Origin of the sequence: Streptomyces sp. NPDC049813 (assembly GCF_044465085.1) — a bacterium.
In the GTDB taxonomy this organism is placed as follows: domain Bacteria; phylum Actinomycetota; class Actinomycetes; order Streptomycetales; family Streptomycetaceae; genus Streptomyces.
In genome coordinates, this window is sequence record NZ_JBITLI010000001.1 from 1 (window position 1) to 57,671 (window position 57,671).

General features: G+C 72.2%; 41 protein-coding genes and 1 tRNA gene (1 of these 42 running past the window's edge). 25 read left to right on the top strand and 17 right to left on the bottom strand.

The window, feature by feature from the left end; translation table 11 throughout:
* Positions 1–90: 90 nt before the first annotated feature.
* The 6 genes from ACIBW6_RS00005 to ACIBW6_RS00030 all read right to left on the bottom strand — a co-directional run bounded on the left by ACIBW6_RS00005 (position 91) and on the right by ACIBW6_RS00030 (position 8,678).
* Entirely contained in the window at positions 91–1,929 is a 1,839-nt protein-coding gene (locus ACIBW6_RS00005; protein WP_399054776.1) for an exo-alpha-sialidase, read from the bottom strand.
* A 243-nt stretch (positions 1,930–2,172) separates the two neighbouring features.
* The gene (gene fdhD / locus ACIBW6_RS00010; RefSeq protein ID WP_399054778.1) at positions 2,173–3,030 is read right to left on the bottom strand and encodes a formate dehydrogenase accessory sulfurtransferase FdhD; all 858 of its coding nucleotides are present in this window, start codon (positions 3,028–3,030) and stop codon (positions 2,173–2,175) included.
* A 7-nt stretch (positions 3,031–3,037) separates the two neighbouring features.
* Positions 3,038–3,898 (bottom strand): 2Fe-2S iron-sulfur cluster-binding protein, encoded by an 861-nt coding sequence (locus ACIBW6_RS00015; RefSeq protein ID WP_399054780.1) that lies wholly within the window; start codon positions 3,896–3,898, stop codon positions 3,038–3,040.
* Positions 3,895–5,739: an NADH-ubiquinone oxidoreductase-F iron-sulfur binding region domain-containing protein gene (locus ACIBW6_RS00020; RefSeq protein ID WP_399054783.1), complete on the bottom strand. Its 1,845-nt coding sequence runs from the start codon at positions 5,737–5,739 to the stop codon at positions 3,895–3,897. The genes ACIBW6_RS00015 and ACIBW6_RS00020 overlap by 4 nt, the downstream gene beginning before the upstream one ends.
* Positions 5,740–5,760: 21 nt before the next feature.
* Positions 5,761–7,701: a molybdopterin oxidoreductase family protein gene (locus tag ACIBW6_RS00025; RefSeq protein WP_399054785.1), complete on the bottom strand. Its 1,941-nt coding sequence runs from the start codon at positions 7,699–7,701 to the stop codon at positions 5,761–5,763.
* Positions 7,698–8,678 carry a 2-dehydropantoate 2-reductase gene (locus ACIBW6_RS00030; RefSeq protein WP_399054787.1) on the bottom strand — a complete coding sequence of 327 codons (981 nt, stop codon included), beginning with the start codon at positions 8,676–8,678 and terminating at the stop codon, positions 7,698–7,700. Before ACIBW6_RS00030 ends, ACIBW6_RS00025 begins: the two co-directional genes overlap by 4 nt.
* Before the next feature lie 260 nt (positions 8,679–8,938).
* Between ACIBW6_RS00030 and ACIBW6_RS00035 the strand changes: the two genes are divergently transcribed.
* The 19 genes from ACIBW6_RS00035 to ACIBW6_RS00125 all read left to right on the top strand — a co-directional run bounded on the left by ACIBW6_RS00035 (position 8,939) and on the right by ACIBW6_RS00125 (position 33,218).
* Positions 8,939–10,291 carry an OFA family MFS transporter gene (locus tag ACIBW6_RS00035; protein ID WP_399054789.1) on the top strand — a complete coding sequence of 451 codons (1,353 nt, stop codon included), beginning with the start codon at positions 8,939–8,941 and terminating at the stop codon, positions 10,289–10,291.
* The gene (locus ACIBW6_RS00040) at positions 10,254–10,394 is read left to right on the top strand and encodes a hypothetical protein (protein ID WP_399054791.1); all 141 of its coding nucleotides are present in this window, start codon (positions 10,254–10,256) and stop codon (positions 10,392–10,394) included. Before ACIBW6_RS00035 ends, ACIBW6_RS00040 begins: the two co-directional genes overlap by 38 nt.
* A gap of 129 nt (positions 10,395–10,523) precedes the next feature.
* Positions 10,524–11,471 carry a beta-ketoacyl-ACP synthase III gene (locus ACIBW6_RS00045; protein WP_399054793.1) on the top strand — a complete coding sequence of 316 codons (948 nt, stop codon included), beginning with the start codon at positions 10,524–10,526 and terminating at the stop codon, positions 11,469–11,471.
* A gap of 181 nt (positions 11,472–11,652) precedes the next feature.
* On the top strand, positions 11,653–12,330 hold the full coding sequence (locus ACIBW6_RS00050) for a GntR family transcriptional regulator (RefSeq protein WP_399054795.1): 678 nt from the start codon (positions 11,653–11,655) through the stop codon (positions 12,328–12,330).
* Positions 12,331–12,553: 223 nt separating this feature from the next.
* Positions 12,554–13,735 carry an ROK family protein gene (locus ACIBW6_RS00055; RefSeq protein WP_399054797.1) on the top strand — a complete coding sequence of 394 codons (1,182 nt, stop codon included), beginning with the start codon at positions 12,554–12,556 and terminating at the stop codon, positions 13,733–13,735.
* Positions 13,736–13,859: 124 nt separating this feature from the next.
* Positions 13,860–15,347: a sugar ABC transporter ATP-binding protein gene (locus ACIBW6_RS00060; RefSeq protein WP_399056337.1), complete on the top strand. Its 1,488-nt coding sequence runs from the start codon at positions 13,860–13,862 to the stop codon at positions 15,345–15,347.
* 145 nt (positions 15,348–15,492) lie between these two features.
* Entirely contained in the window at positions 15,493–16,503 is a 1,011-nt protein-coding gene (locus tag ACIBW6_RS00065) for an ABC transporter permease (RefSeq protein ID WP_399054799.1), read from the top strand.
* A gap of 39 nt (positions 16,504–16,542) precedes the next feature.
* Complete coding sequence (locus tag ACIBW6_RS00070; protein ID WP_399054801.1) at positions 16,543–17,592, top strand: substrate-binding domain-containing protein; 1,050 nt, start codon at positions 16,543–16,545, stop codon at positions 17,590–17,592.
* Positions 17,593–17,647: 55 nt separating this feature from the next.
* The gene (locus ACIBW6_RS00075; RefSeq protein ID WP_399054803.1) at positions 17,648–18,877 is read left to right on the top strand and encodes a Gfo/Idh/MocA family protein; all 1,230 of its coding nucleotides are present in this window, start codon (positions 17,648–17,650) and stop codon (positions 18,875–18,877) included.
* A gap of 14 nt (positions 18,878–18,891) precedes the next feature.
* Positions 18,892–19,890: a sugar phosphate isomerase/epimerase family protein gene (locus tag ACIBW6_RS00080; protein ID WP_399054805.1), complete on the top strand. Its 999-nt coding sequence runs from the start codon at positions 18,892–18,894 to the stop codon at positions 19,888–19,890.
* Positions 19,891–20,098: 208 nt separating this feature from the next.
* Entirely contained in the window at positions 20,099–23,824 is a 3,726-nt protein-coding gene (locus tag ACIBW6_RS00085; RefSeq protein ID WP_399054807.1) for a ThuA domain-containing protein, read from the top strand.
* A 106-nt stretch (positions 23,825–23,930) separates the two neighbouring features.
* Positions 23,931–25,109, top strand: a complete 1,179-nt coding sequence (locus tag ACIBW6_RS00090; protein WP_399054809.1) for an inositol-3-phosphate synthase — start codon at positions 23,931–23,933, stop codon at positions 25,107–25,109.
* Positions 25,110–25,597: 488 nt separating this feature from the next.
* Positions 25,598–27,001: a UbiA family prenyltransferase gene (locus ACIBW6_RS00095; protein ID WP_399054811.1), complete on the top strand. Its 1,404-nt coding sequence runs from the start codon at positions 25,598–25,600 to the stop codon at positions 26,999–27,001.
* On the top strand, positions 26,998–27,870 hold the full coding sequence (locus ACIBW6_RS00100) for a sugar phosphate isomerase/epimerase family protein (protein ID WP_399054813.1): 873 nt from the start codon (positions 26,998–27,000) through the stop codon (positions 27,868–27,870). The genes ACIBW6_RS00095 and ACIBW6_RS00100 overlap by 4 nt, the downstream gene beginning before the upstream one ends.
* Positions 27,867–28,496 (top strand): EboA domain-containing protein, encoded by a 630-nt coding sequence (locus tag ACIBW6_RS00105; protein WP_399054815.1) that lies wholly within the window; start codon positions 27,867–27,869, stop codon positions 28,494–28,496. The genes ACIBW6_RS00100 and ACIBW6_RS00105 overlap by 4 nt, the downstream gene beginning before the upstream one ends.
* Positions 28,496–29,347, top strand: a complete 852-nt coding sequence (locus ACIBW6_RS00110) for a TatD family hydrolase (protein WP_399054817.1) — start codon at positions 28,496–28,498, stop codon at positions 29,345–29,347. Before ACIBW6_RS00105 ends, ACIBW6_RS00110 begins: the two co-directional genes overlap by 1 nt.
* 3 nt (positions 29,348–29,350) lie before the next feature.
* On the top strand, positions 29,351–30,523 hold the full coding sequence (eboE, locus tag ACIBW6_RS00115; protein ID WP_399054819.1) for a metabolite traffic protein EboE: 1,173 nt from the start codon (positions 29,351–29,353) through the stop codon (positions 30,521–30,523).
* Complete coding sequence (locus ACIBW6_RS00120; RefSeq protein ID WP_399054821.1) at positions 30,520–31,905, top strand: nucleotide pyrophosphatase/phosphodiesterase family protein; 1,386 nt, start codon at positions 30,520–30,522, stop codon at positions 31,903–31,905. Before eboE ends, ACIBW6_RS00120 begins: the two co-directional genes overlap by 4 nt.
* Positions 31,906–32,024: 119 nt before the next feature.
* Positions 32,025–33,218 carry a sugar phosphate isomerase/epimerase family protein gene (locus ACIBW6_RS00125; RefSeq protein ID WP_399054823.1) on the top strand — a complete coding sequence of 398 codons (1,194 nt, stop codon included), beginning with the start codon at positions 32,025–32,027 and terminating at the stop codon, positions 33,216–33,218.
* A gap of 64 nt (positions 33,219–33,282) precedes the next feature.
* Here the strand turns inward: ACIBW6_RS00125 and ACIBW6_RS00130 are convergent, their stop codons facing one another.
* The 5 genes from ACIBW6_RS00130 to ACIBW6_RS00150 all read right to left on the bottom strand — a co-directional run bounded on the left by ACIBW6_RS00130 (position 33,283) and on the right by ACIBW6_RS00150 (position 41,298).
* On the bottom strand, positions 33,283–34,656 hold the full coding sequence (locus ACIBW6_RS00130; protein WP_399054825.1) for an OFA family MFS transporter: 1,374 nt from the start codon (positions 34,654–34,656) through the stop codon (positions 33,283–33,285).
* Between the two features lies 1 nt (position 34,657).
* Positions 34,658–36,043, bottom strand: coding sequence for an OFA family MFS transporter (locus ACIBW6_RS00135; RefSeq protein ID WP_399054827.1), 1,386 nt, complete (start codon positions 36,041–36,043; stop codon positions 34,658–34,660).
* A 122-nt stretch (positions 36,044–36,165) separates the two neighbouring features.
* The gene (locus ACIBW6_RS00140; protein ID WP_399054829.1) at positions 36,166–38,319 is read right to left on the bottom strand and encodes an acetate--CoA ligase family protein; all 2,154 of its coding nucleotides are present in this window, start codon (positions 38,317–38,319) and stop codon (positions 36,166–36,168) included.
* Positions 38,320–38,322: 3 nt separating this feature from the next.
* Positions 38,323–39,588 (bottom strand): formyl-CoA transferase, encoded by a 1,266-nt coding sequence (frc, locus tag ACIBW6_RS00145; protein ID WP_399054831.1) that lies wholly within the window; start codon positions 39,586–39,588, stop codon positions 38,323–38,325.
* A gap of 15 nt (positions 39,589–39,603) precedes the next feature.
* A complete protein-coding gene (locus ACIBW6_RS00150; RefSeq protein ID WP_399054833.1) occupies positions 39,604–41,298 on the bottom strand; it encodes a thiamine pyrophosphate-binding protein in 1,695 nt (564 codons plus the stop codon).
* A 189-nt stretch (positions 41,299–41,487) separates the two neighbouring features.
* Here ACIBW6_RS00150 and sucC point away from each other — a divergent pair, with 189 nt between their 5' ends.
* The 4 genes from sucC to ACIBW6_RS00170 all read left to right on the top strand — a co-directional run bounded on the left by sucC (position 41,488) and on the right by ACIBW6_RS00170 (position 45,594).
* Positions 41,488–42,627, top strand: coding sequence for an ADP-forming succinate--CoA ligase subunit beta (gene sucC / locus ACIBW6_RS00155; RefSeq protein ID WP_399054836.1), 1,140 nt, complete (start codon positions 41,488–41,490; stop codon positions 42,625–42,627).
* Between the two features lie 11 nt (positions 42,628–42,638).
* Complete coding sequence (gene sucD / locus ACIBW6_RS00160) at positions 42,639–43,523, top strand: succinate--CoA ligase subunit alpha (RefSeq protein ID WP_399054838.1); 885 nt, start codon at positions 42,639–42,641, stop codon at positions 43,521–43,523.
* Positions 43,524–43,783: 260 nt separating this feature from the next.
* Positions 43,784–45,337, top strand: coding sequence for an aldehyde dehydrogenase family protein (locus ACIBW6_RS00165; RefSeq protein WP_399054840.1), 1,554 nt, complete (start codon positions 43,784–43,786; stop codon positions 45,335–45,337).
* A gap of 169 nt (positions 45,338–45,506) precedes the next feature.
* Positions 45,507–45,594: transfer RNA gene (locus ACIBW6_RS00170), tRNA-Leu, on the top strand.
* Positions 45,595–45,656: 62 nt separating this feature from the next.
* Here ACIBW6_RS00170 and ACIBW6_RS00175 read toward each other — a convergent pair.
* Together ACIBW6_RS00175 and ACIBW6_RS00180 are read right to left on the bottom strand one after the other, a co-directional pair.
* Positions 45,657–46,643, bottom strand: a complete 987-nt coding sequence (locus ACIBW6_RS00175; protein WP_399054842.1) for a lytic polysaccharide monooxygenase — start codon at positions 46,641–46,643, stop codon at positions 45,657–45,659.
* A gap of 145 nt (positions 46,644–46,788) precedes the next feature.
* Positions 46,789–47,463, bottom strand: a complete 675-nt coding sequence (locus ACIBW6_RS00180) for a TetR/AcrR family transcriptional regulator (RefSeq protein ID WP_399054844.1) — start codon at positions 47,461–47,463, stop codon at positions 46,789–46,791.
* Positions 47,464–47,547: 84 nt separating this feature from the next.
* Here ACIBW6_RS00180 and ACIBW6_RS00185 point away from each other — a divergent pair, with 84 nt between their 5' ends.
* Positions 47,548–48,489: an aldo/keto reductase gene (locus ACIBW6_RS00185; protein ID WP_399054846.1), complete on the top strand. Its 942-nt coding sequence runs from the start codon at positions 47,548–47,550 to the stop codon at positions 48,487–48,489.
* 34 nt (positions 48,490–48,523) lie between these two features.
* Here the strand turns inward: ACIBW6_RS00185 and ACIBW6_RS00190 are convergent, their stop codons facing one another.
* Both ACIBW6_RS00190 and ACIBW6_RS00195 read right to left on the bottom strand, forming a co-directional pair.
* Complete coding sequence (locus tag ACIBW6_RS00190; protein WP_399054848.1) at positions 48,524–50,527, bottom strand: beta-galactosidase; 2,004 nt, start codon at positions 50,525–50,527, stop codon at positions 48,524–48,526.
* Positions 50,528–50,641: 114 nt separating this feature from the next.
* On the bottom strand, positions 50,642–51,697 hold the full coding sequence (locus ACIBW6_RS00195) for a biotin/lipoate A/B protein ligase family protein (protein WP_399054850.1): 1,056 nt from the start codon (positions 51,695–51,697) through the stop codon (positions 50,642–50,644).
* 365 nt (positions 51,698–52,062) lie between these two features.
* On the opposite strand from ACIBW6_RS00195, the gene ACIBW6_RS00200 reads away from it, so the two are divergent.
* A complete protein-coding gene (locus ACIBW6_RS00200; protein ID WP_399054852.1) occupies positions 52,063–55,176 on the top strand; it encodes a glycoside hydrolase family 2 TIM barrel-domain containing protein in 3,114 nt (1,037 codons plus the stop codon).
* A 160-nt stretch (positions 55,177–55,336) separates the two neighbouring features.
* On the opposite strand, the gene ACIBW6_RS00205 is transcribed toward ACIBW6_RS00200, so the two are convergent.
* Positions 55,337–56,809, bottom strand: coding sequence for an MFS transporter (locus tag ACIBW6_RS00205; protein WP_399054854.1), 1,473 nt, complete (start codon positions 56,807–56,809; stop codon positions 55,337–55,339).
* A gap of 177 nt (positions 56,810–56,986) precedes the next feature.
* A protein-coding gene (locus ACIBW6_RS00210; RefSeq protein WP_399054856.1) for a type VII secretion protein crosses the window boundary here: on the bottom strand, positions 56,987–57,671 show its 3' portion. 305 nt of this gene lie beyond the right edge of the window; the window shows 685 of its 990 coding nt (coding positions 306–990); its start codon lies off the right edge, out of view; its stop codon occupies positions 56,987–56,989.

Below are 57,671 nucleotides of genomic sequence, written 5' to 3' on the forward strand. Positions count from 1 at the left end.
TATTAGGACGCTCCGGCGCCTTGCGATCGCACGCACCGGACGCCGCGGGGCCCGCCCTTCGGGCGGACGACGGGACTTTCAAAACACGCCCTAGAGCCTGGCGTACACCCGGTCCAGCGGCAGCCAGAGCACCGACCGGCCGGCCGAGGTGACGCGTACGTCGTCGAGGTCGCCGGTGAGATACGCCCGGCTGTCCATCCGCTGCCCCACGTGCACACCGAACGGCGAGTTCCGGCTCACCGAGCCGGGCACGTCCGGCGCGCTCCTGACCACCGCCCCATCGACGCTGAGCGTCAACCGGCCGTCGGCACGGCGCAGTTCCAGCTGGTGCCACGCCCCGTCGTTGTACGCGGAGGCGCTGCTGACCGACACCGACCGCGGGGCGCCCGCGCCGTCCCGCACGGTGATGAGCCCGGTGATCCGGTTCGACGCGGGCTCGCCCCGCACCCACACCTGGGGCTGGGTGGTCCCTATGCCACCCATCCACAGGAACGGCTGCTCACCCCGCGTCGCCGTGTACCTGAACCGCAGTGAAGCGGTGAAGTCCCTTTCGCCCAGCGCGAGTTGCGGCCGGTACGGCAGCCGGACCGCGTCGTCCGTCCCGTCGAACGACAGCGCCCGCCCGACCGCGCCGTCCGTCACGGCGGGCCCGCCGAGGACGGCGGCGGGGCGCGCGCCCCAGGCCAGGTCGGTCGTCCGCGAGTCGGCGCCGCGGCGCTCCTTCAGCCAGTCGAGCGTGAACCGGGCGAAACGGATCTCGTCCCGCGCGTCGACCGCGCCGCCCTCGTACATCAGGCCCACATGGTCCCCGTCGGCCTGCACCAGGTCCGAGTAGCCCGACCAGTCCGTGGTCACGACGGTGCTGCGGTCGAAGGTGTCCCAGGTGCGGCCGCCGTCGTAGGAGGACCTGATCGTCATCGTGCGCCGCCGGTCCGGATCGCCCGGGCAGCCGAGCAGCAGCCGCCGCCCGCCCGGGCCGACGGGCAGCACCGAGCACTGCACCTGGGGCGCGTACAGGTCCGGGATCGCGGTGAAGGGCCCGGTGAACGACTCGCCGCCGTCCCGGCTCACCGCGTGCGTGCGGTGGCCGAGGTCGGTGCCGTCCTGTTCGCGCCCGCTGACGTAGAGGGTGCCGTCGGGGCGCTCCGCGAGCGTCATCTCGGACGGCTTCTGCCGGAACGTGCCGTCCATCGCGATCGGCCAGGTGTCCTTCGCGCCGATCCGCCAGTGCGCGCCGTGGTCGTCGCTGATCATCAGCGCGGCGTGGTTGGCGCTGATCCGGCTGCCGTTCCACGTCTCGGCGTTGACGGTGAAGACGAGGCGTCCGCGGTGGCGGCCCCGGGTGAGCTGGACGCCGTGCACGGGCCCGGTCGCGTACCAGGAGTTGAAGTCGGGGGGCAGCAGTTCGGCGCTCAGGTCGCGCGGCGCGGACCAGGTGCGGCCGTCGTCGTCGCTGTACTGCAGGTGCGGGGTGCGGTCACACGGTATGGCGCAGTTGCCGCCGTCCGTGCGTCCCGTGTTGTACGTCTCCGCGAGGACGATGCGGCCGGTGCGCCGGTCGACGATCGGCGCCGGGTTGCCGTGCGTGTCGCCTGCGCCCTCGTTGACGATCTGGAGCGGCGACCACGTCCGGCCGCCGTCCTCGGACCGCTTGACCACGAGGTCTATGTCACCGGCGTCCGAGCAGTCGTTCGTACGGCCTTCGGCGAAGGCCAGCAGCGTCCCCTTCACCGTCGTGACGACGGCGGGGATGCGGTAGCAGGCGTAACCGGGATCCTGGGCCGCCTTGAACAGCACCTGCTGTTCGAAGGGCGGCGCCGGTTCCGCCGCGGTGGCGGCCTGCGCGGTCACCGTGGCGGGCAGTGCCGTGGCGACGGCGAGCGCCGCCACCACCGATCTCAGACGTGCGCGGACGGTTCTTCGTCGCATGGCGCGTCCCTCTCTTCGGGTCATACGGACATCCGGACATCCCACGTCCAACGTATGCGCCACCGACGCTACTGGGGCCGTTCGCCACCCCACAAGAAGCGTGCATCAGGGGATCAGGGGCCGGGGTCTGGGCCACCTGGCGGAGGCAGGCGGGCGCCCGGCGGCGTGGGGGCCCGGCCGGCGCAGGGGGCGCTCCCCGCCGGTCCGGGTCCCCGCCGCCGTGGCGCGGGGAACGGGTCCGGATCAGCCGTGGTGCGTGGCGGCCGGCTCGGCCTCCAGGGCGACCCGGTGTTCACCCGCGTACACGTTCATGGAGGAGCCCCGCAGGAAGCCGATCAGCGTCAGCCCCGTCTCGGCGGCCAGGTCGACGGCGAGCGAGGACGGCGCGGAGACCGCGGCGAGCACCGGGATGCCCGCCATGACGGCCTTCTGCGCCAACTCGAACGAGGCCCGGCCCGACACCATGAGGACCGACCGCGACAGCGGCAGGTCGCCGCTCTGCAAGGCGCGGCCGACGAGCTTGTCGACCGCGTTGTGCCGGCCCACGTCCTCCCGTATGTCGACGAGCCGGCCCTCCTCGTCGAAGAGGGCCGCCGCGTGCAGCCCGCCGGTCCGCTCGAAGACGCGCTGGTCCTCGCGGAGCCGGCCGGGCAGCGCCGCGAGCAGCTCGGGCGAGAGCCGGACCGGCGGAGAGTCGGCGAGGGCGAAGCGGGCCGTGGTGCGCACCGCGTCGAGGCTCGCCTTGCCGCACAGCCCGCAGGACGAGGTCGTGTAGACGTTGCGCTCCAGCGTGATGTCGGGCAGCGCGACCCCGGGGGCCGTGCGCACGTCCACCACGTTGTACGTGTTCGAGCCGTCCTGCGTCGCCCCGGCGCAGTAGACGATGGACTGCAGCTCGTCGGCGGCGCCGAGCACGCCCTCGCTGACGAGGAAGCCCGCGGCGAGCGCGAAGTCGTCACCGGGCGTGCGCATGGTGATGGCCAGCGGCTTGCCGTTCAGCCGGATCTCCAGCGGCTCCTCGGCGACGAGGGTGTCCGGCCGGACCGAGACCCGCCCGTCCCTGATCCGGATCACCTTGCGCCGTTCCGTGACTCGTCCCATGTCCTGATCAGTCCCGGTTCTGTACGTGCTGGTAGCCGAAGCGGCCCTTGATGCAGAGGTTGCCGTGCGTCACCGGGTTGTCGTGCGGTGACGTGACCTTCACGATCTCATTGTCCTGCACGTGCAGCGTGAGGTTGCAGCCGACTCCGCAGTACGCGCACACCGTCACCGTCTCCGACTGCGCCGACTCGTCCCAGGTGCCCGCCGCCCGCATGTCGAACTCCGACTTGAACGACAGCGCGCCCGTCGGACACACCTCGATGCAGTTGCCGCAGTACACACAGGCCGAGTCGGTCAGCGGCGCGTCCTGCTCGACGGCGATCCTGGCGTCGAAGCCGCGCCCGGCGACCGCGATCGCGAAGGTGTTCTGCCACTGGTCGCCGCAGGCGTCGACGCACTTGTAGCAGAGGATGCACTTGCCGTAGTCGCGGACGTAGAGGTCGTTGTCGATCCGCGGTTGTTCGCCGAGCCGCTCCGCGTCCGGGCCGAACCGGCCCGGCTCCGCGCCGTACTCCTTCAGCCAGGTGGCGACCTGCGGTGTCGTCGACATGTCGACCGAGGAGGCGAGCAGTTCCAGGACGACCTTGCGGCTGTGCCGGGCACGCTCGGTGTCCGTGCGCACCGCCATGCCCGGCTCGGCCTTGCGGGAGCACGCGGGCACGAGGGTGCGCGCCCCCTCGACCTCCACGACACACACCCGGCAGGCGTTCTTGGGCGTCAGCGTGTCCCCCTGGCACAGGGTCGGCACGTCCTTCCCGGCGGCGCGGCAGGCGTCGAGGATCGTCGACCCCTCGGCCGCGCGCACGGGCTGCCCGTCGAGGGTGAACTCCAGCAGGCGCCGGGGGATGCCCAGCTCGACAGCGGTCATGACGCGTACGCCCCCAGGCGGTCGATGGCGGACTCGATGGCGTTCCACGCGGTCTGGCCCAGACCGCAGATCGAGGCGTCCTTCATGGTGCGCCCCACCTCGCGCAGCAGGGCGATGTCGTCGTCGGCCTCGATGCCCCTCTTCTCGGCGATGCGGTGCAGTGCCTCCTGCTGGCGCACGGTGCCCACCCGGCACGGCACGCACTGCCCGCAGGACTCCTCGCGGAAGAACTGGGCGATGCGCAGCAGGACGCGCGGCAGCGGCAGCGCGTCGTCGAAGGCCATCACCACGCCGGAGCCGAGCGTGGTGCCCGCGGCCCGGGTCCCCTCGAAGGTGAGCGGGATGTCCAGCTCGTCGGGGCGGACGAACCCGCCCGCGGCCCCGCCGAGCAGGACCGCCCGCAGAGGCCCCGCGGTACCGGCGAGGGCGAGCAGTTCGCCGAGCGTCGCCCCGAAGGGCAGCTCGTAGACACCGGGCCGCTCGACGGCGCCGGAGACGCAGAACAGCTTGGGCCCCGTCGACTGCCCGGTCCCCGTCGCCGCGTACGCCCGCGCTCCCATGGTGAGGATCGGCAGGACGTTGATGAGCGTCTCGACGTTGTTGGCGGCCGTCGGCTTGCCGAACAGGCCCTTCTCGACGGGGAACGGCGGCTTGGAGCGCGGCTCGCCCCGGTACCCCTCGATGGAGTTGAACAGCGCGGTCTCCTCACCGCAGATGTAGGCGCCGGCGCCGCGCCGGATCTCGATGTCGAAGGAGAAGCCGTGGCCGAGGATGTCCTCGCCCAACAGACCCCGCAGCCGGGCCTGTTCGACGGCATGACGCATCCGGGTCAGCGCGAGCGGGTACTCGCCGCGCAGATACAGGTAGCCGTGCCGCGCGCCCGTCGCGTACGCCGCGACCGTCATCGACTCGACGAGCGCGTACGGGTCGCCCTCCATCACGACGCGGTCCTTGAAGGTGCCCGGCTCGGACTCGTCGGCGTTGCAGACGAGGTAGTGCGGCCCGTCCGGCTGGGCGGCGGTCGCCTGCCACTTGCGCCCCGTCGGGAACGCGGCCCCGCCCCGCCCCACGAGCCCCGCCTCCGTCACCTCCCGGATGACGGCGGCGGGCCCGATGGCGAAGGCGCGGCGCAGCGCGGTGTACCCGCCGGCGGCCCGGTAGTCGTCGAGGGAGGCGGGGTCGACGCGGCCGACACGCTTGAGGAGGACGAGCCCGGGGTCGCCCGCTTGAGGGATTCCGGGCGGCGCCGAGGCCGTCGCGTCGGCGAGCGGACCGGGAAGATCGAGCCCCTCCGGCGATTGAGGAGCGGGGTCCGGGGCAGAGCCCCGTGACAGTGCGAGGGGCGCGGCGGAACAGGGCACACCGGCCTTCACCAGCAGCGCGGCCGGCGCCCGCTCACACAACCCGAGACACGGCGACTCCGCGACCTGCACATCGGGCCCGACGCGATCTTGCGCCGAGTCGCACAACTCCGCACCCCCCACCCGGGCGCACGCAAGATCCGTACACACGTGAAGCACGCTCGCAGGCCGCTCCCGCACCGAGAACATGGCGTAGAACGTCGCCACCCCGTACGCCTCGGCCGGAGGCACCGTCAGCCTTCGGCATAGGTAGTCCAGCGCACCGGGGCTGATCCACCCCACCCGGTCGTTGACCGCGTGCAGCCCCGGCAGCAGCAGATCCCGCCGCTCACGGGCGGCCCGCCCGCCCCGCGCCCACCGCAGATCCGCGTCGGAGCGGTCGTCGGCCCCCTCCCACGCGGACTCCGGCGGCCCGAGCAGCGCGTCGACCGCCGCCCGTTCCTCGTCCGTCGGCTTGCTGTCACCGAAGCGCAGATCCACGGTGGCCCGGCCCTTCTCCGCTCACGCGGTCAGCTTCTCGATCCGGATCGCCGACGCCTTGAACTCCGCCGTCCCCGCGATCGGGCAGTTCGCCTCGATCGTCAGCGCGTTGGTGTCCACCTCGTCGGGGAAGTGCATGGTCATGAAGGCGAGCCCGGGACGGAGCCCCGGATCGACCCAGACCGGCGCCGTCACCACGCCGCGCCGGGACGAGACCCGTACCTCCTCGCCGACGGCGACCCCGTACCGCTCGGCGTCCTCCGGGCACAGCTCGACGTACTCGCCGCGGCGCAGTGGCGAGGCGAACCCGCCGCTCTGCACCCCGGTGTTGTACGAGTCGAGCCGGCGCCCGGTCGTCAGCCGGATCGGGTACGCCTCGTCGGTCAGGTCGACCGGCGGGTCGTGCTCGACGAGCCCGAAGGCGGCGAGCGGCCCGCGCCGCGCCGGGTCGGTCTCCCACAGCCGGCCGTGCAGGTACGAGGCGGGCAGTTCGTCCACGTCGGGGCAGGGCCACTGGAGCCCCTGGTGGTGCGCGAGCCGGTCGTAGGTCATGCCGAAGTGGTCCGGGGACAGGGCCCGCAGCTCGTTCCAGACGGCCTCGGCGTCCGCGTACTTCCAGTCGTGGCCCAGGCGCGCGGCCAGGTCGCAGAGGATGTCGATGTCCTCCCGGGCCTCGCCGGGCGGGGTGAGCGCGGCGCGCACGCGCTGCACGCGCCGCTCGCTGTTGGTCGTCGTGCCGTCGGTCTCCGCCCAGGCGGCCGTCGCGGGCAGCACCACGTCGGCCAGCTCGGCGGTCCTGGTCAGGAAGATGTCCTGGACCACGAGGTGGTCGAGGGCGGCGAGCCGGCGCGTGGCCTGCTCGCTGTCGGCCTCGGACTGCGCGGGGTTCTCGCCGATGCAGTAGACGGCGTGCAGCCGGCCGTGCTCCATCGCCTCGAACATGTCGGTGAGCGTCAGTCCGTGCCGCGGCTGGATCACCGTGTCCCACGCCCGCTCGAACTTGCGCCGGTGGCCGTCGTCGAGGAGGTCCTGGAATCCGGGCAGCTTGTTGGGGATGGCGCCCATGTCGCCGCCGCCCTGCACGTTGTTCTGCCCGCGCAGCGGCTGCACCCCGGCGCCGTACCGGCCGACGTGCCCGGTCAGCAGCGACAGGTTGATGAGCGCGCGGACGTTGTCGGTGCCGTTGTGGTGCTCGGTGATCCCCAGCGTCCAGCACAGTTGGGCGCGTTCGGCCCGCGCGTAGGCGTGCGCGAGGTCGCGGATCGCGGCAGCGGGCACGCCGGTCACCTTCTCCGCGAGCGACAGCGTCCACGGCTCGACGAGCGCCTTGAACTCCTCGAAGCCGGTCGTCGCGCGCGCCACGAACGCCTTGTTGTGCAGGCCGGCCGCGATGATCTCCCGGGCGACGGCGTGCGCGAGCGGGATGTCGGTGCCGACGTTCAGGCCGAGCCAGCTCTCCGCCCACTCGGCGGTGGAGGTGCGGCGCGGGTCGACGGCGTACATCCGGGCTCCGTTGCGGATGCCCTTCAGGACGTGCTGGAAGAAGATCGGGTGCGCGAAGCGGGCGTTGGAGCCCCACATGACGATGAGGTCGGTCTGCTCGACCTCCGCGTACGAGGAGGTGCCGCCGCCCGAGCCGAACACCGCGGACAGGCCGGCGACGCTCGGCGCGTGGCACGTGCGGTTGCAGGAGTCGACGTTGTTCGTGCCCATGACGACCCGGGTGAACTTCTGTGCCACGAAGTTCATCTCGTTGGTGGCGCGGGCGCAGGACAGCATGGCGAAGGCGTCCGGGCCGTGCTCCGCGCGGGTGCGGCGGAAGCCGTCGGCCGCCGCGGTGAGGGCCTCGTCCCAGGTGGCCCGCCGCAGCGGCGAGGTGCGGTCGCCCGGTGTCTCGCGCACCAGCGGGTGGGTCAGCCGGGTGTAGGTCCTCGGGGTGCGGTCGCGCCGCTTCTGCTTCATGCGGCGTCCCTCCTCATGCCGTGGGCGAGCAGGTCCGAGAGGGCGTGCACGGTGCGCAGCGTGGGCACCTCGACGCCGGTGATCTCCGCCAGCTCCACGACGGCGGCCAGCAGCACGTCCAGTTCCAGGGGCTTTCCGCGCTCCAGGTCCTGGAGGGTGGAGGTGCGGTGGTCGCCGACGCGCTCGGCCCCGGCCAGGCGGCGCTGGACGGAGACGCCGGGCGTGCAGCCGAGGGCCGCGGCGACGGCGAGGGTCTCGGTCATCATGATCTCGATGACCCGCCGCACGCCGCCGTGCAGGCACATCTGCCGCATCGTGGCGCGGGCCAGGGCGCTGATCGGGTTGAAGGAGATGTTGCCGAGCAGTTTGATCCAGATGTCGGCGCGCAGGTCGGGCTCGACGGGGCACTTCAGGCCGCCCGCCCGCATGGCGTCGCTGAACGCGGTGCAGCGTGCCGACACCGAGCGGTCCGGCTCCCCGACGGAGAACCGCGTCCCTTCCAGGTGGCGGACGACTCCCGGCGCCGCCAGCTCCGTGGCGGCGTAGACGACGCAGCCGACCGCCCGCTCGGGGGCGAGCACCGCGCTCACCGCCCCGCCCGGGTCGACGCTGTCGAGCCGGTGCCCGTCGTGCGGGCCGCCGTGCCCGTGGAAGTACCACCAGGGGATGCCGTTCTGGGCCGCGACCACCGCGGTGCGCTCGTGCAGCAGAGGTGCGAGCAACGGCCCGCAGGCGGCATAGGAGTTGGCCTTCAGGCCGAGGAACACGTAGTCGACGGGCCCGATCTCGGCCGGGTCGTCGGTGGCGTGTGCCCGCGCGGTGAAGTCGCCGCGGGGGCTGAGGACCTGGACACCGCTGCGCCTCATGGCCGCCAAGTGCGGTCCACGGGCGACGAGATGGACGTCGGCGCCCGCGCGGTGCAGCGCGGCTCCGACATAGGCGCCGATCGCTCCGGCGCCGAGGACTGCGACCTTCACTGGCTGGCTCCGTCCGGTCGGGGGTCCGGCTCCGCCCCGCTCGCACGGGCAGTGGCGGTCCGGAAAGAAGCGGAGACTGTCGATGGAATATTGTCTACAGTATGGAAGTTGGGCCGACAAGACTCCGCGCACCGGCTCGCGTCCTCGCCCACCGAGTCCTCGCGGGGGCGTCGCCGTCATTGCATACCGTCGACGGATTCTGTAGGTCGTGCCGTCCTGCCCCTTCCCAACACCCCTGCCGCTGCCTACCGTTCCTGATCATGAGGCCCCCCGTCGCACCGACCGGCTGGAGCCGCTGGCTCGTACCGCCCGCCGCCCTCTCGGTCCATCTCTCCATCGGCCAGGCCTACGCCTGGAGCGTCTTCAAACCACCCCTCGAATCGGCCCTGGACCTGAGCGGCACCCAGAGCGCGCTGCCGTTCCAGCTCGGCATCGTGATGCTCGGCCTGTCCGCGGCGTTCGGCGGCACGCTCGTCGAGCGCAACGGCCCGCGCTGGGCGATGACCGTCGCGCTCGTCTGCTTCTCCTCGGGCTTCCTGCTCTCCGCCCTCGGCGCCGCCACCGAGCAGTACTGGCTGATCGTCCTCGGCTACGGCTTCGTCGGCGGCATCGGCCTCGGCATCGGCTACATCTCGCCGGTCTCCACCCTGATCAAGTGGTTCCCCGACCGGCCCGGCATGGCCACCGGCATCGCGATCATGGGCTTCGGGGGCGGCGCGCTCATCGCGTCACCGTGGAGCGCGCAGATGCTGGAGTCCTTCGGCGCGGACAGCGGCGGCATCGCCCTGGCGTTCCTGGTGCACGGCCTGGTCTACGCCGTCTTCATGACGCTGGGCGTGCTCCTGGTACGAGTGCCGGGGGACCGGAGTGCCCCGTCAGGGGCGCGGGGAACCGCGCGGACAGCAACCCCCACCGGCCCGCAGGTATCAGCGAAACAGGCCATCCGCACCCCCCAGTTCTGGTGCCTGTGGCTGGTCCTGTGCATGAACGTGACCGCGGGCATCGGCATCCTCGAAAAAGCCGCACCGATGATCACGGACTTCTTCCAGGACTCCAGCACCCCGGTCACGGCAAGCGCGGCGGCGGGGTTCGTCGCCCTGCTCTCCGCCGCGAACATGGCCGGCCGCATCGGCTGGTCCTCCGCCTCCGACCTCATGGGCCGCAAGAACGTCTACCGCCTCTACCTCGGCGCGGGCGCCCTGATGTACCTCCTCATCGCCCTCTACGGCGACGCCTCCAAGCCGCTGTTCGTGCTCTGCGCCCTGGTGATCCTCTCCTTCTACGGAGGCGGCTTCGCGACGGCACCCGCGTACCTGAAGGACCTCTTCGGCACCTACCAGGTGGGCGCCATCCACGGCCGGCTGCTCACCGCCTGGTCCCTGGCCGGCGTCCTCGGCCCGCTCATCGTCAACTGGGTCTCCGACAGCCAGGAGGACGCCGGCAAACACGGCTCCTCCCTCTACGGCCTGTCGTTCACGATCATGATCGGCCTGCTGGTCGTCGGCTTCGTCGCCAACGAGCTCGTCCGGCCCGTCCACGCCCGCCACCACGTCCCCGCCCCCAGGGAGTCCGCCGATGACACCGCCGACCGCGACCACCAGCAGCCCGCCTAGGCGCCGGGGCCTGATCGCCCTCGCCTGGCTGTGGGTGGGGGCGCCGCTCGCCTACGGACTGTACGAACTGGTGCAAAAGGCCACACAGCTGTTCACGGGCTGATCGGTCGGAAGTCTCCAACCGAGACACCACAATCCTGTTGCATACGTCACCTCCTACCCGCCGGTCGCTGAGCAGACTGGTACGTCCGCGGCTCGCACGGGGGCGGGCCAGCACTACGAGGGGACCACCATGAACGGTTCGCGCATCGTCGGCATCGGTCACTACCAGCCCGCCCGGATCCTCACCAACGAGGACCTGGCGGGCCTGGTCGACACCGACGACGAGTGGATCCGCTCGCGGGTCGGCATCCGCACCCGGCACATCGCGGGCCCCGACGAACCGGTCGACGAGCTCGCCGCGCACGCCGCCGCCAAGGCGCTGGCGGCGGCGGGCCTGACCGCCGACGCCATCGACCTGGTCGTCGTCGCCACCTCCACCGCCGTCGACCGCTCGCCGAACACGGCGGCCCGCGTCGCCCACCGGCTCGGCGTCCCGTCCCCGGCCGCGCTCGACCTGAACGTCGTCTGCGCCGGCTTCACCCACGCCCTCGCCACCGCCGACCACACCCTGCGGGCCGGCGCGGCCACCCGCGCGCTCGTCATCGGCGCCGACAAGATGTCGGCCGTCACCGACTGGACCGACCGCACCACCTGCGTCCTGGTCGGCGACGGGGCGGGCGCGGTCGTCGTCGAGTCCTGCGCCGACGGCGAGGAGCCCGGCATCGGCCCCGTCCTGTGGGGCTCGGTCCCCGAGATGGGCAACGCCGTACGGATCGAGGGCGAGCCCGCGCGCTTCGCCCAGGAGGGCCAGTCCGTCTACCGCTGGGCGACGCGGCAGCTGCCGCCGCTCGCCCGCCAGGCCTGCGAGCGGGCCGGGCTCACCCCCGCCGACCTCGCCGCCGTCGTCCTGCACCAGGCCAACCTGCGGATCATCGAGCCCCTCGCCGAGAAGATCGGCGCGGTCCACGCGGTGGTCGCCAAGGACGTCGTCGACTCCGGCAACACCTCCGCCGCGAGCATCCCCATGGCCCTGTCCAAGCTGATCGAACGGGGCGAACTGCCCAGCGGCGCGCCCGCCCTCCTCTTCGGCTTCGGCGGGAACCTCTCGTACGCCGGCCAGGTCGTGCGCTGTCCGTAATGCGGGGGGCGCGGGATGTGACGAGGCCAACTGCCCCTGGTGGTGGCGATTGTGCTCGGTAAACTGTATTCCAAAGACAATCGAGTGTTCCGCACCGGGCCGACGTCGGTGGGCCGTGGACACTGGATCCGGATCCGGAATCGGCTTGCCTGCTGCTCCGAAGCCCAGGAGGGGGACCGCGATGTTGTCCACAGGACTGCCGCAGGGGGCGGTGCCCAAGCTGGAGCGCCCGGGCCCGCTGCGCGAGCGGGTCTACGAGGCGCTGCTCGCCCTCATCACGACCCGGGCCCTCCAGCCCGGCCAGCACCTGGTCGAGAGCGAGCTGGCCGGTCACCTCGGGGTCTCGCGCCAGCCGGTCCGCGAGGCGCTGCAGCGGCTGAACACCGAGGGGTGGGTGGACCTGCGCCCGGCCCAGGGCGCCTTCGTGCACGAGCCGACGGAGGAGGAGGCCGACCAACTCCTCACCGTCCGTACGCTGCTGGAGGCCGAGGCCGCCCGGCTCGCCGCGGCCAACGCGGGCAAGACCGGCATCGCCGCCCTGGAAGCCCTCTGTGCCCGGGGCGAGCAGGCCGTCGCCGACGGGGACGTGGACGTGGTCGTCGCGACGAACGCCGAGTTCCACGCCACGGTCATGGAGCTCGCGGGCAACGTGGTCCTGGCCGAACTCGCCGGCCAGGTCGACGCCCGCGTCCGCTGGTACTACCAGCCCGTCGCCCGCCAGCGCGGCAAGCAGTCCTGGATCGAGCACCGCGAACTCATCGCGGCGATCTCGGCCCGCGACGAGGCGCGCGCGACCGCCGTGATGCGCGCGCACACCGAGCACACCCGCGAGACCTACCACCACCGCAACCAGGACTGAGACCCCCGCGGGGCCGGGCCGGCCCGAGCTTTGTCCTGTGGCTGGAGAAAGTCATAGGCAATTCCTGCGTAACTTCTTCCCACGCCCGGCAGGCACTGCTACGTTCCCCATCGAAAGAAGGAGTGGCCGAAAGCACCACCGGCCACGAACCGGCCGACTGGACCGACAGGGGAGCCGTCGGTCCACCGGAGCCCGATGAGGCGGGGAGGGGCACGTGAGACGCATGACCGCTCGACCCGCCAACGCGCACCAGGCGCGCCTGCTGCGCCTGCTGCGCGACGGAGGCCCCAACTCCCGGGCCCAGCTGGGCGACCAGATCGACCTGTCGCGCTCGAAGCTGGCCGTCGAGGTGGACCGCCTCCTGGAGACCGGACTCGTGGTCGCCGACGGACTCGCCGCCTCGCGCGGCGGCCGCCGCTCCCACAACATCCGGCTCGCCCCCGAACTCCGCTTCCTCGGCGTCGACATCGGGGCGACCTCGGTCGACGTCGCCGTCACCAACGCCGAGCTGGAGGTGCTCGGGCACATCACCCAGCCGATGGACGTACGCGAGGGGCCGGTCGCGGTCTTCGAGCAAGTACTCGCCATGGCAGCGAAGTTGCGGGCCTCCGGACTCGCCGAGGGGTTCGACGGAGCGGGCATCGGCGTGCCCGGTCCCGTCCGCTTCCCCGAGGGCGTCCCGGTCGCCCCGCCGATCATGCCCGGCTGGGACGGCTTCCCGGTCCGCGAGGCACTCAGCCAGGAGCTGGGCTGCCCGGTCATGGTCGACAACGACGTGAACCTGATGGCCGTGGGGGAGCAGCACGCGGGCGTCGCCCGCTCCGCGCGCGACTTCCTCTGCGTCAAGATCGGCACCGGTATCGGCTGCGGCATCGTCGTCGGCGGCGAGGTCTACCGCGGCACGACCGGCTCGGCCGGCGACATCGGGCACATCCAGGTCGAGCCCGACGGCAGGCAGTGCGCCTGCGGCAACAAGGGCTGCCTGGAGGCCTACTTCAGCGGCGCGGCGCTCGCCCGCGACGCCGAGGAGGCCGCCCGCGACGGACGCTCGCCCGAGCTCGCCGGACGCCTGGAGGCGGCCGGGAAGCTCAGCGCCGCCGACGTCGCGGTGGCCGCGGCCGCCGGTGACGGGACCTCCCTCGACCTCATCCGCGACGGCGGCAACCGCACCGGCCAGGTCATCGCCTCACTCGTCAGCTTCTTCAACCCGGGCCTGGTCGTCATCGGCGGCGGGGTCACCGGCCTCGGCCACACCCTGCTCGCCGCCCTGCGCACCCAGGTCTACCGCCAGTCGCTGCCCCTGGCGACCGGCAACCTGCCCATCGTCCTGGGCGAACTGGGCCCCGCCGCCGGAGTCATCGGCGGCGCCCGCCTGATCAGCGACCACCTGTTCTCACCCGCGTAGAACACCCGGCTCCACCACGTCACTCAGTACGGCGCACTGCTCTGCCCTGCCCTGAAACCGGCCCGCACCCGCTGCTAGGGGAACCGCCATGGCACTTTCGGCACCAGAACCACCGCTGCTCACCATGCACGGCATCACCAAATCGTTCCCCGGCGTCCGCGCCCTCGACGGGGTGGACCTCCAGGTCCAGGCCGGCGAGGTGCACTGCCTGCTCGGTCAGAACGGCGCGGGAAAGTCCACGCTCATCAAGGTCCTCGCCGGTGCCCACCAGCCCGACGAGGGCACCATCACCTGGCGCGGCGAGAGCGTCTCCCTGCGCTCGCCGATCGCCGCGATGCGCCTCGGCATCGCCACCATCTACCAGGAACTCGACCTGGTCGAGGGCCTGTCGGTGGCGGAGAACGTCTTCCTCGGCCACGAGCCGACCTCCGCCGGGTTCGTCGTCAGGGGACGGGACGCGAGAGCGGCCACGGCCGCCCTGCTGAAGCGGCTCGGCCACGGCGAGATCGCCCCCGGCACCCTGGTGGGGGACCTCTCCGCGGCCGGACAGCAGATCGTCTCGATGGCCCGCGCCCTCTCGCACGACGTCAGGCTCATCGTCATGGACGAACCCTCCGCGGCGCTCGACCCGGACGAGGTCGACAACCTCTTCCGGATCGTCGCCGGCCTCACCGCGGAGGGCGTCGCCGTCGTCTACATCTCGCACCGCCTGGAGGAGATCCGCCGGATCGGCGACCGGGTCACCGTCCTCAAGGACGGCCGCGCCGTCGCCGGCGGGCTGCCCGCCAAGGACACCCCGACCCGCGACGTGGTGGCCCTGATGACGGGCCGCAACGTCGAGTACGTCTTCCCCGACCGCCCGGCCGGCATCGCCACCGCCGAACCGGTGCTGCGGGTGCGCGGCCTCTCCCGCGACGGCGAGTTCGCGCCACTCGACCTCGACGTGCGGCCCGGCGAGATCGTCGGCCTCGCCGGACTGGTCGGCTCGGGCCGCTCCGAGATCCTGGAGACGATCTACGGCGCCCGCAAGGCGACGACCGGGCAGGTCAGCGTCGAGGGCCGGACCCTGCGGCCGGGCAGCGTCCGCGCCGCGGTCCGCGCGGGACTCGGCCTCGCGCCCGAGGAGCGCAAGGCGCAGGGCCTGCTGATGCTGGAGTCCGTCACCCGCAACGTCTCCGTCTCCTCCATGTCCCGCTTCTCGTACGGGGGTTGGGTCGACCGGGGACGGGAGAACAAGGCCGCGCACCAGGCCACCCGCGAGCTGTCGCTGCGTCCCGACAACCCCGCCGTCCCGGTCCGCACCCTCTCCGGCGGCAACCAGCAGAAGGCCGTGCTGGCCCGCTGGCTGCTGCGCGGCTGCAAGGTCCTGCTCCTGGACGAGCCGACCCGCGGCGTCGACGTCGGCGCCCGCGCCGAGCTCTACGCGGTCATCCGCCGCCTCGCCGACGAGGGCCTCGCCGTCCTCCTCGTCTCCAGCGAGGTCCCCGAGGTCCTGGGCCTCGCCGACCGCGTCCTGGTGCTGCGGGAGGGCAGCGTCGTGCACGAGGCCCCGGCGACGGACCTGACGGAACACCGGGTCCTGGACCTGGTCATGGAAGGGGCCCCGGCATGAAGAGCCCCGAAAGGGGCGCGGGGTACGGCGCGCTCAGCCACGTACGACGCGCACTCGACGCAATGCATCCGTCGCACGGCGAGCGGCACGCCCATACACGAGCCCGGCCGCACAGACACCCCCGACCAGAAGGGACCCCGGCGTCATGACGCAGCCCGCCACCCCAACCCGCCCGGCGGAGCCCCAGCGCGCTGCCGCCCCCAGGACCGTCAAGGCCGTCCGCTGGGACGTCCGCACGCTCTCCCTGCTCGGCGTGCTCGCCGTCCTCGTCGTGGTCGGCGGCATCACCCAGCCGGACTCCTTCCTGGACACCGACAACGTCCAGCTGATCCTGACCCAGGCCTCCGTCATCGGCGTGGTCACCGTCGGCATGACCTTCGTGATCATCTCCGGCGGCATCGACCTCTCCGTCGGCGCGATCGTCGCCCTGGCCAGCTGCTGGGCCACGACCGTCGCCACCCAGGAGTACGGCTTCCTCGGCATCCTGTTCACCGCCGTCGTCGTCGGCGTCGGCTGCGGCCTCGTCAACGGCGTCCTCATCGCGTACGGCGGCATGGTCCCCTTCATCGCCACCCTCGCGATGCTCGCGTCGGGCCGCGGCCTCGCGCTGCAGATCACCGACGGCAAGACCCAAGTGGTCGACGTGGACAGCGTGTTGAAGCTCGGCGAGCGGGACTCCTACCTCCTCGGCATCCCGCCGCTCGTCCTCGTCTTCGCCGCCGTCACGGTCATCGGCTGGCTGGTGCTCAACCGCACCACCTTCGGCCGCCGCTCGGTGGCGGTCGGCGGCAACGCGGAGGCCGCCCGGCTCGCCGGCATCGACGTCCGCCGCCAGCGGCTCTACCTGTACCTGCTCTCCGGCCTGTGCTGCGGCATCGCGGCCTTCCTGCTGATCGTGCTGGCCGGCTCGGGCCAGAACACCAACGGCAACCTGTACGAACTGGACGCCATCGCCGCCGCCATCATCGGCGGCACCCTCCTCACCGGCGGCCGCGGCACCATCGTCGGCTCCGTCCTCGGTGTCCTGATCTTCACCACGATCACCAACATCTTCGCGCTGAACAACCTCCAGAGCGACGTCCAGGAGATCGCCAAGGGCGCGATCATCGTCGCCGCGGTCCTGGTCCAGCGACGCACAGCGAACACGCATTCCTGATCTCCTCAGCCCCGTTCAGCCCCGGAAAGGGACGACGTCATGCCAGAGACCACGAGCCGCAGAGGACTCCTGTTCGGCGCGGCAGCAGCCGTCACCGCAGGCGGCCTGCTCACGGCCTGCACCAGCAACGAGCCCAGCGACAAGGGCGACAGCAGCAAGGCCGCCGACCAGCCGGTCGCCGACGACAAACCCGGCAAGCAGGTCACCATCGGCTTCGCCGGCCCGCAGGCCGACCACGGCTGGCTCAACGCCATCAACGACAACGCCAAGGAGCGGGCGAAGAAGTACTCGGACGTCACCCTCGAAGCCACCGAGGGCTCGAACGACACCGCCGCGCAGATCGGCCAGGTCGAGACGCTCATCAACAAGAAGGTCGACGTCCTCGTCGTGCTGCCCGCCGACGGCAAGGCGCTGACCCAGGTCGGCCTCAAGGCGATGCGCGCCGGCATCCCCGTCGTCAACCTCGACCGCATCTTCAACACCCCGCAGGCCTACCGCTGCTGGGTCGGCGGCGACAACTACGGCATGGGCCTGAGCGCCGGCAACTACATCGGCGAGAAGCTCAAGGACAAGAAGAACGCCAAGGTCATCGAGCTGGCCGGCATCGACAACCTCGAACTCACCAAGCAGCGCACCCAGGGCTTCGACGACGCCCTGAAGAACTACCCGAACATCGAGAAGGTCGCCCGGCAGGCCGCCGACTTCACCGTCGAGTCCGGCCAGGCCAAGATGGCCCAGCTGCTCCAGGCGCAGAAGAGCTTCGACGCCATGTGGAACCACGACGACGACCAGGGCGTCGGCGCGCTGCGCGCCATCAAGCAGGCGGGCCGCGACGGCTTCCTGATGGTCGGCGGCGCGGGCGCCCTCTCCGCCATGCAGGCCATCGAGGCCGACGACAGCGTCCTGAAGGCCACCGTCCTGTACCCGCCCACCATGGCCGCCTCCGCCATCGACCTGGCCCGCGCGCTCGGCCAGGGCAAGGGCATCAGCGGCATGGCCGAGTTCGAGATCCCCGCCCACGTGACCCTGTTCTCCGCGGTCGTCGACAAGGACAACGTCGACAAGTACCTGCCGACCGGCTTCAAGTGACCGGCGCCGGTACCAGGCATCGGGCGATCACCGCGTGGACGAGGAGGACCTCCGCATGGCAGGCAGCAGCACGGGTACGACGACTCCGGTTACGGGCGACGACGAGAGCGAGGTGAAGCCGGTCCTGGGCGTCGGCATGGTCGGCTACGCCTTCATGGGCGCCGCCCACTCGCAGGGGTGGCGCACCGCGGGCCGGGTCTTCGACCTGCCGCTCACCCCCCGGCTCGCCGCGGTCTGCGGCCGGGACGGCGCGGCGGTGCGCGCCGCGGCCGACCGGCTCGGCTGGGCCGCCGCCGAGACCGACTGGCGGGCGCTCATCGAGCGGGACGACGTCGACCTCGTCGACATCTGCACGCCCGGCGACAGCCACGCCGAGATCGCCGTCGCGGCGCTCGAAGCGGGCAAGCACGTGCTGTGCGAGAAACCCCTCGCCAACTCCGTCGAGGAGGCGGAGGCGATGACCGAGGTGGCCGAACTGGCCGCCGCCCGCGGCCAGGTGGCGATGACGGGCTTCAACTACCGGCGGGTGCCCGCCATCGCCCTCGCCCGCCGCATGGTCGCCGACGGCCGCGTCGGCACCCTGCGGCACGTGCGGGTCAGCTACCTCCAGGACTGGCTCGTCGACCCCGCCTTCCCGCTGACCTGGCGGCTGCAGAAGGCGTACGCGGGCTCCGGCGCCCTCGGCGACCTGGGCGCGCACGCCGTCGACCTCGCCCAGTACCTGGCGGGCGAGCCGGTGGCCGGCGTCTCCGCGCTCACCGAGACCTTCGTGCGCGAACGCCCCCTGCTCGCCGGTGCCTCGACCGGTCTCTCGGGCACCGGGGGAGGCGAGTCGGGGCCCGTCACCGTCGACGACGCGGCCGTCTTCACCGGCCGCTTCTCCTCCGGCGCCCTCGCCTCCTTCGAGGCGACGCGCTTCGCGACCGGCCGCAAGAACGCCCTGAAGGTCGAACTGAACGGGGAGCGCGGCTCGCTCGCCTTCGACCTGGAGCGGCTGAACGAACTCTTCTTCCACGACCAGACCGAACCCGGTGTCAGCGCCGGCTTCCGCCGCATCCTCGTCACCGAACCGCAGCACCCCTACCTGGAGGCCTGGTGGCCGCCGGGCCACGGCCTCGGCTACGAGCACACCTTCGTCCACCAGGCCCGCGACCTCGTCCACGCCATCGCCGGGCACACCGCGCCCTCGCCCTCGTTCGCCGACGGCCTGCAGGTCCAGCGCGTCCTCGCGGCGGTCGAGGAGAGCGCGGCGAAGAACTCCGTGTACACCCCTGTCCCGGCCTGAGGAGGCCCCCGACCATGCCTCGCCAGTTCACCCTGTTCACCGGTCAATGGGCGGATCTCCCGCTCGAAGAGGTCTGCCGCCTGGCCCGCGACTTCGGCTATGACGGCCTCGAACTCGCCTGCTGGGGAGACCACTTCGAGGTCGACAAGGCGCTCGCCGACCCCGACTACGTCAAGGGCCGCCACGCGCTGCTCGACCGCTACGGCCTCAAATGCTGGGCGATCTCCAACCACCTCGTCGGCCAGGCCGTCTGCGACGCCATCATCGACGAACGCCACGAGGCGATCCTGCCCGCCCGGATCTGGGGCGACGGCGACGGCGAGGGCGTACGGCAGCGCGCCGCCGCCGAGATCGCGGACACGGCGCGCGCGGCCGCGGCCTTCGGCGTCGACACCGTCATCGGCTTCACCGGCTCGTCGATCTGGCACCTGGTCGCCATGTTCCCACCCGCGCCCGAGGCGATGATCGAGCGCGGCTACGAGGACTTCGCCGCGCGCTGGAACCCGATCCTCGACGTCTTCGACGCGGAAGGCGTGCGCTTCGCCCACGAGGTGCACCCCAGCGAGATCGCGTACGACTACTGGACGACGCACAAGGCGCTGGAGGCGGTCGGCCACCGGCCGGCCTTCGGCCTCAACTTCGACCCCTCGCACTTCGTGTGGCAGGACCTCGACCCGGTCGGCTTCCTGTGGGACTTCCGTGACCGGATCTACCACGTCGACTGCAAGGAGGCCCGGCGCCGCCTCGACGGGCGCAACGGGCGCCTCGGCTCCCACCTGCCGTGGGGTGACCCGCGCCGCGGCTGGGACTTCGTCTCCGCGGGCCACGGCGACGTGCCGTGGGAGGACGTCTTCCGGATGCTCCGCTCGATCGACTACCAGGGGCCGGTCTCGGTGGAGTGGGAGGACGCCGGCATGGACCGGCTCCAGGGCGCCCCCGAGGCGCTGAGCCACCTGCGCAAGCTCGACTTCGAGCCCCCGTCGGCGTCCTTCGACGCCGCGTTCAACAGCTGATTCCGGCTCCTCCGTCCGACCGGCCGAACGCCTTTGTCCTGCACTGGGAAAAAGCTGAACCAGTTGTGACGCAAGGGCTGTTCGGCCCGGACAAACGGAGTTAACGTCCCTGTCACACACGCCTCCGGGGTGACGGCGCACCCCGGCGCCCGCACCGCACGTCTTCGCATCCATTCCGTACGGCCCACCCCGTTCCCGGAGGGACTTCGTGCACACAAGCAGTAACAGAAGCAGCTCCACCCGGCGCTCCAGACTCCGCACCACCCTCGCCCTGCTCACCGGCTCCGTACTGGTCGGCTCCTCGCTCGCGCTGCTGCCCGGCACCGCCAGCGCGCACCCCGACCCCGAGCCGGCCGCCGACTCCGACTTCCAGCAGGTCACCCTCGCCAAGGGCGCCGACGAGACCGGCGAGCCGATGTCGCTGGCCGTCCTGCCGGACCGCAGCGTCCTGCACACCTCCCGCGACGGCACGCTGCGGCTGACCGACGCGGGCGGCTCCACCTCCGTCGCCGGCAAACTCGACGTGTACGACCACGACGAGGAAGGCCTCCAGGGCGTCGGCATCGACCCGGGCTTCAAGGACAACCGCTTCATCTACCTCTACTACGCGCCGCCGCTGAACACCCCGGCGGGCGACGCCCCGGAGAACGGCAGCGCCGCCGACTTCGCCCCGTTCGACGGCGTCAACCGGCTGGCCCGCTTCGTCCTCAAGGAGGACGGCACCCTCGACAAGGCCAGCGAGAAGAACGTCCTGGAGGTCAAGACCTCCCGCGGCACCTGCTGCCACGTCGGCGGCGACATCGACTTCGACGCCGACGGCAACCTGTACCTGTCGACCGGCGACGACACCAACCCCTTCGCCTCCGACGGCTACAGCCCCCTCGACGAGCGCGCCGACCGCAACCCCGCCTTCGACGCGCAGCGCAGCGCCGGCAACACCAACGACCTGCGCGGCAAGGTCCTGCGCATCAAGGTCAAGGCGGACGGCAGCTACGACATCCCCGAGGGCAACCTCTTCGCCCCGGGCACCGAGAAGACCCGCCCCGAGATCTACGCGATGGGTTTCCGCAACCCGTTCCGCATCAGCGTCGACAAGCCGACCGGCACCGTCTACGTCGGTGACTACGGACCGGACGCCGGCGCCGCCGACCCCAAGCGGGGACCGGCGGGCCAGGTCGAGTTCGCCAAGATCACCAAGGCCGCCAACTTCGGCTGGCCCTACTGCACCGGCGACAACGACCCGTACGTCGACTACGACTTCGCCACCAAGGCCTCCGGCGCCACCTACGACTGCGCCGCGCCGAAGAACACCTCGCCGAACAACACCGGCCTCACCGACCTGCCGCCGGCCCAGGCCGCCTGGATTCCCTACGACAACGCCTCCGTGCCCGAGTTCGGCTCCGGCTCCGAGTCGCCGATGGCAGGGCCGGTCTACCGCTACGACGCCGACCTCGACTCCCCGGTGAAGTTCCCCGAGGAGTACGACGGCGACTTCTTCGCCACCGAGTTCGGCCGCCAGTGGATCAAGCGGATCGAGCAGGACGGCTCCGGGAACGTCTCGAAGATCAACGACTTCCCGTGGTCCGGCACCCAGGTCATGGACAGCGCCTTCGGCCCCGACGGCGCCCTGTACGTCCTCGACTACGGCCTCTCCTGGTTCGGCGGCGACGAGCACTCCGCGCTGTACCGCATCGAGAACGCCACCGGCGGCCACTCGCCGATCATCGAGGCCAAGGCGTCCAAGACCTCCGGCCAGTCGCCGCTGCGCACCAAGTTCACCGCGACCGGCACCGACGCCGACGACGACCCGATCACCTACACCTGGGACTTCGGCGACGGCACCAAGGGCACCGGCGCCGACCCCAGCCACACGTACCGCAAGGACGGCACGTACGTGGTGACGGTCACCGGTGACGACGGCACGGGCCGCACCGGCTCCGCCAACGTCCGCATCACCGTCGGCAACACCGCACCGACCGTGACGTTCCAGAACCCGCCGAACGGCTCGCTGTTCAAGTTCGGCGACACCATCCCGTTCAAGGTCGCGGTCAGTGACCCCGAAGACAGCGCCGCCGGCGCCATCGACTGCTCCAAGGTCACCGTGCGCTACCTCCTCGGCCACGACAACCACGCCCACGCGATCACCTCGGCCAACGGCTGCGAAGGCACCATCACCGCGCCGGCCGACGCCGAGCACGACCCGAACGCCAACATCTACGGCGTGCTCGACGCCGAGTACACCGACGGCGGCGGAGGCGGCCAGGCCGCCCTCACCACCCACGACCAGGTGCAGCTCCAGCCGCGCCACCGCCAGGCCGAGCACTACACCACCCAGCAGGGCACCACACCGCAGAACAAGACCGAGGCCAACGGCGGCCGCACCGTCGGCGACATCAACGACGGCGACTGGATCTCCTTCACCCCCTACAACCTCACCGGGGCCAAGAAGCTCACCGCCCGGATCTCCTCCGGCGGCGCGGGCGGCTTCCTGGAGGTGCGCACCGGATCGGCGACCGGCACCCTGCTGGGCTCCGCCCCGGTCCCCGTCACCGGCAGCTGGGAGACCTTCCAGAACGTCGACGTCCCCCTGAAGAACGTCCCGAAGAAGACGACCGACCTCTACCTCGTCTTCAAGGGCGGCGACGGCGCGCTCTACGACGTCGACGACTTCGAGATCTCCAGCGACGCCCCGGTCAAGGGCGCCAAGCGGGTCCTCGTCTTCTCCAAGACGGCCGGCTTCCGCCACGACGCGATCCCCGAGGGCATCGCGGCCCTGAAGGAACTCGGCGCGAGCAGCAACATCACGGTCGACGCCACCGAGTCCGCCGCCCAGTTCACCACCAACAACCTCGCCCGCTACGACGCGGTCGTCTTCATGTCGACCACGGGTGACGTGCTCGACGACGCCCAGCAGAAGGCGTTCGAGGAGTACATCGCCAAGGGCGGCGGCTACATGGGCGTCCACGCCGCCGCCGACACCGAGTACGACTGGGCGTACTACGGCGGCCTCGTCGGCGCCTACTTCGACTCGCACCCGGCCATCCAGAAGGCCACCGTGCGCGTCGAGGACACCACCAACCCGGCCACCGCCCACCTCGGCCAGGCCTGGGAGCGCACCGACGAGCTCTACAACTACCGCACCAACCCGCGCGACAAGGTCCACGTCCTCGCCACCCTCGACGAGACGACGTACCAGGGCGGGAACATGAAGGGCGACCACCCGATCGCCTGGTGCCAGAGCTACGGCGGCGGCCGCTCCTTCTACACCGGCCTCGGCCACACCAAGGAGTCCTACGCCGACGACGCCTACCGCGCCCACCTGCTCGGCGGCCTGAAGTACGCCAGCGGCCAGGTCACGGCCGACTGCAAGCCGGACAAGGACTACCGGCCGATCTTCAACGGCCAGTCCCTCGCCGGCTGGAAGCAGGCAGGACCCGGAAAGTTCAACGTCAAGGACGGCGCCCTGGAGTCCGAGGGCGGCATGGGCCTGCTGTGGTACCAGGCCAAGGAGCTGAAGTCGTACTCGCTCAAGCTCGACTGGAAGATGCAGGGCGACGACAACTCCGGCGTCTTCGTCGGCTTCCCCGCCTCCGACGACCCCTGGTCCGCGGTGAACAAGGGCTACGAGGTCCAGATCGACGCCACCGACGCGACGGACCGCACCACGGGTTCGATCTACACGTTCAAGGCGGCGAACATCAAGGCCCGTGACCAGGTCCTGCGCCCGCCGGGCCAGTGGAACTCCTACGAGATCAAGGTCCAGGGCGAACGCCTCCAGCTGTTCCTCAACGGAGTCAAGATCAACGACTTCACCAACAAGGACCCGGAGCGCAGCCTGACCGACGGCTACATCGGCATCCAGAACCACGGCGCCGACGACCAGGTCTCCTTCCGCAACATCCAGCTCAAGGAACTGCCCACCACGGGCAACTAGAACGGCGGCGGGCGGAGGACGCCGGACCTCCGCCCGCCGTCCCACCCGGCCCCCTCTCCGGCCCCACCGCGCACCCCCCGGTTCGTGTTCGACAAGGAGGCTGCCCATGTCCGCCGAACCGTCCCTCCCTTCCCCCCTCCCCACCCCGCCCTCCGAGCCCTCCTCCGCCCCGCGCTACGGCGTCTGGCTCATCGGAGCCCGCGGCTCCGTCGCCACCACCGCCATCGCGGGCTGCGCCGCCGTCAGCGCCGGACTGCACCCGGCGACCGGCATGGTCACCGAGACGGCCCCCTTCGCCGACGCGGGTCTGCCAACGTTGTCGTCGCTCGTCTTCGGCGGCCACGACACCCTCGACTGCCCGCTGCCCAAACGCGCCGAGCACCTCGCCGCCGGCGGCGTCCTGCCGCACGGACTGCCCTCCGCCGTCGCCGCCGAACTGACCGCCGCCGACCGGGAGATCCGGCCCGGCGGCCCCCAGCCCGGGCGGGACGACGACCGCACCCAGGACGACCTGATCACCGCCTTCGCCACCGACATCCGCGACTTCGTACGCGGCCACGGACTGGCGGGCGCCGTCGTCCTGAACGTCGCCTCGACCGAACCCGCCCCCGCGCCCGGCGGCCCCCTCCCGCCCAGCTCCCTCTACGCCGCCGCCGCCCTGCGCGCCGGCTGCCCCTACGTCAACTTCACCCCCTCCACCGGCCTGCACCACCCGGCCCTCGCCGCCGAGGCCGCCGCCGCGTCCGTCCCCTACGCGGGCCGCGACGGCAAGACCGGACAGACCCTGCTGCGCTCCGTACTCGGCCCGATGTTCCTGCAACGCGCCCTCGCCGTACGGGCCTGGTCCGGCACCAACCTGCTCGGGGGCGGCGACGGCGCCGCCCTCGCCGACCCCGCGGCGGCCGCCGCCAAGAACGCCGGCAAGGAACGCGTCCTCGCCGACACCCTCGGCGCCGCCCCCCAGGGCGAGGTCCACATCGACGACGTGCCCGCCCTCGGCGACTGGAAGACCGCCTGGGACCACATCGCCTTCGACGGCTTCCTCGGCGCCCGCATGGTCCTCCAGACCACCTGGCAGGGGTGCGACTCCGCGCTCGCCGCGCCCCTCGTCCTCGACCTCGCCCGCCTGCTGCTGCGCGCCGCCGACCGCGGCCTGACCGGCCCCCGCCCGGAACTCGGCTTCTACTTCAAGGACCCGGACGGCGACGCCCCGGCGGCCCTCGGCGACCAGTTCGCCGCCCTGGTCGACTTCGCGGCGGTGCTGGGCGCCGGGGCGGCCCGATGACCCCCGAATCCCAGCGGGCCACCGCCATCGACACCCCGGCGGTCGCGGGACGCCCGCCGACGCCCGCCACAGGTGCCCCGGCGTCGGAGGAGCGCCCGCCCGCGGCCGCTGCCGGTGACCCGGCGTCGGAGGAGCGCCCGCCCGCGGCCGCTGCCGGTGACCCGGCGTCGGAGGAGCGCCCGCCTGCGGCTGCTGCGGGTGACCCGGCGTCGGAGGAGCGCCCGCCTGCGGCTGCTGCGGGTGACCCGGCGTCGGAGGAGCGCCCGCCCGCGGCTGCTGCGGGTGACCCGGCGTCGGAGGAGCGCCCGCCCGCCGCTGCTGCCGGTGACCCGGCGTCCGAGGAGCCGGCACCCGCCGTTGGGTATCTGGCGTCCGACGGGCGGCCATCCGCCGTTGCTGCCACAGATCCGGCGTCCGATGGGCATGCATCCGCCGCTGCTGCCGGTCGCCCTGCGACCGAGGAGCCACTGCCGTCCGTCGGCCATCCGGTGTCCGAGGAACGCCCGCCCGCTGCTGCTGCCACCCAGCCGGCCTCCGAGGGGCGGCAGCCGGCGACCACCCGTCCGGCTCTGCGCGCCTGGGCCGAACTCCTGCGGCTGCCCGCCCTGTTCACCGTCCCCGGTGACGCCCTCGCGGGCGCCGCGGCCGCCGGAGCGCGGCCCGGCCGCGGCACGGCCCTCGCCCTCTCCTCCTCCCTGTGCCTGTACGAGGCGGGCATGGCCCTCAACGACTGGGCGGACCGCGACGAGGACGCCGTCGACCGCCCGCACCGCCCGATCCCGTCCGGCCGGATCCGGCCCGGCGCGGCCCTCGCGGCAGCCGGCGCGTTCACCGCTGCGGGCCTCGGTCTCGCCTTCGCCGCGGGCCGCACGGCGGGAACGCTCGGCACCGCGCTCGCCGCGACGGTCTGGGCGTACGACCTAGGCCTGAAACGCACCCCCGCGGGCCCCCTCGCGATGGGCGCGGCCCGGGGCCTGGACCTCCTCATGGGAGCGGCGGCCTCCCATGATGCTGCCGTCCGCTCGGGCGGCCGGGATTCCGGTGCCCCGGGCCGGGGCACCGGGCCCCTGCGCGGTGTGAGCGGGTGGCTCGGTGCCCGGGCCGGTCGGGACGCGGGTAGCTTGCGCCGCGCGGGCGGGTTGCCCGGAGCCGCAGGCCGAGTCGTGCGCCCTCTGCTCCGCGCGAGTGGGCCGCTTGGAGTCGCGGACCGAGTGGTGGCCCCCCTGCGTCGCGCGGGCGGGCCGCTTGGAGTCGCGGACCGAGTCGTGCGTCCTCTGCGTCGCGCGGGCGGGCCGCTTGGAGTCGCGGACCGCGTCGTGCGTCCTCTGCGTCGCGCGGGCGGGCCGCTTGGAGTCGCGGACCGAGTCGTGCGCCCTCTGCGTCGCGCGGGCGGGCCGCTCGGAGTCGCGGACCGAGTCGTGCGTCCCCTGCGCCGCGCGAGCGGGCCCCTCGGAGCCCCCGCCCGGGACAACGGCCCCCTGCGATCCGCCCTGCCCTCCGCGCTGGTCCTCGCCACCCACACCACCGCCGTCACCACCGTCTCCCGCAACGAGACGACCGGCGGCGCGCCCGCCGCCCCCGCCGCGGCGCTGGCCACCACCGCCGTGCTGACCGGGCACCTCCTCAGACTCCCGGCGGGCCGAGGCGCCGCAGCCCCCCTCGGCCTGCCGGGTCCCACCGCCTACGCCGGCACCACGCTCGTCCCCCTCTTCCACGCCGTCCTCAACCCCTCCCCACCCCTGACGCAGAGGGCCGTCGGCGCCGGGATCCGCGCCATGATCCCGCTCCAGGCAGCCCTCACCGCCCGGGCGGGAGCCCCCCGGACCGCTCTGGCCACCGCGGCCCTCGCCCCCCTCGCCCGCCGCTTCGCGAAGAAGGTGAGCGTCACATGAGCCCGCACCAGCCGCCCACCGCCCCCCGCTGGGGCTACGGCACCAACGGCCTCACCGATCTCCGCCTCGACGACGCCCTCGCCCTCCTCGCCGACCTCGGCTACGACGGCGTCGGTCTCACCCTCGACCACATGCATCTCGACCCCCTCGCCCCGGACCTCGCGGAACGCACCCGGCACGTCGCCCACCTCCTGGACCGGTACCACCTCACGGCCACCGTGGAGACCGGCGCCCGCTACGTCCTCGACCCGCGCCGCAAACACGGCCCCTCCCTCCTCGACCCCGACCCGGACGCCCGCGCGGCCCGCGCCCGCCTCCTCGTCCGGGCCGTCCAGGTCGCCGCCGACCTGGGTGCCCACGCGGTGCACTGTTTCAGCGGCGTCCTGCCGCCCGGCGTCGACGCGGACACCGGGTGGAAGCGGCTCGCCGACGAACTCGGCCCGGTCGTCGACGCCGCCACCGACGCCGGAGTGCCCCTCGCGATCGAACCCGAGCCCGGTCACCTCCTGGGCGACCTCGCCGACTTCCACCAGCTCCGCCAGGCCCTCGGCAGCCCCGAAGCCCTTGGACTCACCCTCGACATCGGGCACTGCCAGTGCCTGGAGCCGCAGTCGCCGGCCGACTGTGTGCGGGCGGCGGCGCCCTGGCTGCGGCACGTGCAGATCGAGGACATGCGCCGGGGCGTGCACGAGCACCTTCCGTTCGGGGAGGGGGAGATCGACTTCCCGCCGGTGCTCGACGCCCTGGCCGCCACCGGTTACCGGGGGCTGACCGTGGTGGAACTGCCCCGGCACTCCCACGCCGGGCCCGAACTGGCCGCCCACTCCCTGGAGTTCCTGCGGACAGCAGCACGAGGAGGCCGCGCATGACCAGGCCCACCACCATCGCCGAACTCCGCGCCCACCTCGACGCCACCCTCACCCCGGCCGCCCGCGCCTGGCTCGACCAGGCCCTGGCCGAGGCGGTGGCCCACCCCGGAGGCCGCGACGAAAACCCCCCGCCCACCTGGGAGGTGCGGTTCGCGGAGGCGGGCCGCAGGGCGGGCCTGGAGCACGCCGACACCGCCCGGGTCGTGCTGCTGCACGCGGCCCGCGCCGAGCCGGCGACCCTGTCCCGCCTGTACGCGCAGGGCACGGCCGCTGAGCGCCGGGCCGTTCTGACCGCGCTGCCGCACCTGGTCACCGGTGCGGAGTGCCTGCCGCTGGTCGAGGACGCGCTGCGTACGAACGACACCACGCTGGTGGCGGCGGCCGTCGGCCCGTACGCGGCCGCGCATCTGCCCGACCATGACTGGCGGCACGCGGTCCTGAAGTGCCTGTTCATCGGCGTTCCTGTCGACGCCGTCGCCGAACTGCCGCGGCGCGCCGACGGAGACACCGAACTCGCCCGGATGCTAGGCGACTTCGCCCAGGAACGTACCGCCGCGGGCCGCCCCGTCCCCGAGGACCTGCACCGTGTGCTGACCCGCACGGCACCCGCGAAGAAGGAGGCCTGATGCGCATCTTCGACCCGCACATCCATATGACGTCGCGTACCACCGACGACTACGAGGCGATGTACGCGGCCGGGGTGCGTGCCCTGGTCGAGCCCGCATTCTGGCTGGGCCAGCCCCGTACCTCGCCCGCGTCCTTCTTCGACTATTTCGATGCGCTGCTGGGCTGGGAGCCGTTCCGTGCCGCGCAGTACGGCATCGCGCATCACTGCACGATCGCGCTGAACCCGAAGGAGGCCAACGACCCGCGCTGCACCCCGGTCCTGGAGGCCCTGCCCCGCTACCTGGCCAAGGACAACGTGGTCGCGGTGGGGGAGATCGGCTACGACTCCATGACCCCGGCCGAGGACAGCGCGCTGGCCACACAACTGCAACTCGCCGCCGAGCACGGCCTGCCCGCGCTGGTACACACCCCGCACCGCGACAAGCTCGCCGGGCTGCGCCGCACCCTGGACGTCGTCCGTGAGTCGGCGCTGCCCGTCGAGCACGTCCTCATCGACCACCTGAACGAGACCACGGTGAAGGACGCCAAGGACGCCGGGGCGTGGCTGGGGTTCTCCGTCTATCCCGACACCAAGATGGACGAGGACCGGATGGTGGAGATCCTTCGCCTCTACGGTCCGGAGAAGGTGCTGGTCAACTCGGCCGCGGACTGGGGCAAGAGCGATCCGCTGAAGACGCGTAAGGTCGCCGACGCGATGCTGGCGGCCGGTTTCTCGGAGGATGACGTGGAGGGGGTGCTGTGGCGTAATCCGGTGGCGTTCTACGGGCTGAGCGGGCGTCTGCAGCTGGACGCGCTCATGCCGCCAAAGGCGACGCACGAGGGCAACTCCATCCTGCGTGGGGGAGCGTGAGGCGTGCGGTTCCGGCATCCGGACGGGTCCACCGTCCACCTCGCGTACTGCACGAACGTGCATCCCGCCGAGACCCTCGACGGGGTCCTCGCCCAACTCCGCGACCACTGCGAACCCGTCCGCAAACGCCTCGGCCGCGACCGCCTCGGCATCGGCCTGTGGCTCGCCAAGAACGCGGCCCGCTCCCTGGCCACCGACCCGGCGGCGCTGCGCGGACTGCGCGCGGAACTGGACCGGCGCGGCCTGGAAGTCGTCACCCTCAACGGCTTCCCCTATGAGGGGTTCGGCGCCACCGAGGTCAAGTACCGCGTCTATCAGCCGGACTGGGCCGACCCCGAGCGACTGACCCACACCATCGAGCTGGCCCGGCTGCTCGCCGCCCTGCTCCCCGCCGACGTCACCGAGGGCACGATCTCGACCCTGCCGCTCGCCTGGCGCACCGCCTACGACGAGCAGCGCGCCGACACCGCCCGCGCCGCCCTCGTCACCCTCGCCGAACGTCTCGACGCCCTGGAGGAGCTGACCGGCCGGTCCGTCCGTGTCGGTCTCGAACCCGAACCCGGCTGCACGATCGAGACCACCGCCGACGCCCTCGCCCCGCTCACCGCCGTGGGCCGCACCGACCGCATCGGCCTCTGCCTCGACACCTGCCACCTCGCCACCTCCTTCGAGGACCCCGACACCGCGCTCGACGGTCTCGCCGCCGCCGGCGTCCCCGTCGTCAAATCGCAACTCTCCGCCGCCCTGCACGCCGAACACCCCCATCTCCCCGACGTCCGCGAGGCGCTCGCCGCCTTCGACGAACCCCGCTTCCTCCATCAGACCCGCGCCCGCACCGCCGATGGCCTGCACGGCACCGATGACCTCGGCCCCGCCCTGCGGGGCGCCGCCCTGCCGGACAGCGCACCCTGGCGCGCTCACTTCCACGTCCCCCTGCACGCGGCGCCCGCCGCACCGCTCACCTCCACGCTGCCCGTCCTGCGCTCCACGCTGGCCCGCCTCATGGGCGGGGCGCACCCGCTCACCGCCCATCTGGAGGTCGAGACCTACACCTGGCAGGCGCTCCCGCCCGAACTGCGGCCCCGGGCCCGGACCCAGCTCGCCGACGGCATCGCCGCCGAACTCGCCCTCGCCCGCGACCTGCTGACCGACCTCGGCCTCAAGGAGCTGCCATGACGCAGACCCGCCCCACCCCGCTCCTCGTCCTGGACGTCGTCGGCCTCACCCCCCGTCTCCTCGACCACATGCCGCACCTCAAATCCCTCGGTCAGTCAGGCTCCCGCGCCCCGCTCGGCACGGTCCTGCCCGCCGTCACCTGCGCCGCCCAGTCCACCTTCCTGACCGGCACCATGCCCGCCGAGCACGGCATCGTCGGGAACGGCTGGTACTTCCGCGAACTCGGCGACGTGCTGCTGTGGCGCCAGCACAACGGGCTCGTCTCCGGCGACAAACTCTGGGACGCCGCCCGTCGCGCCCACCCCGGCTACACCGTCGCCAACATCTGCTGGTGGTACGCCATGGGCGCCGACACCGACATCACCATCACCCCCCGTCCCGTCTACTACGCTGACGGCCGCAAGGAACCCGACTGCTATACCCGGCCCCCGGCCCTGCACGACGAACTCACCGAGAAACTCGGCACGTTCCCCCTCTTCCACTTCTGGGGCCCGGGCGCCGACATCGTCTCCAGCCAGTGGATCATCGACGCCACCCGGCACGTCATGGCGACCCGCCACCCCGACCTCACCCTGTGCTACCTCCCGCACCTCGACTACGACCTCCAGCGCTTCGGCCCCGACGACCCCCGCGCCCACCGGGCCGCCGCCGAGCTCGACACGGCCCTCGCTCCGCTCCTCGACGACGCCCGGGCCGAAGGACGCACCGTCGTCGCCCTCTCGGAGTACGGCATCACCCGCGCCGACCGGCCCGTCGACATCAACAGGGCGCTGCGCCGCGCCGGCCTCCTGGAGGTGCACACCCAGGACGGCATGGAGTACCTCGACCCGATGACCTCCCGGGCGTTCGCCGTCGCCGACCACCAGATCGCCCACGTCTACGTGCGCCGCCCCGAGGACCTCGACGCCACCCGCGCCGCCCTCGCCGACCTTCCCGGCATCGAGCAACTCCTGGACGACCAGGGCAAGAAGGACCAACACCTCGACCACCCGCGCGCCGGCGAACTCGTCGCGATCGCGGAACCCGACGCCTGGTTCACGTACTACTACTGGCTCGACGACGCCCACGCGCCCGACTTCGCGCAGCTGGTCGAGATCCACCGCAAACCCGGCTACGACCCGGTCGAACTGTTCATGGACCCCCTCGACCCGTACGTCAAGGTCAAGGCCGCGGGCGCGCTCGCCCGCAAGAAACTCGGCATGCGCTACCGCATGGCGGTCGTGCCGCTGGATCCCTCACCTATTCGCGGCAGCCACGGCCGCCTTCCCGCGAGCGACGACGAAGGTCCGCTCATCATCAGCTCCACCCCCCACGCACTTCCCGGCCGGGTCCCGGCCACCCAAGTGAAATCCCTGCTCCTCGATCTGGCGGGGCTGAGCTGACGCAGACCTCGGTCCACCCCGCCCCCGACCAGGACCGGTTACAGAGAGTGAAGCACACGACACTGGCGGCGCGCCAGTGGTTCCCGCACCGTTCACCCGCACGTCGAAGAGAGGCACCCGTGACCGACTTCCAGGACAACTCCGCCGGCGACGCCCTCAGACAGCGTCTCGGCATCGACCGCCGCCGCTTCCTCAGCACCTGCACCGCCGTCGCCGCGGGGGCGATCGCCGCACCCGTGTTCGGGGCCGCGCCGTCCTTCGCCCAGCCCTCCTCGGGCGGCGGCCACGGCCACGGTCACGACCATGACCACGGCCACGGCGGTCACGGCCGGGGCAGCGAGCTCGTGCCCGCGGACAAGCGCGGCATCATCCTCTACACCGTCCGTGACGCGACCGGCCGAGACCCGCTGACCACCGACCTCCCCTCCGGCTTCCGGGAGGTCTTCAAGGAGCTGGCCCGCTACGGGTACAAGCAGGTCGAGTTCGCGGGCTACGGCCAGCACGCGAACGCGCCCGGCGGCGCCAACCTCGAATCCGTCGCCGGTGCCAAGCTGCTGCGCTCCTGGCTGGACGAGTACGGCCTGCGCGCGCAGGGCAACCACGGCTTCATCCCGTCGTCGTGGCCGCTCAGCCAGGCCGACCTGGACACGTTCAAGAAGCACCTGGAGATCGCCAACATCCTCGGCATGGACCACATGGGCACCGGTGGCGACCCCACCAACAGCTCGTACAAGGCGGACTGGGACGTCGCCGCCGACAAGTGGAACGCGCTCGGCGCCATCGCCCGCAAGGCCGGCATCAAGCTCTACACCCACAACCACGACGCGGCCTACGGCTTCCTGCTCGACGGCGGTCCGCTCGACGACCAGGGCCGTCCCACCCGCAGCTCCGGCATCCGCAAGCTGGAGTACTTCCTCAAGGGCACCGACCCGCGGACGGTCTGGCTGGAGATGGACATCTTCTGGGCCCACGTCGCCCAGTACAAGTTCCACACGTACACCGCGCACGACGGCTCCCAGCGGGAGAAGGTCTTCGACCCGGCCGGACTCGTCGTCCGCCACAACAAGCGCTACCCGCTGTTCCACGCCAAGGACGGCACGCGCAACGAGACCAGCGGCGAGGGGTACGACATGGGCGTCTTCGGTGAGGGAGTCATCGACTACCGCACCTTCTTCAGCCGGGTCGGCGACAAGCACTACCACAACCCGATGGTCGAGCAGGACAACGCACCCAGCTCCACGGACCTCGGCCAGTCGCTGAGGTACGCGCGGACCGGGTACGACAACCTGGCGGCCCTGCGCAAGAAGCGCTGACCGCAAGCGGACTGAGAGGGGCCCGGCCATCAGGCCGGGCCCCTCTCAGTCCGCACCCGTCCCCCTAGGTGGCCGCGTCCCGCTCCCTTCCCGGCTGGCGCAGCAGCAGCGCGACCACGGCCGCCAGCATCGAGATCCCGCCCGCGAGCGCGTACGCCCCGTTGTAGCCCCACGCGGCGACCACCATCGAGCCGAGCCCGCCGCCGAAGAGGCCGCTGATGAGCTTGCCGCTGTAGACCAGCCCGTAATTGGTCGCGTTGTAGTTCTCGCCGAAATAGTCCGGGGTCAGCGCCGCGAACATCGGATAGAAGGCACCGCCGCCGAATCCCGACAAGAAAGCGAAGAACAGGAACAGCCATTCGCTGCGGACGTCGCCGGCCCAGATGACACCGAACTGGGCGAGCCCGAGGACGACGATCACGAAGACGAGACTCGACTTGCGGCCCAGAATGTCCGACAGCCACCCGACGACCGCGCGGCCGACGCCGTTGATGACGGCCATCACGCCCATCGAGGACGCCGCGACCAGGGGACCGAAGCCGACTTCCTTCGCGAAGTCCACCTGGAAGGAGATGCCGAAGATCGACACTCCCGCGGTCAGCACCAGACTGACCCACATCAGCGGCAGCATGCCCGTCCGGATGGCCTCCTTGGGGGTGTACTGGCGCACCGCGGGCGGATTCTTGGCGAGGCTCTTCTCGCTCTTGCCCGACCCCGACCTGTGCAGCGGATCGATCCCGGCCGGCCACCAGTTCTTCGGCGGGTCCTTGAAGAACGAGGCGGAGACGAGGACGACGATCAGGACGTAGACCCCGATCATGTCGAGCACCCGGTGGTAGTTCGACGTGTCGAAGCCGTAGTTGAAGATGAAGATGAACGGCAGGGACCCGTAGGCGAAGCCACCGTTCACGAATCCGGTCTTTCCGCCCTTCCGTTCCGGGAACCATTTTCCGACCATGTTGATGCAGGTCGCGTAGACCAGGCCGGAGCCCAGCCCACCGATGACGCCGAAGCCGAGGATCGCCAGCCACACATTGCTGAAGTGCGACAGGGCGAGGAATCCCAGCAGGCACATGAAGGCGCCGGTCATCGTGGCGCGCTTGGCCGTCAGGATCCCCTTCTCCCGCAGCCATCCGGCCGGGAAGGCGATACCCGCCTGGAAGAAGACCCAGATGCTGAGGATCCAGAAGGTGTTCGACTGCGTCCAGCCGTGCGCGCTGGACAGGGTGTCCTCAGCCGAGCCGTACGCGTACTCGGAGACGCTGATGGCCATCATCGCGACCCATGGCAGATACACCATGAACTTGCGCGAATGGCCGAGGATGTCGCGGTCCGTCTCTCCCACACGGTAGACGCGGCCGTTGTCGTCGGTGATCTCCCGGTATCTCGTGCCACGGGTCTGTCCGGTCTCACCTGCGGCGATGGGCTCCGCCGTCATATCAAGCCATCTCCTCACCGAGCGGTTGCGGATTGGGTTTCACGTCACGGGCCCTGGGCCTGCCGGGCGGCGACAGGAAGAGGGCGATGAAGCCGGCGAAGAACGAGATGCAGCCGGCCAGGACGAACGCGCCGGAGTGCCCCCAGGCGCCGACCACCACGGCGCCCATGCCGGCTCCGAGTCCGGAGACGAGCTTGGAGCTGTAGACCATGCCGTAGTTGGTCGCGTTGTTGTTCTCGCCGAAGTAGTCCGCGGTGAGGGCCGCGAACATCGGGAAGATGGCGCCGCCGCCGAATCCCGACACCGCGGAGAAGACCAGGAACAACGGCAGGTTCGCGGCCTGGGCCGACAGGAGGATGCCGAACTGGGCGGCGCCCAGGATGGCGCAGACCGCCAGCAGGCACTGCTTGCGGCCGTACCGGTCGGAGAGCCAGCCGATGACCCCGCGGCCGGTGCCGTTGACGATCGCCTTGAGCGACATCGCGGTGGCCACGATCCCGCCGGCGAAGCCCGCCTCCTCACCGATGTCGACCTGGAAGGCGATGCCGAAGATGTTCACCCCCGAGGTGCAGGCGAGACAGAACCACATCAGTGCGACCCGGCCCGTCTTCCACGCCTCCATGGGGGTGTACTGCTTGACGGCCGGCGGGTTCTTCTCCAGGGAGCGCCGCGCGCGCGGGTCGGCAGGCGGGTTGAGCGGATCGATGTGCGCGGGCCACCAGTTCTTCGGCGGGTCCCTGAAGAAGTACCCGGCACACGCCACCATCGCGGCGAGCAGCACCCCCACCGACAGCAGCACCCAGCGGAAGTTGGTCAGGTCCATGTAGCCGGTGAAGAGGAAGACGAAGGGCACCGAACCGTAGGCGAACCCGCCGTTGACGAAGCCGGTCTTGCCGCCCCGGCGCTCCGGATACCACTTGCCCACCATGTTGACGCAGGTCGCGTACACCATGCCGGCGCCCATGCCGCTGAGCACGCTGAAGCCGATGTAGGCGACGACGACGTGCGGTGCCAGGGCGAGCGACAGGTACCCCATGAAGGTGCCCGACGCGCCGATCATCATCGCCCAGCGGGCCGGCAGCCGGCCGCTCTCGCGCAGCCTGCCCGCGGGGAAGGCCACGGCGGCCTGGAAGAAGACCCAGACGGTCATCATCCAGAAGATGTGCAGGCTGTTCCAGTCGTGCGCGGTGTGCAGGGTGTCCTCGGCCGACGCGAACGCGTACTCGGCGGAGGAGATCCCCATCATGCCCACCCAGGGCAGGATCACCATCCACTTGCGGGTGCGGCCCATGATGTCGATGTCGGTCTCGCCGACCCGGTACACCCGGCCGTTGACGTCCGCCACCTCCCGGTACGGGACCGCGGCGGACAGCTCGGTGGTTGTCATGACGCTCGTACCCCTTGCGTCGAAAGATCTGGCCAGCGCCCCCTGTCCAAAATGCTTTCGTGCGCGCACGGGACCTGGGTCCGGCCGGCGCGCACCGCAGGCCGGACCCGCCTCGGGTCACCTCATCGACCGCCCCCCAACAGCCCCGCGGCCCGCGCCCACCGGTACTTCGCCCCGAGCACCGCCACCGGCCTCTCGGTCGTGTACGGGTAGGCGACCACGCCCCGCTCGAACAGGTACTGGCAGGCCTCCTCGACCTCGACGTCCCCGGCCAGCGACGCGACGACCGGCTTCTCCACGCCGCGCTCGCGGAACTCCGCGACGACGCGGGCCGTTACCTCCGCGAAGACCATGGGAGGGGTGACGATGGTGTGCCAGTAGCCGAGCACGAGCGCGTGGATGCGCGGATCCTCCAGGCCGAGCCGGATCGTCGCCTCGTACGTCGACGGCGGCTCGCCGCCCGTGATGTCGACGGGGTTGCCCGCGGCCCCGAAGGGCGGGATGAACCGCCGGAAGGCCGCGTCCAGGTCGGCCGGGATCTCCATCAGCCGCAGCCCGTTGTCCGTCACCGCGTCCGACAGCAGCACGCCGGAGCCGCCCGCGCCGGTGATGATCACGATGTTGTCGCCCCGCGGGGTGGGCAGCACGGGCAGCGCCCGCGCGTACTCCAGCATGTCGTTCAGGCCCGGGGCGCGGATGACCCCGGCCTGCCGCAGGATGTCGTCGTAGACCGCGTCGTCGCCGGCCAGCGCCCCGGTGTGCGATCCGGCGGCCCGCGCGCCCGCGGCGGTACGCCCCGCCTTCAGGACGACGACCGGCTTCTTCGGCACGGTCGCCCGGGCCGCGGCCACGAAGGCCCGCCCGTCCTTGAGGTCCTCCAGGTGCATGGCGATGCACCGCGTGTTCGGGTCCTCGCCGAACCAGGTCAGCAGGTCGTCCTCGTCCAGGTCCGACTTGTTGCCGAGGCCCACGATCGCCGAGACACCCGTCTTGGTGGTGCGGGCGAAGCCGAGGATCGCCATGCCGATGCCACCGGACTGCGAGGTGAGGGCGACGCCCCCCTTCACGTCGTAGGGCGTGCAGAAGGTGGCGCACAGGTCCTGCCACGTCGAGTAGTAGCCGTAGATGTTCGGACCAAGGAGTCGTACGCCGTACCGGGCGCCGATGGTCACGATCTCGTCCTGGAGCCCCTGCTCGCCGGTCTCCGCGAAGCCGGACGGAATGAGCACCGCGTTCGGGATGCCCTTGCGCCCCACCTCCTCCAAGGCCGCCGCCACGAACTTGGCGGGGATCGCGAAGACCGCCACATCCACCTCACCGGGGACGTCCGTGACACTCTTGTACGCCTTGCGGCCCAGGATGTCATCGGCCTTGGGGTTCACCGGATGGATCTCTCCGGAGAAGCCGCCGTCGACGAGGTTGCGCATGACGGAGTTGCCGATCTTGCCCGGCTCGTTCGACGCACCGATCACGGCGACCGAGCGCGGCTGCATGAGGCGCCGCATCGTCGCGAGGATCTCCTCGCGCGTGTACGTGGGCCGCGCGCGCGGCACGCCGTCGGCGAGCAGCACCCGGATGTCCGCGGCGACCGCGCCCTCCGGCGTGGCGATGACCGGATTGAGGTCCACCTCGGCGATCTCCGGGAAGTCCGTGACCAGGCGGGAGACCCGGCGGATCTGCTCGGCCAGCGCCCACCGGTCGACGCCGCGCGCCCCGCGCACCCCACGCAGCACCTCCGCCGCGCCGATGGAGTCGAGCATGCCGACCGCCTCGTCGGCGTCGACCGGGGCGAGCCGGAAGGTGACGTCCTTGAGCACCTCCACCAGCACGCCGCCGAGCCCGAAGGCGACGACCTTGCCAAAGGTCGGATCGGTCACCGCCCCGACGATGACCTCCTGCGAGTCCGCTCCCGTCGGCAGCAGCTCCTGCACCTGCACGCCTTCGATGCGGGCAGCGGGCGCGTACGCCCGCGCGTTCTCGACGATGCGGTGGAACGCGGCCCGTACGTCGCCGGCGCCCTGGACCCCGACGACGACGCCGCCCGCGTCGGTCTTGTGCAGGATGTCGGGGGAGACGATCTTCAGCACCACGGGCCCGCCGAAGCGGGCGGCGGCGGCCACCGCCCCGTCGACGTCGGTGGCCAGCTCCTCGCCGGGGACGGCGATCCCATACGCGTCGGCGATCACCTTCCCTTCCGGGGCGGTGAGCGCCGTGCGCCCCTCGGCCCGCACGGCGTCGAGCAGCGCGCGCACCCTCAGCTCACGGTCCTCGGCCATCACTCAGATCACCCCGTTCGACTTGAGAAGGCGCAACTCCTCGTCGCCGAGCCCGAGTTCGCCGACGAAGACCTCTTCGTTGTGCTGGCCGAGCAGTGGCGAACTGGTGACGTCGACCGGGGAGTCGGAGAGCTTGAGCGGGGAGCCGACCGTCCTGAAGGTGCCCCGCTGCGGGTGCTCGACCTCGACGACCATCTCGTTGGCGACGAGCGAGGCGTCCTCGATGATCTCCTTGGTGGACAGGATCGGGCCGCAGGGGATGTTGTGGGCGTTGAGCTGCTCCAGCACCACCCACTTGGGCAGCGTGGCCGACCACTCCTCGATCAGCTGGAACATCTTGCTGAGCCTGGGCAGCCGCGCCTCCGGCGTCGCCCACTCGGGGTCGTCGGCCAGCTCGGGCCGCCCGATCAGCCCGCTCAGCGGCCGCCAGCCCACCGGCTGCACGATCACGTACACGTAGTCGTTCGGTCCGCCGGGCGCGCACCGCACGGCCCACCCCGGCTGCCCGCCGCCCGAGGCGTTCCCGGAGCGCGGCACCTCGTCCCCGAAGTCCTCGTTCGGGTACTCGGCGAGCGGGCCGTGCGCCAGGCGCTGCTGGTCGCGCAGTTTGACCCGGCACAGGTTGAGCACCGCGTGCTGCATGGCCACGTTCACGCGCTGCCCGCGCCCGGTGCTCTCCCGCTGGAGCAGCGCGGCGAGGATGCCGGCCACCGCGTGGACGCCCGTACCGGAGTCGCCGATCTGCGCCCCGGTGGCGAGCGGCGGCCCGTCCTCGAAGCCGGTGGTCGCCATGGACCCGCCCATGGCCTGGGCCACGACCTCGTACGCCTTGAAGTTGGTGTACGGGCCCTCGCCGAAGCCCTTGATGGACGCGTACACGATCCGCGGGTTGATCTCCTGGATGCGGTCCCAGGTGAAGCCCATGCGGTCGACGGCGCCGGGGCCGAAGTTCTCGACCATCACGTCGGAGCGGCGGATCAGCTCGGTCAGCAGCTCCTTGCCGCGCTCCGACTTGGTGTTGAGGGTGATGCTCCGCTTGTTGCAGTTGAGCATCGTGAAGTAGAGGGAGTCGACGTCCGGGAGGTCGCGCAGCTGTTTGCGCGTGATGTCACCCGAGGGCGCCTCCAGCTTGACGACGTCCGCGCCGAGCCACGCCAGGAGCTGCGTGGCGGAGGGCCCCGACTGGACGTGGGTCATGTCGAGGACGCGGATGCCCTGGAGGGCCTTGGGCGCGACGGGTGTGCCGGTCGTGTCGGTCAGGTCGGTCATCGCGGGGGCACCTCACTACTTGTACATGGTCTGGTTCATGGTTCCGGGGGCGTACGCGTCCGGATCGACCCATACGTTGATCAGCGACGGCTTGCCGGACTCGCGCGCGCGGCGCAGCGCGGGACCGATGTCGGCGGGGTCGCGGACCTCTTCGCCGTGACCACCGAGCAGCTGGGCGAACTTGTCGTAGGGGACGTCGCCGAGGGTGTTGCCGACGCGTTCGCGCGCCTCGCCGTACTTGGCCTTCTGGCCGTAGCGGATCTGGTTCATCGAGGAGTTGTTGCCGACGATCCCGACGAAGGGCAGGTCGTAGCGGACGAGCGTCTCGAAGTCCCAGCCGGTCAGGGAGAAGGCGCCGTCGCCGAAGAGCGCCACGACCTCCTTGTCGGGCCGCGCCTTCTTGGCGGCGAGGACGAAGGGGATGCCGACGCCGAGGGTGCCGAGCGGGCCCGGGTCCATCCAGTGGCCCGGGGACTTGGGCTGGACGACCTGGCCGGAGAAGGTGACGATGTCGCCGCCGTCGCCGATGTAGACCGAGTCCTCGGTGAGGAAGTCGTTGATCTCGCTGACGAGCCGGTAGGGGTGGATGGGGGAGGTGTCGGAGCGCAGTTGCGGCAGCCGCTTGTCGATCGCCGTCCGCTCCGCGGCCCGCAGCTCGTCGAGCCACTCCTTGCGCCTGGCCGCGCCGCCGTTGATCCGCCCGGAGGCGGCCTCGGTGACCTGCTTCAGGACCAGGCCCGCGTCGCCGACGATGCCGAGGTCGATGTCGCGGTTCTTGCCGACGGTGCGGTAGTCGAGGTCGATCTGGACGACGGTCGCGTCCGGGGAGAGCCGCTTGCCGTACCCCATCCGGAAGTCGAAGGGGGTGCCGACGATCACGATGAGGTCGGCGTTGGAGAAGGCGTAGCGGCGCGACAGCTGGAAGTGGTGCGGGTCGCCGGGCGGCAGGGTGCCGCGCCCGGCGCCGTTCATGTAGGCGGGCACGTTCAGCGTGCGCACCAGCTCGACGGCGGCCTCGGTGCCGCGGGTCGTCCAGACCTGGCTGCCGAGGAGGATCGCGGGTTTCTCGGCGTGGACGAGGAGGTCGGCGAGCTTCTCGACGGCGTCCGGATCGCCCGCGGACCGGGTGGAGGCCCGGTAGCGGCCGGCCACCGGCACGCGCGCCTTGTCCACCGGCACCTTCGCGTCGAGCACGTCGCGGGGGATCTCCAGGAAGGAGGGGCCGGGCGCGCCGTGGTAGCACTCGCGGAACGCCATGGACACCATGTCGGCGGCGCGTGCGGTGTCCGGGACCGTCGCGGCGAACTTGGTGATGGGGGTCATCATGTCGACGTGCGGCAGATCCTGCAGCGAGCCCATCTTGTGCTGTGTGTGGGCTCCTTGACCGCCGATGAGCAGCATCGGTGACTCGGCGCGGAAGGCGTTGGCGACTCCGGTGACGGCGTCGGTGGTGCCGGGCCCCGCCGTCACGACGGCGCAGCCGGGCTTGCCGGTGATGCGCGCGTAGCCGTCGGCGGCGTGCGCGGCGACCTGTTCGTGCCGGACGTCGACGACGTCGATGCCCTCGTCGACGCAGCCGTCGTAGATGTCGATGATGTGACCGCCGCACAGGGTGTAGATGACCTCCACCCCCTCGGCCTTGAGCGCCTTGGCGACCAGATGTCCACCGGAGATCTGTTCCTGGCCGTGGTCCGCATCGGACTGGGGCATGACGAACTCCCGTCCCTTCATGGGGAAGTGAAAGAGCAGTTCGGGGGCGTGCCGGGCACGGCCTCCGCAGCGCTCTCGTGCGTCGCTCGTACATTGCATACAGTCGACGAATACTGTATGAACCTTGTTATCCCGCATCCGATGGGTGGTGTCCAGGGGGCGTGCGGCACTTTCGAGTCAGGAGCCGGAATGGACCTGTACGAGCACCAGGCAAGGGAACTCTTCGCGGAACACGGCATCGTGGTGCCGCGCGCCGAGGTGACGGACTCCGCCGCGCGGGCCCGCGGGATCGCGCGCGGGCTCGGCGGCCGCGTCGTCGTCAAGGCGCAGGTCAGGACCGGGGGCCGGGGCAAGGCGGGCGGCGTCAGGCTCGCCCCGGACCCGGCCGCCGCCGAGCGGACGGCCCGCCGGATCCTCGGCATGGAGATCAACGGCCACCCGGTCCGGGCGGTGATGCTCGCCGAACCCGTCGACATCGACGCCGAGTTCTACGTCTCCTACGTCCTCGACCGCGCGAGCGGCACCTTCCTCGCCATCGCCTCCGCCGAGGGCGGCACCGAGATCGAGGAGGTCGCCGCCGCCCGCCCCGAAGCCGTCGCCCGGATCCCCGTCGACCCGGCCGAAGGAGTCACCGCGGCCAAGGCCGCGCAGATCGCCGACGCGGCCGGACTGCCCCCGGAAGCCGTCGACGTCCTCGTGCGGCTGTGGGCCGTCCTCACCCGCGAGGACGCCCTCCTCGTCGAGGTCAACCCCCTCGTGCGGACGACCACCGGGCAGCTCGCCGCGCTCGACGGCAAGGTCACCCTCGACGACAACGCCCGCTTCCGCCGCGAACGCTGGGGTGCGCAGGAGGCCACCCACGACGACCCGCTGGAGGCCGAGGCCGCGGCCAAGGGACTCAACTACGTGAAGCTGGACGGCGAGGTCGGCGTCATCGGCAACGGCGCGGGGCTCGTCATGGCCACCCTCGACGTCGTCGCGGGGTGCGGCGCCCGCCCCGCCGACTTCCTCGACATCGGCGGCGGCGCCTCCGCCCGCATCATGGCCGACGGACTGCACGTCATCCTCTCCGACCCGGCCGTGCGCTCCGTCCTCGTCAACGTCTTCGGTGGCATCACCGCCTGCGACGCCGTCGCCGACGGCATCGTGCAGGCCCTCGACCGTGTCCACCTCACCAAGCCGCTCGTCGTCCGCCTCGACGGCAATAACGCCGCCCGCGGCCGCGCCCTCCTCGACGCCCGCGCCCACCCGCTGGTCCACCAGGCCACCACGATGGACGGCGCCGCCCAGCAGGCCGCCGCCCTCGCCCTCGCCGCCAACCCCTCGTAAGGAGCCGGTACATGGCCGTCTACGTGACCAAGGAGAGCAAGGTCCTCGTCCAGGGCATGACCGGCGCCGAGGGCATGAAGCACACCCGCCGCATGATCGCCGCGGGCACGGACGTGGTGGGCGGCGTCAACCCCCGCAAGGCCGGCCGCACCGTCGACCTCGACGACCGCGCCGTCCCCGTCTTCGGCGGCGTCCGCGAAGCCATGGACGCCACCGGGGCCGACACCACCGTCGTCTTCGTCCCGCCCGCCTTCGCCAGGGCCGCCGTCGTCGAGGCCGCCGACGCGCGCATCCCGCTCGCCGTCGTCATCACGGAGGGCATCCCCGTCCACGACACGGTCGCCTTCACCGCGCACGCGCGCCGCACCGGCACCCGCGTCATCGGCCCCAACTGCCCCGGCCTGATCACCCCCGGCCAGTGCGACGCCGGCATCATCCCCGCCGACATCACCAAGCCCGGCCGGATCGGACTCGTCTCCAAGTCGGGCACCCTCACCTACCAACTCATGTACGAGCTGCGGGAGACCGGCTTCTCCACCTGCGTGGGCATCGGCGGCGACCCCGTCATCGGCACCTCCCACATCGACTGCCTCACCGCCTTCGAGAACGACCCCGACACCGACCTCGTCGTCCTCATCGGCGAGATCGGCGGCGACGCCGAGGAGCGCGCCGCCGCCCACATCCGCGACCACGTCACCAAGCCCGTCGTCGCCTACATCGCCGGATTCACCGCGCCCGAGGGGAAGACCATGGGGCACGCGGGCGCCATCGTCTCCGGCTCCTCGGGCACCGCGCAGGCCAAGAAGCAGGCTCTGGAGGCGGTCGGCGTGCGCGTCGGCGCCACCCCGACCGAGACGGCGCGCCTCGTCCTGGAGCGGCTCGCGACCGGACAGTGACACGCCTCATACCGTCAACCGGCCTCTACTGTCCGGCTGTTGGCGTACGGGAGGTGCGCATGGGGCACCTCCTGTACGGCGCCCGCGAGCATCCAGCACCCCCGAACACCCAGCGCCTTCGAGCGGCCGGCACCCCCGAACACCCAGCACCCTCGAACACCCAGTGCCTTCCAGCGACCGGCGCCCCGCACCACCCCTGCGCACGCACGCCCTCACCAGTACCCGCCCCCGACTGTGCACCGTGAGCGGAGAGCGAACACATGGCAACCCCCCTCCCCAACCCCACCACCCTCAAAGCAGGCACGGCCCGGGACGACGCCTGGCGCCGCTGCCTCGCCGCCGCCCCCGAGGCCTTCCGCGACGACCGCGTCCTCAACCTGTGGAACGGCGCCTGGCACGCGGACGGCCGCGCCCTGCCCGCCACCACCCCCGTCGACGGGAGCCCCGTCGCCGGTCCGCCGCGCCTGGACACCGCCGCCGCCCACCGGGCCGTACGCGCCTCGCTCGACCAGCACCGCGCCTGGCGGCACGTCCCGCTGGCGGAGCGGCGCGCCCGCGTCGCCGCGACCCTGGACGCCCTCGCCCACCACCGCGACCTGCTCGCCCTCCTCCTCGTCTGGGAGATCGGCAAGCCGTGGCGGCTCGCGCGGGCCGACGTGGACCGGGCGATCGACGGCGTGCGCTGGTACGTCGACGGGATCGACACCCTGCTCGGCGAGCGCACCCCGCTGCCCGGACCCGTGTCGAACATCGCCAGCTGGAACTACCCGATGAGCGTGCTCGTCCACGCGGTGCTGGTGCAGGCCCTGGCAGGGAACGCGGTCATCGCCAAGGCCCCGACCGACGGCGGCGTCTCCTGCCTCACCCTGGCCTGCGCCCTCGCCGCCCGCGAGGGCGTGCCCGTCACCCTCGTCAGCGGCAGCGGCGGGCAGCTCTCCGAGGCCCTGGTGCGGGCGCCGGAGATCGGCTGCGTCTCCTTCGTCGGCGGCCGCGACACCGGCGCCCGCGTCGCCACGGACGTCGCCGACCTCGGCAAGCGCCACATCCTCGAACAGGAAGGACTCAACACCTGGGGGATCTGGGACTTCACCGACTGGCCCCGGCTGACCGCGGCGATCCCCAAGCTCTTCGACTACGGCAAGCAGCGCTGCACCGCCTACCCGCGCTTCGTCGTGCAGCGCGACGCCTTCGACGCGTTCCTCGCCGCGTACCTGCCGGCCGTACGCACCCTGCGCGTCGGCCACCCCCTGGCCGTGGCGGACCCCGCTGACCCCTACCCGGAGCTGGACTTCGGCCCGCTGATCAACGCGGCCAAGGCCAAGGAACTCACCGACCAGGTCGCCGAGGCGATCGACCGTGGCGCCGTGCCCCTGCACCGCTCCGCGCCCGACCCCGCGCGCTTCCTGCCCGGCCAGGACACCGGCGCCTACGTCCACCCCGTCACGCTCCTCAACCCGCCGCCGTCCTCCCCGCTGCACCACGCCGAGCCGTTCGGCCCGGTCGACACGATCGTCCTCGTCGACACCGAGGCGGAGCTGCTCGCCGCGATGAACGCCTCGAACGGCGCCCTGGTCGCGACCCTCTCGACCGACGACGAGCGCACGTACGAGCGGCTGGTCCCGCAGATCCGCGCCTTCAAGGTGGGCCACGGCGTGCCGCGCTCGCGCGGTGACCGGGAGGAGCTCTTCGGCGGCTTCGGCGCGTCCTGGCGCGGCGCCTTCGTCGGCGGGGACCTGCTGATCAGGGCGGTCACCGAGGGACCGGCCGGAGAGCGGCTGCCGGGGAACTTCCCGGAGTACCACCTGATGCCGTGACCACGCCCTCCCACGCCCGGGACCGCCGTGCGGTGGCCGCCCTGTCACACACGGTGAGAACGTAAACCCGCAGGTCACGCCCGCGGATACCCAGGTGAAAGCCACTGCGAAACCTTGGTATTGTTGTCCATGTCGCCGCGGGGAACACCTCGCGAACGACAGACACCTTGTCCGGGTGGCGGAATGGCAGACGCGCTAGCTTGAGGTGCTAGTGCCCTTTATCGGGCGTGGGGGTTCAAGTCCCCCCTCGGACACCACTGAGATCCCCAGGTCGCATTGCCAACCTGGGGATCTCTGGCTGTGTGCGGGCGGCGGACGCTCACCGCCCGCCGGTACGCGGCCTGCGCAGCCGCAGATGCAGCACCGCCCCGCCGATCAGCGCCACTGCCCCGGTCGACGCGAGCATCCCGGCGTCGTCGAGGGCGGAGCCGGACCGCTCCTGGGTGCCGGTGGCGGTCGCCGCCCGTGCCGCGTGCGCGGCGTGCGTGCCGGGCTTCGCGTGGTCTGCGTGCGACGCGTGGTCCGCGTGGACCGCGGCCGCCTCGCCGTTCGTCGTGCCCGCGCCGATCGCGGCCACCTGCGCGCTCGACCGGGCGTGCGCGGACAGGCCCGTGACCTCGCCGCCGCCGCCGTCGAACGCCAGGTCCGAGCAGGAGAAGAAGTTCTCCTGGCTGTCGGAGCGGACCCACTGGACGAACATGATGTGGCGGCCGGTGCGCTGCGGCAGGCGCAGGTCCCAGTAGTAGTGGCCCGCCTCGGTGCCGGGGCCGCCGTCGTGCGGCGGGTTCTGGACGCTCTGCACCTTCTCCAGGTCCGACCAGCCCAGCGGCCGCGCCGGATCGAAGCCGTCCTTGGTGACGTACACGTGGAACGTGCCCGGGTGGTGCGCCCAGTTGCTGTACTTCACCTGGATGGTGGCGCCGGAGGTCAGGTGCGTGACCGGCCAGTCGGTGCGCGCGGCGTTGTAGGGCGAGAAGGCGTACGGGCTGCGGTCGCCCGCGCTGCACAGCGTGCCGTCCGGCACGTACCCCGCGCCGCGCCCGCCCGCGTTCGAGTCGAGCACCGCGAACCAGTTGTACAGCGGGGTGGTGCCCGTCTGCCGCACGGCCGCCTGGCAGGCGGGGTTGGCCGGCATCTGGGTCGAGGAGTGCGCGAGGAGGTCCTTGTAGCAGAGGTAGGTGCGGGATCCGGGCGTCAGGGCCACGCCGTGCGCGGCCGCGGTACCGGGGAGGGCGAGGAGGGTCGCGGCGGCGAGGCCCAGGGCGCCGGTGAGGGCGGCGGCTCCGGCCGGGCGGGGAACGGTCATGGAACGTCTCCTTCGGGAGCATCCGGGAGTTTCCGATGAGCGACTCGCCGTGACGTCGCCACCGCCGGGCCGAAGGTTGCCGCCGGGTGGACAGGTGCGGGTCTTTGGCGGGAACCCGGTGGGTCGCCGCCGCGGCCCGGCCTCCTCAGACCGGGCGCAGGGCGTCCACCACCAGGTCCAGGAGGCGGGCCGTCCTCTCCGGGCGGCCGACCGTCTGCGTGGCGAGGAACGCGCCGAGCAGCATCATCGTGACGTCCTCGGCCGCGACGTCCCCGCGCAGTTCACCGGCGTCGCGCCCGGCTTCGAGGATGGTCCCGATCGTCGCCGTGATCCGCTCCCGCGTGGTCGGGGTCGCGATGCTCCCCGAGGCCCACCCGGCACGCAGCGTCTCCGACATGCCGCGCTTCGTCGCGAGGAACCCGGCGTACCGCTCCAGCCAGGCGCGCAGCGCGGCCTCGGGCGCGAGGGTCTCCAGCAGCCCGGGCGCGCAGTCGACGACGGCGTCCAGCTCGGCCGCGTAGAGGGCTTCGACGAGGGCCTCGCGGGTCGGGAAGTGGCGGTAGAGCGTGCCGATGCCGACGCCCGCCTCCCGGGCGATGGCCTCCAGGGGAGCGCCCTCATGCGTCGTGGAGAACACCGTGCGCGCGGCGGCCAGGAGCTTCTCGCGGTTGCGCCGCGCGTCGGCACGGGCCGGGCGCGCCGAGGCGGCACCGGGGTGGCCGGGAGACGTGGCACCGGACGCGGTCTCGGGGCGGCCGCCGGTCGCGGAATCGGACGCGGCATCGGGGCGGGCCGGGCGCGCGGAATCGGACGCGGTCAAAACGGAGGCCCTCCGGTTAGTGGTACGGTCGATGTAACGGAGGTTCCTCCGTTTACCCCATCGTCTCACGAGGGCGGGTTCGTCATGGCTTCCACCGATCGATCCGAACAGTTCACCGCGACCGGAGCGGCCCGGGCCGGCGGCTCCGGCACGCTGGCCGGACGCACCGTCTCCCGCGTCGGCTTCGGCGCCATGCAGCTGGAGCGGCTGCGGGACGACCGCGCCGCCGCCGTCGCCCTGATCCGCCGCGCCGTCGAGCTCGGTGTCGACCACGTCGACACCGCCGAGTTCTACGGGCACGGCTTCGTCAACGAGGTCATCGCCGAGGCGCTGCGCCCCGAGGACGACGTCCTCGTCGTCAGCAAGGTCGGCGCCGAACCCGCCTCCGACGGGCCCCTGCCGCTCCGGCTCGCCCAGCGGCCCGAGCAGCTGCGGACCGCCGTCGAGGCCAACCTCAAGAGCCTGCGCCTCGACCGGATTCCCGTGGTCAACCTGCGCCGCGCCGACACTGGCCCTGGCCTGCGTGCCGAGGGGGACCAGCTCGTCGGCATGGACGACCAGCTCGCCGTGCTGACGGCCCTGCGCGACGAGGGCAAGATCGGCGAGATCGGCGTCAGCAACGTCACCCCGGACCAGCTGCGCCAGGCGCTGCCCGTGGGCGTCGTCTGCGTCCAGAACGCCTACAGCCTCGTGGCGCGCGGCGACGAGGAGATGCTGGAGCTCTGCCGCGCCGAGGGCATCGCCTGGGTGCCGTACTTCCCCCTCGGCAGCGCCTTCGCGGGCATGCCGAAGGTGACCGACGAACCCGCCGTCGTCGCGGCGGCCCGCGCCCTCGGCAGCACACCGGCGCAGGCCGGTCTTGCCTGGCTGCTCCACCACGCCCCGAACGTGCTCCTCATCCCGGGCACCGCCGACCCGGAGCACCTGCGGGCGAACGTCGAGGCGGGCGCGCTCACCCTCGACGAGGCGACGCTCGCCGCGCTCGACGCCGTCCCGACCCGCACCGGCGACATCGCGCTCCACTGACCGGGCCCGCCCCTGCCCGTTCCCCGAGGGCGCGTCAGCCTTCGAGCACCGCGACGCCGCGGGGCGGGAGCGTGAGCGTGGCCGCGGGTTCCGCCGCCGGGCGCAGCCGGTCGCGCAGGGGGGCGGGCAGCTCCACGACGGCGCTGTCCGGGCCGTGGTTGAGCAGGAAGAGGAAGCGGCGCCCCGCGCCTTCCCGGACCGTGGCCTGGACATGCTCGGGCAGCCCCGGCAGGACGGGCCGCACCCCGGCGGCTGTCCGCACCCGGTCCGTCAACGCCCGCAGCGCGCCCGGCTCCAGGCGGGTCCCGACGTACCAGGCGGTGCCCGCTCCGTAGGTGTGCCTGGTGACGGCGGGCCGGCCCGCCAGCTCGCCGTCGGCGAACCGGGCGACGGCCGCGGCGCCCTCCAGGTCGATGGCTTCGGACCACAGGTCGGCGGTGCCGTCCGGCTCACCCCGCACGGACACCGTCGCGCCCTGGTCCAGCGGCCAGAACTCCTCGACGCGCAGGCCCAGCAGGCGACGCAGGAGGGCCGGGTAGCCCCCGGTCATGGCCCGGTCGCAGGCGTCGACGATGCCGGAGAAGAAGGAGACGAGGAGGTGCCCGCCGCCCGCCACGTACGTCTCCAGGCGGCGGGCGCTCTCCTCGCTCAGGAGGTAGAGGTTGGGGACGACGACCAGGCGGTGGCCGCTCAGGTCGCGGGCGGGCGGCAGGATGTCGCAGGGGACGCCCGCCTCGAACAGCGCCCGGTGGTAGGCCAGGTTCAGGGCCGACTGGTCCAGCGCGGTCGACGGATGCGAGTCGAGCTCCAGGGCCCACCAGCTGTCCCAGTCCGTCAGCAGCGCCACCTCCGCGCGGGAGCGGGTCCCGGCGATCTCCGGAACGGACGCCAACTCCGCGCCCAGAGAAGTTACTTCACGATGGATGCGGGTGTCCGGGCCGGCGTGCGGCAGCATCGCCGAGTGGAACTTCTCCGCGCCGCCGCGCGACTGGCGCCACTGGAAGTACAGCACCGCGTCGGCCCCTTGTGCCACCGCCTGCCAGCTCCACAGCCGCATCGTGCCGGGCGGCTTCGGGCCGTTGCGCGGGCGCCAGTTGACCGCGCCCGGCGCCTGTTCCAGGAGCATCCACGGCTGCCCGCCGCGCGCCGAGCGCATCAGGTCGAAGCTGAGGGCGGCGGTCAGGTGGGCCCGCGGATCGTAGGGATCCTGGTAGTAGTCGAGTGACATCACGTCCTGGTGCGGCGCCCACGCGAACGCGTCGACCGGCTTGTGCTGCGGCATCAGGTTCGTCGTGACCGGGACCGCGGGCGTGACGCGGCGCAGCACCGCGGCCTCGGCGAGGTAGCAGCGGCGCAGCGCGTCGTCGCCGAAGCGCCAGTAGTCCAGCTGCTGGGCGGGGTTGGCGAAGGTCGGCGCGAGCCGGGGCGGCAGCACCTCGTCGAAGCTGTCGTAGCGCTGCGACCAGAAGGACGTGGACCAGGCGTCGTTGAGGGCCGCGACCTCGCCGTAGCGCTCCCTGAGCCAGCGGCGGAAGTCGGCGGCCGACACGTCGCAGAAGCACTGCCGCACGTGGCACCCGTACTCGTTGCCGATGTGCCAGGTGTCCAGGGCCGGGTGGCCGGCGTAGCGGGTCGCGAGCCGCTCGGCCAGGCGGGTCGCGTGCGCGCGGTACACGGGGCTCGACGGGCAGTAGTGCTGGCGCCCGCCCGGCCACAGGATGCGGCCGTCCTGCGTCCGCGGCAGGACCTCCGGGTACCGCCGGGACAGCCACGGGGGAGGGGAGGCGGTCATCGTGGCGAGGCAGACGCGGATGCCGGCGTCACCGAGGAGGTCCATGACGCGGTCGAACCAGCCGAAGTCCCACTCGCCGGGCCGGGGTTCGACCTTCGCCCACGCGAAGATGCCGACCGTCACCATCGTGACCCCGGCCGCCTTCATCAGGCGCATGTCCTCGGCCCAGACCTCCTCGGGCCACTGCTCGGGGTTGTAGTCGCCGCCGAAGTGGAGCCTGTTCCGTGCTGCCTCGCGGGCTGCCATGGGGGCACGCCTTCCGGTCGCCGGGCGGTGGACACGTGCCGCTCAACTATCAACGCCCCGCGAGGAGTTGGGAAGGAGGCCCGTGGGTCTCCGCCCGCGCCCGGCGCGCCGCGGCTACGGGACCCTCGCGGTCCACTCCCGCGTGCCGAACTTCGTCCGCACCAGCTCCTGCGCCCGGGCCAGCTCCGCCTCGGTCACCGCGCCTTCGGTCAGTCCGTAACGGCCGCGGAACGAGTCGATCATGCGGGAGATGACCTCCTCGCGGGGGAGCCCGGTCTGTCGCCGCAGCGGGTCCACGCGCTTCTTGGCACTCTTCGTGCCCTTGTCGGAGAGCTTCTCCCGCCCGATGCGCAGCACCTCGGTCATCTTGTCGGCGTCGATGTCGTACGACATGGTCACGTGGTGGAGCACGGCGCCCGCGCCCGCCACGACCCGCTTCTGCGCGGCGCCCGCGACCTTGCCCACGTCCGTGGCGATGTCGTTCAGCGGCTGGTACCACGCCTTGATGCCCATGTCGGCGAGGGCGCCGAGCACCCAGTCGTCGAGGTAGGCGTACGAGTCCTGGAAGGAGAGGCCCGAGACCAGCGACTCGGGGACGGCGAGGGAGTACGTGATCGTCGACCTCGGCTCCGCGAACATCGCGCCGCCGCCGGAGATCCGCCGCACCACAGTCACCCCGTGCCGCGCCACGCCCTCGGCGTCCACCTCGTTGCGCAGCGACTGGAAGCTGCCGATGATCACGGCCGGCCGGTCCCACTCCCAGACCCGCAGGGTCGGCGGCCGGTGCCCGAGCGCCACCTCCTCGGTCATGACCTCGTCGAGCGCCATGTGCAGGACGGGGGACTGCGGGGCGTCGTGGATGAGCTGCCAGTCGTAGTCGCGCCAGTCGGTGGCCTGGGCGAGCGCGCGGCGCACCGCCGTCGCCACCCCGTCCGTGGTCAGGCCGAGCATGGTGGTGCCGGGCGGCAGCGCCGCCTCGACGCGGGCGGCGAGCGTCGCCTGGTCCGCGTCGGCCGGCGCGCCTTCGAGCGCTGCGTCGATGGCGAGGAGGGCGTCGTCCGGCTCCAGGAAGAAGTCGCCCGCGACCCGGACGTCGCGGAGCACGCCGCCCGCCACCTCGACGTCGGCGACGACGAGCTTGCCGCCGGGGATCTTGTACTCGCCGTGCACTGTGCGCCGCCTTCCGCCGCGGACGGTCCGGGCCCGCGGACGCTCACCGATCCGTGAACCGTCTGATCGGCTGATCGTCTTCGATTGCGGTCAACGCTAACCGCAAGCCGGACATTCCGGCGCCGCCGCGCGCTACGGCCGCTCGTGACGTGGCATCACCTCCGCGGCTCCCGGGGACGCGGACCGAGGCGGCGCGGACCGAGGCGGCGCCGGCCGAGGCGGCGCCGGCCGAGGCGGCGCGGGCCGAGGCGGCGCGGGCGTAATTCGGTAAGGCCCTTGACTATTGCCTGTTCGAAGTCGAAGGATCCATTCCCGCACGCCCGTGGCTTTCTGATCGAACCTGTTTGCTTCGAGGGGATCCGCCCATGCCTGTCACCCGTAGATCCGTGCTGGCCGCGGGCGCGGCCGCGCCCGTCGTCGGTGCGCTCACCGCCCCCGCTGCGGGCGCCGCCGAGCGCACCGGCACCGTCGGACGCCGCACCGTCGAGCTCGGCGACGACTGGCGCTTCGCGCTCGTCGACCCCGGCGCGATCACCGACCCGACCGGCGCCTACGCCGGGGCCGAACGGCCCGGGTTCGACGACACGCGCTGGCGCACCGTCGCGGTCCCGCACGACTGGAGCATCGAGCGGACCCCGACCACCGAGCACTCCACCACCAGCGGCACCGGCTTCCTGCCGGGCGGGCTCGGCTGGTACCGGAAGACGTTCACGCTGCCGCGCGGCTACGCGGGCAAGCGCATCTCGGTCGAGTTCGACGGCGTCTACATGGACGCGAACGTCTACGTGAACGGCACCCTCGTCGGCAACCACCCCTACGGCTACACCGGGTTCGCCCACGACATCACCGGCCTCGTGCACACCGACGGCCGGACCCCCGACGTCCTCGCCGTCGAGGTCCGCAACCGGCTGCCCAGCAGCCGCTGGTACTCCGGCAGCGGCATCTACCGCCGGGCCCGGCTGGTGGTGACCGAGCCGGTGCGCGTCACGCGCTGGGGCACCTTCGTGACGACGCCAGGACTGGCCGCGACGCTCGCCGAGGGGTACGCGACGGTCGACGTGCGCACCACCGTCGTGGGCGAGACGACCGCGCGGGACGTCACCGTCGTCTCCACCGTCCGCGATCCCCGGGGCCGCCGCGTCGCGCGGGCCGAGTCCGTCCTGCGCGGCGTCACGGCCGAGCCGGGCACCGCCCACGACAGGCTCACCGTCACCGACCCGCGGCTGTGGTCGGTGGTGACGCCGGAGCACCGGTACACGCTCGTCACCGACCTGCGCGTGGACGGCCGCACCGTCGACACGTACCGCACCCGCTTCGGCATCCGGCACGCCACCTTCGACCCCGGGACCGGGCTGTCGCTCAACGGCACCCACATGAAGATCAAGGGCGTCGACCTCCACCACGACCTCGGCGCGCTCGGCGCAGCCGTCCACCCCGACGCGGTCCGCCGCCAGCTGCGGATCATGAAGGACATGGGCGTCAACGCCCTGCGCACCTCGCACAACCCGCCCGCGCCCGAGGTCGTCGAGGCCTGCGAGGAACTCGGCCTCATCATGCTCGTGGAGGCCTTCGACTGCTGGCGCACCGGCAAGAACACCTACGACTACGGGCGGTTCTTCGACGCGCACAGCGACGCCGACCTCGCCGAGATGGTGCGGGCCGCCCGTAACTCACCGGCCGTCCTCATGTGGTCGATCGGCAACGAGATCCCCGACTCGACCCGCACCGAGGGCATCGCCATCGCCCAGCGCCTCATCGACGGCGTCAAGGCGCTCGACCCGACCCGGCCGGTCGTCATCGGCTCCGACAAGTACCGCTCGCTGCCCGCCGCCGGCTCGCCCGCCGACCTGATCCTGGCGAAGCTCGACGGCCTCGGCCTGAACTACAACACCGCCGCCTCCGTCGACGCGCTGCACGCCCGCTACCCGCACCTGTTCCTCTTCGAGTCCGAATCGTCCTCGGAGACCTCCAGCCGCGGCACCTACCAGGAGCCGGAGCACCTCAACACCGGAGAGAACCACACCCCGGGCCGCCGCGCGACCTCCAGCTACGACAACAACCTCGCCTCCTGGACCATGAGCGGCGAGTACGGGCTGAAGAAGGACCGCGACCGGCGCTTCTTCGCGGGCGAGTTCCTGTGGTCCGGCATCGACTACATCGGCGAACCCACCCCGTACGACGTGTTCCCGGTGAAGGCGTCCTTCTTCGGTGCGGTCGACACCGCCGGGTTCCCCAAGGACATGTTCCACCTCTTCCGCAGCCAGTGGTCGGACCAGCCGATGGTGCACCTGCTGCCGATGGACTGGACGACGCACGAGCGTGGCGCGGAGGTGGAGGTGTGGGCGTACGCGAACGCCCCCGACGTCGAACTCTTCCTCGACGGCCGCTCGCTGGGCGTGCGGTCCTTCGACGAGAAGAGGACCGTCGACGGCCGGACGTACCTGGAGACCACCGAGGCCACCGGTGACGACAGGACCGTGACCTCCGGCCCCTACCCGGGCAGCTACACGAGCCCGAACGGCAGCGCCGGGAAGCTGCACCTGACGTGGAAGGTGCCGTTCGCCCCCGGCGAGCTGAAGGCGGTCGCCCGGCGCGACGGGAAGACCGTGGCGACGGACGTCCTGCGCACCGCCGGGGCGCCGCACGCCGTGCGGCTGACCGCCGACCGCCGGTCCGTCGCCGCCGACGGACGGGGGCTGGTCTTCGTGACGGCCGAGGTCGTCGACGCGCGCGGCGTCGTCGTGCCCGACGCCGGCCACCTCCTCGCCTTCGACGTCGACGGCGGGCGGCTGGCGGGGCTGGACAACGGACGCCAGGAGAGCGCCGAGCGCTACCAGGCCAGCACCCGCACCGCCTTCCACGGACTGGCGCTCGCCATCGTCCGCCCCGGCACCCGGATCGGCACGCTCACCGTCACCGCCCGCGCCGAAGGACTCCGCCCCGGGAAGGTGGCCGTCCGCCTCACCGGCCCGGCCGGTACTCCCGGCACCCCGCCCGCGCCCTTCGCACCCGACCCGGGACCCGGCCCCGTCACCTACCCGCGGGCCGACGCCAGTTACTCGGGCGCCACCGACACCCTGCCCGCCGCGATGCTCGACGGCGATCCGGCGACACAGTGGTCCAACGCCTTCCGGAAGGCCGCCACCGCCCTGCTGCCCGCCTTCGACGGCGCGCGGGAGCGCGACTGGGTCTCCGTCGAGTGGCAGCGGGAGCGGACCGTCGGCCGGATCGAGGTCTCCTTCACCGTCGACGCCCGGCACGCGCTGCCGAGGACGGTCGCCGTCCTTGTGGGGGACGGCGACCGGTACGTGCCGGTGCCCGACGCCGACATCGCCTGGGCCACGGCGTCCGGCGAGCCGACCGTCATCACGTTCGACGCCGTCCGCGGCCGACGGGTCCGGCTCGACCTGGTCAGCGCGGCACCGGGCACGAGTGGCGGGGCGTGCGGGATCAGCGCGGTGGACGTGGCGGCGTCCTGAGCCGGGCCCGGCGGGGGCTCGCGTGACCGGGCCTGCCTGTACCAGGCTCGCGCCGCCGCCGACTGCCGGGCGCGGGCCCGGCGGCGTGCTGAGCTGGGCCCGGCGGAGTCCCGGTCACACGCCCGGCGGAGTCCCGGTCACGCGACCGCCGGCGTCCCGGTCACACGACCGCCGGTATCCGCTCCTTGACCAGCCCGTACAGCACGACCGACACGGCCATCACCCCGGCGGCCGTGAACACGCCCGGTGCCCAGCTGCCCGTCGCGTCGCGCAGCACGCCGCTGACGACGGGGCTGGCCACCGCGCCGATCTCGGCGACCAGGTTGAACAGGCCGAACAGCGAACCCCGGTCCTCCTCGGCGGCGAGATCGCCGAGGAGGCTGTGCACGATGGGCTGCAACGCGTTGAAGAACAGCCCCGAGCAGAACAGGATCAGGCCGAGCAGGAGCAGCGACGGGCTCCCGTTCAGCAGGCTCAGGCCGAACGCCACCGCCAGCACCGTGTGCACCGCGGCGCACGCCACCGCCAGCGGCTTGCGGCCCTTGCCCGCACGCACCCTCCGGTCCGCGATCCAGCCGCCGACCGGAAAGCCGATGATGCCCGCGCCCGCGTTGAAGGCGGCGGTCAGGGCGGCGGCGCCGAGGCTGCTGTGCGCGCTCTCCGCGACGATCTGTACGGACCAGAACGAGAAGAACCACAGGTTCCACATCACCGCGACGAAGCTGAGGTAGATCAACCAGACGTTGCGGTTGAGGAGTTGGGAGGAGCGCCCGGTCCGGACGATGCCCCGGATCACGAACGTCACCATGACGAGGAACAGCACCCCCGAACCGACCGCCGTCAGCCACTCCGGCCAGCTGAACTCGTCGGCCAGCACGAAGAGCGCGACGATGGCGACCGCCGCGGGCACCGAGTAGCCGATCAGCCGCAGCGCCGGCGGGCCCAGGCGCAGCGGACGGTCGCCGCGCGCCCGGAAGAACCGCCAGGTCGCCGCCGCCACCAGCAGGGAGACGGCCCCGAACACGTACAGCGGCATGCTCCACGCCCGGTCGCCCAGGCCCCAGGTGCCGCCCAGGTCGATCAGGTGCGGGGTGGCGACGATGCCGACGGTCAGGCCGATGGACAGGCCCGACAGGACCACGCCGAGGCCCATGGTGCGGCGGGCCGGGGGCGTGTGGTCGATGACCAGGACCCGGTCGTTGGAGTAGAAGACGCCCTCGCCGAGGCCGGTGAGCACGCGCGCGACGACGAACCCGATCAGGCCGCCGGTCAGTCCGGAGACGAGCGTCAGCAGTCCGGCCCAGAGCAGCGACAGGACGAGCATCTCGCGGTGCCCGTAGCGGTCGCCGAGCCGACCGCCCGCGTACTGCGTGAGCATGTAGCCGGTGAAGAACATCGAGCCGATGAGGCCGCCGAGCGTCGCCGGGTTCGAGGCGTCGCCGATGAAACCGGCCTTGTTCTCGATCATCCAGGACACGACGGGGCCGGTGACCGTGCGGTCCGCGTAGCTGATGAGCCAGCCCGCGAGCAGGAAACCCCAGAGATGGGGGTAGCGCCCGGAGAAGAGCGCGCGATCCCGGCCGGGCGACGGGCCGTCGGCGCCGGCCGGTGCGGTGGAGTCCCTGTCCCTCATGCGTCCCCCTTGACGCCAGGTGGCTGGAAAGCGCTTGCCAAGATCGCAGGGGGAGGCGGGGACGTCAATGCTTGACTTTTGCGGGGGCGGTGCGTAAGTCGGCGCTGGTTGGGGTGGGTCTGGGGGGTATGCGCCGTGGTTGCGCGGCCCCCGGAGCGCGAGACTGTGCCGGGGCCCTCAGTGGCTGCGCACCGCGCGCTGCACCGCCTCGGCCGCGAGATGCGCGGCGGCGCGCCGGGTCGCTGTGGCGAGCAGGTCGGTGTGGATCGGGCCGCCCGCGGCGAGATGGCGGTCGTAGGGCAGGTGCACGACGCCCGCGCCGGTCTCGCGGATGTGGGCCGTGGCCGCGGCCAGGTCGAGGTTCTGGTCCGGCGCGCTCGCGGTCAGCGCCACGACGGTGGACGGCAGCGTGGAGTGCGGCAGCCCGGCCAGCCAGTCCAGGACGACGCGGGTGCCGCCGACGCCCTCGGCCGTCATCGGGGCGACGACGATGCGGGCGTGCGCCGTGTCCATGGCGGTCCGCGCCACGTCGCCCGGCAGCGTCTCGCAGTCGACGATCGTCATGGCGAAGTGGCGGCGCAGCGCGAGGGTGACGGTGCGGTACGTGGGCACGTCGAGCGGCGGGCCGACCCGGCCCTGGCTCGCGGGGAGCAGCCAGCCGCCGTCGGGGAGCGGCACCAAGTAGCCCGTGATGTCGAGGAGATGCATCGACGGCGTGAGGATCTGGGCCAGTTCGCCGCAGGACCAGCGCACCGACTGCGCGCCGAGCCGCACCGCCAGCGTGCCGAGGGCGGCGTCCGCCTCCAGGGCCAGCACGGGGTCCTGGCGGACGCGTTGCAGCGTACGGGCGACGAGCGCGGCG

Bases quoted from the DNA above. Each gene is read 5' to 3' on its own strand.
- ACIBW6_RS00005 (WP_399054776.1), bottom strand. From the start codon at position 1,929: ATGCGACGAAGAACCGTCCGCGCACGTCTGAGATCGGTGGTGGCGGCG.
- fdhD (WP_399054778.1), bottom strand. From the start codon at position 3,030: ATGGGACGAGTCACGGAACGGCGCAAGGTGATCCGGATCAGGGACGGG.
- ACIBW6_RS00015 (WP_399054780.1), bottom strand. From the start codon at position 3,898: ATGACCGCTGTCGAGCTGGGCATCCCCCGGCGCCTGCTGGAGTTCACC.
- ACIBW6_RS00025 (WP_399054785.1), bottom strand. From the start codon at position 7,701: ATGAAGCAGAAGCGGCGCGACCGCACCCCGAGGACCTACACCCGGCTG.
- ACIBW6_RS00035 (WP_399054789.1), top strand. From the start codon at position 8,939: ATGAGGCCCCCCGTCGCACCGACCGGCTGGAGCCGCTGGCTCGTACCG.
- ACIBW6_RS00040 (WP_399054791.1), top strand. From the start codon at position 10,254: ATGACACCGCCGACCGCGACCACCAGCAGCCCGCCTAGGCGCCGGGGC.
- ACIBW6_RS00045 (WP_399054793.1), top strand. From the start codon at position 10,524: ATGAACGGTTCGCGCATCGTCGGCATCGGTCACTACCAGCCCGCCCGG.
- ACIBW6_RS00050 (WP_399054795.1), top strand. From the start codon at position 11,653: ATGTTGTCCACAGGACTGCCGCAGGGGGCGGTGCCCAAGCTGGAGCGC.
- ACIBW6_RS00055 (WP_399054797.1), top strand. From the start codon at position 12,554: ATGACCGCTCGACCCGCCAACGCGCACCAGGCGCGCCTGCTGCGCCTG.
- ACIBW6_RS00060 (WP_399056337.1), top strand. From the start codon at position 13,860: ATGCACGGCATCACCAAATCGTTCCCCGGCGTCCGCGCCCTCGACGGG.
- ACIBW6_RS00065 (WP_399054799.1), top strand. From the start codon at position 15,493: ATGACGCAGCCCGCCACCCCAACCCGCCCGGCGGAGCCCCAGCGCGCT.
- ACIBW6_RS00070 (WP_399054801.1), top strand. From the start codon at position 16,543: ATGCCAGAGACCACGAGCCGCAGAGGACTCCTGTTCGGCGCGGCAGCA.
- ACIBW6_RS00075 (WP_399054803.1), top strand. From the start codon at position 17,648: ATGGCAGGCAGCAGCACGGGTACGACGACTCCGGTTACGGGCGACGAC.
- ACIBW6_RS00080 (WP_399054805.1), top strand. From the start codon at position 18,892: ATGCCTCGCCAGTTCACCCTGTTCACCGGTCAATGGGCGGATCTCCCG.
- ACIBW6_RS00090 (WP_399054809.1), top strand. From the start codon at position 23,931: ATGTCCGCCGAACCGTCCCTCCCTTCCCCCCTCCCCACCCCGCCCTCC.
- ACIBW6_RS00100 (WP_399054813.1), top strand. From the start codon at position 26,998: ATGAGCCCGCACCAGCCGCCCACCGCCCCCCGCTGGGGCTACGGCACC.
- ACIBW6_RS00105 (WP_399054815.1), top strand. From the start codon at position 27,867: ATGACCAGGCCCACCACCATCGCCGAACTCCGCGCCCACCTCGACGCC.
- ACIBW6_RS00110 (WP_399054817.1), top strand. From the start codon at position 28,496: ATGCGCATCTTCGACCCGCACATCCATATGACGTCGCGTACCACCGAC.
- ACIBW6_RS00120 (WP_399054821.1), top strand. From the start codon at position 30,520: ATGACGCAGACCCGCCCCACCCCGCTCCTCGTCCTGGACGTCGTCGGC.
- ACIBW6_RS00130 (WP_399054825.1), bottom strand. From the start codon at position 34,656: ATGACGGCGGAGCCCATCGCCGCAGGTGAGACCGGACAGACCCGTGGC.
- ACIBW6_RS00135 (WP_399054827.1), bottom strand. From the start codon at position 36,043: ATGACAACCACCGAGCTGTCCGCCGCGGTCCCGTACCGGGAGGTGGCG.
- ACIBW6_RS00140 (WP_399054829.1), bottom strand. From the start codon at position 38,319: ATGGCCGAGGACCGTGAGCTGAGGGTGCGCGCGCTGCTCGACGCCGTG.
- frc (WP_399054831.1), bottom strand. From the start codon at position 39,588: ATGACCGACCTGACCGACACGACCGGCACACCCGTCGCGCCCAAGGCC.
- ACIBW6_RS00150 (WP_399054833.1), bottom strand. From the start codon at position 41,298: ATGCCCCAGTCCGATGCGGACCACGGCCAGGAACAGATCTCCGGTGGA.
- sucC (WP_399054836.1), top strand. From the start codon at position 41,488: ATGGACCTGTACGAGCACCAGGCAAGGGAACTCTTCGCGGAACACGGC.
- sucD (WP_399054838.1), top strand. From the start codon at position 42,639: ATGGCCGTCTACGTGACCAAGGAGAGCAAGGTCCTCGTCCAGGGCATG.
- ACIBW6_RS00165 (WP_399054840.1), top strand. From the start codon at position 43,784: ATGGCAACCCCCCTCCCCAACCCCACCACCCTCAAAGCAGGCACGGCC.
- ACIBW6_RS00175 (WP_399054842.1), bottom strand. From the start codon at position 46,643: ATGACCGTTCCCCGCCCGGCCGGAGCCGCCGCCCTCACCGGCGCCCTG.
- ACIBW6_RS00185 (WP_399054846.1), top strand. From the start codon at position 47,548: ATGGCTTCCACCGATCGATCCGAACAGTTCACCGCGACCGGAGCGGCC.
- ACIBW6_RS00190 (WP_399054848.1), bottom strand. From the start codon at position 50,527: ATGGCAGCCCGCGAGGCAGCACGGAACAGGCTCCACTTCGGCGGCGAC.
- ACIBW6_RS00200 (WP_399054852.1), top strand. From the start codon at position 52,063: ATGCCTGTCACCCGTAGATCCGTGCTGGCCGCGGGCGCGGCCGCGCCC.
- ACIBW6_RS00205 (WP_399054854.1), bottom strand. From the start codon at position 56,809: ATGAGGGACAGGGACTCCACCGCACCGGCCGGCGCCGACGGCCCGTCG.